Below are 57,671 nucleotides of genomic sequence, written 5' to 3' on the forward strand. Positions count from 1 at the left end.
CCGGTGCGACCGCGACTGACGTGACGGATTGGGACCTGAGCAAACTCAAGCTCACCCCGCCGGCCAACTTCAGCGGCGACATCGCCCTGACCGTGACCGCCACCGCCCAAGACGGCGCAGCGTCGCCGGTCAGCAAAGACCTGACGTTCAACGTCCATGTGGCACCGGTTGCAGATGCCCCGACCGTGATCGCGCCTGCGGTTACCGGCCCGGAAGACACGGCCATCCACCTGAACATCGGCACCACGCTGGTCGATAACGACGGTTCCGAGAGCCTGAGCCACCTGACCGTTTCCGGCGTTCCGGTCGGTGCCGTCGTCACCGATGGCACTCACAGCTACACGTCAACTGCCGGCGGCAACGGCACTGCAGCGCTCGACGGCTGGGACCTGACCAAGGTGACCATCACGCCACCGGAAAACTTCAACGGCCAGATCAACCTGACCGTCAACGCAACGTCCACCGAACTGAACGGTCCGTCCGCGACGACCCAACAGCCGCTGACCGTGACCGTGACGCCAGTGAACGACGCACCGGTCGTGAATTTCGGCAGCATCACCTACACCGAAAACGGCGCGGCAACGCCGATCGTCAAAGACTTCAGCATCGCCGACATCGACAGCACTCAGCTGAGCAGCGCGAAAATCACGCTGACCGGTATCCAGGCTGAAGACCTGATCGTTTCCCAGTACTACAAAGACGGTACGTCTGGCGACACGGGCCTGGGCATCAAGTACACCCTGAGCAACGACGCCAACGGCAACATCGTTATCGACCTAACCGGCAAGGCTTCGGTTGCCAACTACGAAACCCTGATCAAGTCGATCACCTACGCCGACAACAGCGATAACCCGAGCACCACGCCACGCGGCGTGACCATCGCCGTGACCGACGCCGATGCCAACGGCACTGACAACCTGACTGTGGTCCATAACAGCCAGATCAACGTCATCGCCGTGAACGACGCGCCCGTCATCGGCCACACCGGGACGGGCAAAGAGTTCGGCAACACCTGGAACGAAACCGCCGTGGGTGGCGATGTCACCGCGCCGGGCAAAGGCCCAGGTCAGATCGCTCGCGATTTCACCCTGAACGATGCTGACAGCACCACGCTGAAAAGCGCGACCGTCACGCTGACCAACTTCAAGGACGGCGATGTCCTGAATGTCGGCAAGCCGGGCGCCCTGACCTACACCGTGAGTGATGTAAAAGACGCTTCCGGTGCAGTGACCGGCAAGACCATCACGTTCGGCGCAGGCACAGCCGCCCAGTACCAGACGGCGATTCAGTCGATCACCTTCGACAACACGTCCCATGACCCGTCGAAAGTCGACCGCATCATCAACATCAGCATCGACGACGGCAGCACGGTCAATAACATCGCGTCCACGACCTCGACGATCCATATCACCACGGTCAACGATGTACCGACCGTGAGCACCGCATCGGTCGGCTTCACTGAAAACGACGCGGCGGTCTCGATCGTCAAGAACCTGAACCTGGCCGACGTCGACAACACCACCTTGAGCAAGGCCGTGGTTTCGGTCGATGTGAAAACGGGCGACGTGCTGACCTTCACCGGCACTGCGCCGAAAGGCGTCAGCGTGGTGGAAACCCACAACGATGCTGGCCTGGTGAACGGCTTCAAAATCACCGGCATCGCGACCGTTGACCAGTACAAGGCGCTGATCCAGTCGATCACCTTCAACAGCCCGGGCGATAACCCTCAGGCGGGTGACCGTGCCGTGACGGTTCAAGTGACCGACTCCGGCGCGAAAGGCGACGGCACCGGTACGCAGGATTCGCTGGTTGCCGGCAGCAAGATCACGGTCACCGCCGTGAACGACGCGCCTGTCATCGGCCACACCGGCGATGGCAAGGAATTCGGCAACACCTGGAACGAAACCCTGGTCGGCGGCGATGTCACCGCGCCGGGCAAAGGTCCAGGTTTTATCGCTCGCGACTTCACCGTCAGCGATGCCGACAGCCCGACGCTGCAAAGCGCCACTGTCACGCTGACCAACTACAAGGCGGGTGATCTGCTGGCGATCGGCAACACCGCGGGCCTGAGCGTCACCACCACTGACATCGTCACCAACAACGTCGTGACCGGCAAGGTCATCACGTTCGGTGCGGGCACGGCGGCTCAGTACCAGACGGCGATCTCGTCGATCACTTTCGACAGCACGTCCCACGACCCTGTCAAAGACGACCGCATCATCAACATCAGCGTCAACGACGGCAGCGCTACCAACAACATCGCCAACACCACGTCGACGATTCACATCACGACGGTCAACGATGTTCCGGTGGCCAACGCCACGACCGGCAGCGGTAACGAAGACAGCCCGGCTATCGCCGTAACGCTGAGCGCGACCGACGTGGACAGCAAAATCGACCACTTCAACCTGGTCGACATGGCGGCACACGGTACGTTCTACGCGGATGCTGCGGGCAAGGTCGCGCTGACCAGCCTGAGCAGCATCGCGGCAGTCGGCAACGCTGCAACGGTGTACTTCAAGCCGGCCGCCGATTGGGCGGGCAGCACCTCGTTTACCTACAAGGCAGTCGACGATCAGGGTCTGGCGAGTTCGGTCAAAGCCACCGGCACCATCAGCGTGGCACCTGTCGCCGACCAACCGCTGGTGACACTGGGTTCCGGCGTCGTTCAGTCGACCGGTCTGGTCAAGGACGTCTACGTCGGTACATTGAAGAACATGGGCACCGACGGCAGCGGCGCCAACGAAGCGACCATCAAGGCTGGCTTCAACACCACCGTTGCTTCGACCACTCACACCGTCGCCACCGCTGCGCAGGACTCTTCCGTCGCTGTCGCCACCGGCACCAAGTTGTCCGGTCTGGTCTACATGGAAGCCGGCCACACCTACACCTTCTCCGGTACCGCGGACGACAGTCTGTTGATCACCGTAGGTGGCCAGACTGCAGCCAACGCCACATGGGGCGCGGGTGGCAAGATCCAGAGTGCGGGCTTTACGCCGACGGAGTCTGGCTACTACACCCTGGACATCTACCACTACAACCAGGCGGGCCCGGGCAGCTACAGCATCAATCTGGTCGACAAGACCATCAGCACCGGCGCGACTCAGACCGTGGCCCTGAACGGCAGCAACGTGCTGCTGTTCGCAACGGTCGATGACCTCAAGGCTTCCGGCCTGAACGTCTCGCCGTTGCACGAAGGCACGGTTGGCAGCGGTGAGGGTTACTACACCGGTTACGAGCTGAACCACGGCACCGAAGGCGCCGCGATCAAGCTGAGCCCGGTACAGGCGGTGTTCGGTGACAGCCTCGACGGTTCGGAGACTCACGTCACGACCTTGAGCGGCGGCGCACCGGCCGGCTCGATCCTGACCGACGCCGCGGGCCACACGGCCACCGTGACGACCCATGTCGAAAACGGCAAAACCGTGATGGACACGATTGACGTCAGCAACTTCGACCTGTCGACGCTGAGCATCACCACGCCTGACTACTTCAGCGGCAAGTTCACGCTGAACGCTACAGCGACGGCGACCGAAGCAACGGTGCCAGGCGTCCCAAGCGCCGTGGCCAGCGCCAGCGACAGCAAGGCGATCACCGTCACTGTCGAGTCTCAGACCTACAACTCGAGTGAAGGCCTGGCCGGCACCGACCCGACGCCCATCAACGGCACCACCGGCGGCGACATCATTGTTGGCGACGTCAGCGGCACGACCATCGTGCAGGGCAAGAGCTACAACATCGCCTTCATCGTCGACAGCTCGGGCAGCATGGGCAAAACCCTCGACACCGCGAAGACCCAGCTGCAATCGGTCTTCGAGAAACTGGCGAACGGTGCTCAAACGGCCAACGCCGGCAAGATCAACGTGCTGCTGGTGGATTTCGACACCAACGTGCGCTCGACCGTGTCGGTGGACATGTCTGACAAGGCTGCTGCCCTGAAAACATTGGCCGCTGCTCTGGCGACCATGACATCGGGCGGTACCACCAACTACGAAGATGCGTTCAAGACCACGGCGAACTGGTTTGCCGGCTTGAACAGCACCAACCCGACGGGCGAGAACCGCACTTACTTCATCACCGACGGCGAGCCTAACGTTTACCAGAACACCAGCACGGTGCTCGGTACGGTGAACGGCACGGCAATCACATTGGCGACGGGCCTGGAAAGCTGGCATCTGGGCAGCACGTATTCGGTGAACGGCAAAGTTGCCATCGACACCGTGGGCCATGTTTACAGCTACGCCAGCAGCACAACCGGCAAGCTTGTGGGCACCCTCGCCAGCCACGCCGACGGTATGGGCGGTCAGGAATACAGCCTGAATTCACCTGAAACCAACGGCAGCAGCGTCGTGCTGGCTGAAGCGGACACCGGTTACGCACTGCTGCTGAAGCAGTCGCCCACCATCGAAGCGATCGGCCTGAACTCGGCGGTCAAGACGAGCACGCTCAATCACTACGACAGCGACGGCCACGCGCAGACCAACGTCAACGCCGATGACCTGGCCAAAGCGGTACTGGGCGACCAGAAAGCGATCGCTCCGGGCAGCGACACCGTTAATGGTGGCGACGGCAATGACATCCTGTTCGGTGATCTGATCACCTTCAACAACCAGGGCGGCATTACGGCGCTGAAGGCATTCGCGGCAGATACCTTGCACGTCAACGTGTCGACCATCGATGACAAGACGCTGCATTCGTTCGTGACCAGCCACATTGATCAGGTCGCAGACCTGGCCGGCAAGTCATCGACCTCGCTGGACGGCAACGACACGCTGCTGGGCGGCAATGGCAATGACATCCTGTTCGGTCAGGGTGGCAATGACGTGCTCGTCGGCGGCAAAGGCAACGACATCCTCTTCGGCGGCGCCGGTGCGGACACGTTCACCTGGAAAGCCGGCGACACCAACAGCGGTGGCGTTGACGTGATCAAGGACTTCAACAAGGACGCTGGCGACCGCATTGACCTGCGTGACCTGCTGCAAGGTGAAGACACCGACACCCTCAGCAAGTATCTGCAGGTCAGCAACGATGGCCATGACACCATTCTGCAGGTCAGCACCACCGGGCAGTTCGCGTCGAATGTCTCTGCGGCTGCCGCAGCGACCACGGCTGATGTCCACATCAAGGTGGAAGGCGTGACCTGGAGCAATTCCATGGTCAACTCGCTGGTGAGCGGTGCGGATCCGACCATCAAAGTCGATCACCACTGATAGCTGAGTCGCGAGAGCTGTTGTACTGTGCTGGCAATCGTCCCTGACGGTTGCCAGCACCGTTACTCCCTGAGGAATGAGCCATGTTTTACGTTCAGCGCGATGCCGATGGAACGCTAGTTCGCGTGGAAGCAACGGCGTTCGCCGAAGCGAGCGAGCAACTGCCGCCCGATGACCATCAGGTGCAAGCCTGGTTTGCCAACGAAGTGGTCGAGAAAAGCCTGATCCAGCTCAAGTCCAGCGACATGGACATGATCCGGGTACTGGACGACTTGATTCAGGTCCTGACCAGCAAAGGCATCCTCAACATCACCGACCTCCCCTCCGCCGCACAGGCGAAACTGATGGATCGTACCCAGGCCCGGGAAACACTGGGCGGCCTGAGCGACCTGATCAATGATGATGAACAACGGCTGATCTGAAACGCCCCTTTCTGTAAACGCCTTCAGCAGCAACGCGCCTACCCGCCCCTGGGTAAGCCCGTGTTCGGGTGCGTGATGCAAAATCTATGGGAAATCAGAGGCCAGACGCGGCTGCCCGGTGAATGCAACGCGCTTGCCCGCGAATGCACCTTCCGACGCGCCGTCCTTCACGCCTGACACGAGGCCTATTGATCAAACCACACAAATGCGTAGGAGCCGGCTTGCTGGCGAACGCGTTCTGTCGGGACTGACCCACCGCAATCGCGAGCAAGCTCACTCCTACAATTTCTGCACCCGCATCCAAATCCGCGTCGAACGCAAATCCCCTGTAGGAGCGTGGCTTGTCCCGCGATCTGGCGCGCAGCGGCAGTAAACCCAGTGAATGCGGTGTGTCAGCCAGTACAGCGTCGCGAGGTTTTACGACTGCTGCGCAGCCGATCGCGGGACAAGGTGGAGCGCCACCCCGGCACCTCCTAGAACGCGCGGCGTCAGGTGCAAAATTCAGGTTCGCGGCAGATGCAAATCCGTAGGAGCCGGCTTGCTGGCGAACGCGTCCTGTCGGTTATAGAAAGGTGACTGACCCACCGCAATCGCGCGCAAGCTCACTCCCACAATTTCTGCACCCGCATCCAAATCCGCGTCGACCGCAAATCCCCTGTAGGAGCAATCGGAGGTTACGACGGTCGCGAAAGCGGTGTGCCAGATGACATCGAAGTCGTCTGGCACACCGCCTTCGCGGGAAAGCCTGCTCCTACAGGTAGTAGCGCGTCAGCGGGCATTTCACGCGATCTAGCGCGGAGCAAAGGCGCAGCCGACGCATTAAAGACGACCGATCAGTACTGCTTACGTCGGACCTTGATGTCGCCCTGCTGGTATTGCTGATACCCCGTATAGGGAAGCAGCACGGTATCGGCGACAGCGGAAAGGGCCATGTCCAATGCAATGGTGGGTGCAGACCAGTGTGGGCCGGAAACTGGCGGGGCGTTCAAGGTGCAGAACTGGTAAACCGCACCGCTGTAGGCACGGGGGATGGACTGGCAATTGGAGCTGTGTCGCGCCAATGTGTCCGCGGCCCCTTTCTCGTCGTTGAGGGTCTTGATGGTGCCGCACCCTGAGAGGGTTGCCATCATTAATAGTGCAGTCCATAGCTTCATAAGTGCGCTTCCATTGTTTGATTTGAAATAACGACGCGGGTCGCGTGTCGATGTAAACCCAAGCTTGACCACCCAACGCAATGGTGGACGACGCACCGCCGGCAGTCCGCGTTGGATCAGGCCCCTGTTGGTCGGCAATATACCCGAAAGGATGGCATGGATCGCGGTCTGCTTCTGCCCGCAGGGCTTAGGAGCGCGCTTGCCCGCGAATGCACTTTCCGACGCGCCGCACTCCACGCCAGACACCACGCCTATTGATCAACACACGCAAATCCGTAGGAGCCGGGTTGCTGGCGAACGCGTCCTGTCATCTGATAAGGAGGTGACTGACACACCGCATTCGCGGGCAAGCGCGCTCCTACACAGAGCGCGTCAGTTAGCATCATTGAGTTCACCGGCAGACGCATTGGATGACCACCCCCGCCGCTGTGAAATCGCAGGATGAAATGGGATGGACCGCGGTCTGCTTCTGCCCGAAGGGCGTAGGAGCGCGCTTGCCCGCGAAAGCGTTTTCCGGGGCGCCGCCCCCCACGCCTGACACCACGCCTATTGATCAACCCATGCAAATCCGTAGGAGCCGGCTTGCTGGCGAATGCGTTCTGTCAGTCGCTAAAGGGGTGACTGACACACCGCATTCGCGGGCAAGCGCGCTCCTACACAGAGCGCGTCAGCCAGCATCATTGAGTTCACCGGCAGACGCATTGGATGACCACCCCGCCGCTGTGGAATCGCAGGATGAAATGGAATGGACCGCGGTCCGCCTCTGCCCGAAGGGCGTAGGAGCGCGCTTGCCCGCGAATGCGCTTTCCGGGGCGCCGCCCCCCACGCCTGACACAACGCCTATTGATCAACCCACCCAAATCCGTAGGAGCCGGCTTGCTGGCGAACGCGTTCTATCAGTCGCTAAAGAGGTGACTGGCACACCGCATTTTCGCGGGCAAACGCGCTCCTACACAGAACGCGTCAGCCATCGATATTAAGTTAAAACAGCGGGCGCGTTCCTTCGTTCGTTACTTCCACGGCGCAGGATCCCCGAACAACTGCCCCTGTACCCCTTCAATCCCCATCTCGACGATCACCCGGTGTTCGCCTTCTGTCTCAACCCGCTCGGCAATCAGTGGGAGGTCGATACTGTGGGCCGCGCGCTGGACCGCTTCGATGAACAAGCGCTTATGGCTTTCCTGGTCAATGGTGCGGATGTAGCTGCCATCGATCTTCAAATACGCCAGCCCCAAATGAGCCAGGTTGCCGATCATGCTGAAACGTCCGCCGAAGCGTTGCAGCGCCAGGGAATAGCCGGCTTCTTGCAAACGTCGGGTCAACTTCTCCAGCACCGCTTGCTCCGGCACCTGCTCCTCGCCGATCTCGAAGGTCAGGCGCGCGCCGAGTTTCGGGTGCTGGCGCAGGGCGTTGAACACTTCATTCAGCGCGGACGCATCGTTGAGCGTGGCCGCCGACAGGTTCAGCGCCAAGCGCTCATTGTGCGTACCCAGATGCCTCAGTACCTGCTGCAGCATCAGCATATCCAGCCGGCTCGACCAACCGAACCGCTCCAGCCACGGCAGAAAGCGGCCGGCCGGAATCGTCTCGCCGTCAGCATCGACCAGCCGTGACAGCACCTTGTAATGCATCACGGTCGACCCATCGCCCGACGTGACCACTGGCTGAAAGAACAGCTGAAAACGCCCGTGCTCTAACGCATGATCCAGCGTCCTGTGCCACGCATGCTGGTCTTCACCCAGATCGCCAATCGCGCCACGCTCGATGCAATACCAGGACTGCTCGCCGCCGCTTTCCGCCTGGGACAGCGCCTGATCGGCCAGCCCCAGCAAGGTCAGCGAGGCATCGCCCGGGCTGTACGGCGCCAGCCCCATGTGGGCGACGGGTGAGACATCGGAAGCGCCGGTGGCTTCCAGACTCTGCAGCGCTGCGTCGAGATTCTGCACCAGTTGCACGGCTTCATCGTGAACCATACCCGGCGCCAGCACGGCGAACTCCCCGCCACGGCTGCGGCTGATGAGGTTGCGGGTTTCAGGATACTTCTCACAGTGACGCACCAACTGCTCCGCCACCGCCACCAGCAAGGCATCGGTGCGCTTGCCACCCAGACGCTGGTTCAAGCCAGCCAGGTCGTTGACGCGCAACATCATCAAATACCCCGCACGGCCGTCTTCCAGATGACTGACGTGGGCGTTGAGCTGCATGTCGAAATAACGGCGGTTGGACAGCCCGGTCAGGCTGTCCTGATACGACTCGATGCGCAGCTTCTCACTGCGCTCGGTGCTTTCCTGAAACAGCGCCTTGAGCTTCTCGACCATCTGGTTCATCGCCTGCACCACCCGGCGCAGCTCCGGCGTGCGCGGCAGTTCGGGCAACACCAAGAACTCACGACGGCCAATCGCCTGGGACTGCGCGACCATGTAGTCCAGCGGCTTCAACTGCCGGCGCAACAACATCGCGCCGAGAATCGCACTGACTACGCCGCACACCAGCAACCAGCCAAGGCTGCCCAGCGCGCTCTGCCACAGCTTGGCCAGCGCGAACATCGGATGGCTCACCACCTCGACCCGCGCCGTCTGCTGCCAGCCACGGCTGACAATTGCCTCGCCGCCCGCCGGCTCAAGCCCGATGGCGTTGATGAACCACTGCGGCACACCCTGATTGTCCGGCGTCGCACTGCGCTCGACGATGGCGTCGCCACTGGCCAGATCCACCACGCGGATGCTCGCGTAATAACCGCTGTCGAAGATCGACGCCACCATCAGCTCGACCATCGCCGGGTCGTCGATATTGGACGTCAGCGACAGCGCCAGCGAGGTCGCGGCGTCCTGGGCGTGGGAGCGCAACTGATTGACGTACTGCGCCCGCGAGCTTTCCAGGCTGACGACAAAACTCCCCGCAAAGGCAACCACCAGAAACAGACAGATCGCGATCAACAGCTGTTTGAACAGAGACATCAGTACTCCTAATTCTCGGGCTCGGTGGGGAAGCCTTCTGCAGACATTTTTTTCAGCACGTCCTGCCACCGGGACAGACGTTTGGTGTCGCTCACTTTCTTGTTGCCCTGCGCGCCCGGCAGCCACAGTCCTTCAGCGTTGAAGGCATACACCGGCAACAGGTCCGTTCGTTGGCTGGCGGGTTTGATGTCGTCGATCAGGCTGTCAAGCACCAGCGGCATGGCGTTGGGGCTCGAGTAATAGGTCAGCACCATGTGCGCGCGGTTCAGGCGCAGCGCCTTGACGTACGTAATCAGCAGCTTCTCGCTGGGTACCCCCAGGCGCCGAAGGCTGAAATACTTGGCGATCGCATAATCCTCACAATCCCCCGCACCCTTGATCAGCGACTCGACCGGCGTCGCCCAATAATCGACCTCGTGCCACAGGTCGATGTCTTCGGCGTAGCGCATCTGCTTGTTGAAGAACAGATTCACGACGTTGAGCTTGTCCATCTCGCTGACTTGCTTCTCGGTCGCCAGCAAGTTCTGCCAGGCATCGATGCGCTGCTTGCCCGCGCCCAACGGTCCGTACAGCGCTTCGGCGCGGCGGCTGATCAGGGAAAAATCCCAATCCGCGTTCAGATAGCCGACACACGCCGTGCACGTCAGTGCAAGCGCCAGAAGCATCCATAATCCGGGGCGCTTTTGAGCCGGGCGTGTCGCCAATTTGTCTCGTCCATCAGGCAATGGATAACGGAAAGCGATGGTGAGGGGTTGGGGGAGGAAACGCAATGGCGCGGTGAGATCATGACGACCTCAGGACCGGTCTGTATCAAGCCGACCAGCCACGCTGATTGAGCACAACATCCTGGCCGATGACGACCGCACTCAGCGGGGTTAAAGTGTGCCGCTTGTTCTATTCGCCGTTCTTATGAGAGATAAAGAAACCATGCACGCGACCCCACTCGCCATCCCCGATGTGATGGTTTTTGAGCCCAAGGTGTTTGGCGACGAACGTGGATTTTTCTTCGAGAGTTTCAATCACAAAGTTTTCGAAGAGGTACTCGGACGCCAAGTCAGTTTCGTTCAGGACAACCATTCACGCTCAGCCAAGGGCGTGCTTCGCGGGCTGCACTATCAAGTCAAGCAGCCTCAGGGCAAGCTGGTGCGTGTGATCAGTGGTGAGGTGTTCGACGTCGCGGTCGACTTGCGCAGGCGTTCTCCTACCTTTGGCCAGTGGGTGGGTATTCACCTGAGCGCAGAGAACAAGAAGCAGCTATGGATTCCGGAAGGGTTCGCCCATGGGTTTGTGGTGCTGTCCGAAGTAGCGGAGTTCGTTTACAAAACCACCGACTACTGGGCGCCTGAGCATGAGCGCAGCCTCGCCTGGAACGACCCGACAGTAGCGATTGACTGGCCGCTGGACCGTGCACCGAGTCTCTCGGGCAAAGATCAGCAAGCGGTCAGTCTCACTGCCGCCGACGTATTCGAATAAAGGCTAGCGCGAACGCGCCGTCAGACCTGTCTCCACGAGTGGGCTACCCCTTGGCCGCCCACACGTAAGCGATGCCGTTACCCTAACGCGGCTGACCGTCCAGCAGACCGCGCAGGTACTGGCCGTAGCCAGTCTTCTTCAACTTCTCGGCCTGTGCCGCCAGAACATCGGCGGAAATCCAGCCGTTGGCGTAACCGATCTCTTCCAAACACGCCACTTTCCAGCCTTGGCGCTGTTCGATGGTGTGAACGAAGTGGCTGGCCTCAAGCAGCGACTCATGAGTGCCAGTGTCGAGCCAGGCAAAGCCGCGCCCCAACATCTGCACGGTCAGGCTTTTCTGCTCAAGGTAAGCGCGGTTCACGTCAGTGATTTCAAGCTCGCCGCGCTCGGAAGGCTTGATGCTTTTGGCGATCTCGACGACCTGATTATCGTAGAAGTACAAGCCGGTCACTGCATAGCTGGACTTCGGTTGGGCTGGCTTTTCTTCGATACTCAAGGCACGGCCGCTCTTGTCGAACTCGACCACACCGAAACGCTCGGGATCGTTAACGTGATAACCGAACACGGTGGCGCCTTCGGTCTGCTCGCACGCAGCGCGCAGATTGTCCGAGAAGTGCTGGCCGTAGAAGATGTTGTCGCCCAGGATCAGACAGCAAGGGTCTTTGCCGATGAACGTTTCGCCGATGATAAAGGCTTGTGCCAGGCCATCCGGGCTCGGTTGCTCGGCGTAGGTCAGCTCGATGCCATACTGACTGCCGTCGCCCAGCAATTTGCGGAAGCTGGGCAAGTCTTCTGGCGTGGAGATGATCAGTATCTCGCGCATCCCGGCCAGCATCAGTACCGACAGCGGGTAAAAAATCATCGGTTTGTCGTAGATTGGCAGCATTTGCTTGGATACGCCCAAGGTCAGCGGGTGCAGACGCGTTCCCGAACCGCCAGCCAGAATGATTCCCTTACGATTAGTTGTGTTCATTTGTTAAGAGCTTCCATAAGCATGCGGGTTACACCACTTTGCCAATCCGGCAAGTGCAGGGATAAGGCGTTGCGAAGCTTGTCCGTTGAAAGACGTGAGTTCAGCGGACGGCTAGCGGGGGTCGGGTATTGCGTGGTCGGAATGGGATTGATCGTCTCGACAGCAAGCACTTCGCCATTGGCGCGCGCGAAGTCGATGACATAGCTGGCGTAGGCGTGCCACGACGTTTCACCTGTCGGCGCCAGGTGGTAAATGCCAAACAGCTCGGGACGTACCAAGGCTTGCTGCACCGCCGCAACGGCGACGTCCGCCAGCAAATCGGCGCCTGTTGGCACACCGATCTGATCGGCAATCACGTTCAGCGACGGCCGATCTTTGGCCAGTCTCAGCATGGTCTTGGCGAAATTATTGCCGCGCGCCGCATAAACCCAGCTGGTGCGGAATATCAGGTGCTTGCAGCCAGAGGAAGCAATAAGCTGCTCGCCCTCCAGCTTGGTGGCGCCGTAGTAATTGACCGGCGCGACGGTGTCGGTTTCTTTCCACGGTGTCGTGCCGCTGCCGTCGAACACGTAATCGGTTGAATAATGTACAAGCAGCGCGTCGAGTCGCTTCGCCTCTTCGGCCATCACCTGACTCGCCAGCGAATTGATCGTATGGGCCTGCTCGCGCTCGGTCTCGGCTTTGTCCACTGCCGTATAAGCAGCGGCATTGACGATGATCCGGGGAGCAACGCTGCGGATGGCTTCCCGCAGACCGGCGAGGTCTGACAAATCGCCTACCAGCGTGCCGTAGGGAGTGGCGGCCGGATGGCGATCAAGCGCAACCACCTCACCCAACACGCTCAACGCGCGTTGCAACTCCCAACCGACCTGTCCGTTTTTACCCAGCAGAAGAATCTTCATGCCTTGTCAGCACGCGCAGCGTAATTCTTATCGATCCACTGCTGGTAGCTGCCGCTTTTGACGTGCTCCACCCACTCAGGATTGTCCAAGTACCACTGCACCGTTTTGCGGATGCCCGACTCGAAGGTTTCCTCTGGAACCCAGCCCAGCTCGCGCTGGATTTTGCTGGCATCGATCGCGTAACGCAGGTCGTGGCCCGGACGGTCCTGAACGTAGGTCAGCAGATCGATATGAGGACGGAATGCTGAATCAGGGCGCAGTTCGTCAAGTAATGTGCAAACGGTGCGCACAACTTCGATGTTCTGCTTCTCGTTGTGCCCGCCGATGTTGTAGGTCTCGCCTACTTCCCCTTCGGTGACCACTTTGTAGAGCGCACGGGCGTGATCTCCAACGAACAGCCAGTCACGAACCTGGTCGCCCTTGCCATAGATGGGCAGCGGTTTGCCTTCCAGTGCATTCAGAATGACCAGAGGAATCAGCTTTTCCGGGAAGTGGAATGGCCCGTAGTTGTTCGAGCAATTGGTGACCAATGTAGGCAGGCCGTAGGTGCGAGCCCAGGCGCGAACGAGATGGTCGGAGCTGGCCTTGCTGGCCGAGTACGGCGAGCTTGGTTGATACGGCGTGGTTTCGGTGAAGAGGTCTTCCGGCCCTTCGAGGTCGCCGTACACTTCGTCGGTCGAAATGTGGTGGAAACGGAAACCCGCCTTTCGGGTGTCTTCCAGCGACGACCAGTAGTTGCGCGCCGCTTCCAGCAGCACGTAGGTGCCGATGATGTTGGTCTGGATGAACTCGGACGGGCCGCTAATGGAGCGATCAACGTGGGACTCTGCTGCCAGATGCATCACGGCGTCCGGTTGATGTGCGTGGAATACGCGGTCAAGGTCTTCGCGGTTGCAGATATCGACGTGCTCGAAAGCATAGCGCTCGTTCTGGTCAAGGGCCTGAAGCGACTCGAGGTTGCCCGCATAGGTCAGCTTGTCGACATTGACGACCGAATCGGTGGTGTTGGCAATAATGTGCCGTACGACAGCAGAGCCTATAAAGCCTGCGCCGCCAGTAACTAAAATCTTCACGCGAGTTATCTACCTTGATCGATCCGCAACGCCCTCGTGGCGCCGCGTGAGGTTGTGGCATAGACACTCCCGCGTTAGTCGGGATGAATCCTGAATCCGAACAATGTCGCTCCTTGCCAAGCGACGCAGAATACAAGCTCTTACGCATCATTTACAGGTTGGACGTATCAAGCGTTGCCGTTCAACAGTGCATGCCAGACGATCTGGCATTTGCGACAAATGCTTAGAGGGCGAACGCGTGGTAGTCTCGCGAACTTATTTTTTGTGACTCACCGGGTTGGTTTGGAAACGCGTATGGATATTGGTTTGAGCTGCACCGTCTGGGCAATGTGTGAACGTGCCGGTCATCTCGATGGGATCGGCGTGTACACCCGCTCTTTGTGGCAGGCGATGGAAGCGCTCAAACAAAGCGAAGACCCGAGCATCACCGTCAAACCCTACGCGTTCGGCCGCAATCTCCCTGAACTGGCGTGCGGCGTACCCAAGACACTCTCGACTGATTTCCGCATTCAGGTGCTGGCGAGCGGTTTGCTCAGCCTGCCGCTGCCCAACTCCTCCGCCATCGCTCGCGATGTCGACATCGTCCACGCCTCCGATCACCAGATCCCGCGCATCAGCGGCGTGCCCGTCATTGCCACGGTGATGGACGCGATTCCGCTGATCCATCCCGAGTGGATCAGACAGAACCTCAAAACCCTCAAGGGTTGGCTGTTCGCGCGAAGCGTTCACAGCGCCGATCACCTGATCACCATCTCCGAACACAGCAAGCAGGATCTGGTCACGCACATGGGGATTGCCCCCGAGAAAATCAGCGTGACGCCCCTGGGCGTGGACCCGGTCTACTTCGAGCGCATTCCCCTCGAAACCCGCGACGCTGTTCTGGACAAACACCAACTCAAACCCGGTTTCTTCCTGTTCATCGGCACGCTGCAGCCGCGCAAGAATCTGCCGAAGGTGCTGGAGGCGTTCAATGCGCTGCCAGAGCCGGTGCGCAAACAGCACCCGCTCATCGTGGTGGGACGTGACGGCTGGGCCAACGAAGACCTGATTCCGCAGCTCAAGGCGCTGGAAGCAAAGGGCGAAGGGCGCTGGCTCAGTTACCTGCCGCAGTCCGACGTGTTCGCACTGCTCCAGAGCGCCAGCGCATTGGTGTTTGCGTCTTTGTACGAAGGGTTTGGCTTGCCGGTGATCGAAGCATTCGCGGCGCAGTGCCCGGTCATTGCGTCGAACACCACGTCCCTGCCGGAAGTCACCGGCAATGCCGCCTGGGCGGTCGACCCGCTGGATGCTGCAAGCATTTCGGCGGCCATGCTCGACGTCTTGAGCAACGATGCGCTCAGAACCGAGCGAGTTGAAATAGGGCTGGAACGCGCCCGTCAGTTTACTTGGGAGGAATGCGCGCGACAGACCCTGGCGGTGTACCGCAAAGTGTTGGCGGCACACCCCAAGGCGTAAGCGGCTGAAGGCTACTTAGGGGTAACTTTGGTGTTACTGGGGGCTGAATTATTCAAGTCCTTTAGCGCTTCCGAATCATCGCCGCCCAGCCAGACGTTCACGCTGGCAACGCTCTCTTGCGACAGCTTGCCGGCCCAGCGATTCAGGATGAACAGATTGGTGATGAAGTCGTACTGCGATTTCAGCAGATCGCTGCGCGCCTTGAATTCGTTCTGCACAGCGGTCAGCACGTCGACGGCGTTAACCACACCATAGGTAAACGCCTTCTGCGCCGCGATGCTCGACTGTTTGGCCGAGGACAACGCGTTCTGCCCCGCGCGGATCTTGTCCACGGCAGACTGGGCCGTCAGATACGCGTTGGTGGTTTCCTTCACCACTTGCCGGCGAACCCCTTCAAGATCCTGCTCGGCCGCATATTGCTCGTCATACAGCCCACGCACTCGTGCTGAGGTCGAGCCGCCGCTGTAGATCGGCACTTTCAGGCCAATGGTTGCGACGTAGCTGTCGCTTCGAGGGGTCAGCGTGTTGTCGTAACCGACGTCACTCTGTTGAGCGCCCAAGTTCAGGCTCAGAGAAGGGTAGTGACCGCCCTTCCCCTCACGAACCGCTGCATCGGCCGCCGCCAGGTTGCTTTCATAGGCTTTCAGGCGGGGGTTGCTGTCGAGCGCTTGGGCGATCCAGGCATCAAGCGGCAGCGTAGGTGCCTGCAGCGCGATGTCGTTCCGGATCCGGCTCAAGCGCTCGTTGATCGGGCGACCGACAATTTCCGACAATCCTTCCCGTGAAAGACGCACCTGATTGCGCGCTTCGATCTCTTGGGCCAGCAATGAGTCGACCCGCGCTTTGAGATCCAGCATGTCGGTGATCTTGGCCATCTGCTTGGCGTACATGGCGTTGACACGATCGAGACTGCCCTGAGTGGCGCGCCGCTCGGCCGAGACCAGCTCCAGCGCATCATCGGCAGCGAGCGCCGCGAAGTATCGCTTGGCCAGATCCACCGTTGCTTCGGCCTGGGAGTCCTCGGACTGCGACGCCTTCTGCAATGTGACGCTCTTGGCCTTCTGATAACGCTCCCACGCTTCCTTGTTGTAGATGAACTGGCTGAGGTTCAGCCCATAACTTTTGTTGTCGTAGATTTCCCGCGACTCAGCGTCTTTGCGCAAGATCCTGTTGAAGTTGCTGTCCACCGACACCTGGGGCAACAACCCGCCAAACGCTTCGCGCTCCTGCTGTTCGGCAGAGCGCGCGTGGGCATAGGCCGACAGAATGCGCGGGTCTTCAAGCCGCGACTCTTTGTACAGCGTCATCAGATCAAGGGAATAGGTAGAAGCGCTGACCTGTTGCGGGGCTACAGGCTGTGCGGCATGAGCGTTGAGTGCGAGCAAACCAAAAAGCAAACCGGGAAGAAAACGTACCACTGTCATTCCTCGATCATCGACTTGGCGAACATGTTGCGCGCAGGCTTGAGCAGGTATTGCAGCATCGTGCGTTCGCCGGCATTGATCAGCACTTCCGCCGGCATGCCCGGCTGCAACTTGCGATCGCCCAGGCGCTTCAGACCTTCATCGGTGATTTTCACCCGCACAAGGTAATAGCCCTCGCCTGATTTTTCGTCAGTGAGACGGTCCGCCGAGATTCGCGTGACCTCCCCCTGAATCACCGGAGTGGTAGCGCTATTGAAGGCGCTGAAGCGCACGTCCGTGAGTTTGCCAAGGGTGATGCGGTCGATGTCATTCGTCGAGACGTGCGCTTCAACTACCAGGTCCGAAGACTCCGGCACGATGTCCAGCAACGGTGTTCCCGCGCTGACGACACCGCCGATGGTGTGCACTTTCATGTCCAGCACCATGCCGTCTTCCGGCGCGCGGATGACGATGCGCGACAGCCTGTCCTTGAGCGCGCTGGCCTTCTCCTGCAAGTCGAAGACCTGCGCCTGCACGTCACTCAAGTCCTTGGCGACATCGGAGCTGAATTTCTGGTTGGTCTGGACAATCTGCATTTCGGTTTCGTTGATCTGCAGACGCGTCTTGGTGATGGTCGACTGGTGGTCGGCGACCTCAGACTTGAGCATGTCCAGCTTGCGCTCCTGCTCAAGCAGACGCTGGTTGTCGACGAAGCCCTGGCGCAGCAGATCCTTAAGCTCGGTGATCTCGCGGGTATAGGATTTCTCGAGATTGACCTTGGTGCCGATCATGTCGTTGAGGCCAATGATTTGCTGCTTCAACTGGCCGATGCGCTCTTGCTGCACCGAGATCTCGCCCAGACGCGCGTCATGCCGCGACCTGAAGACCTGGGCTTCACCATCAATGGCCTCGCGGGCACGATCGCTTTCAACGCCATCGATCTTCAACGCCGGGATAGCGGGCAGATTGTCACGTTCAGCGCGAAGACGGGCCTCTTTGGCGCGAGCCGTGATGAGCTGGTTACGGGTGGATTCGTATTCGGAACTGAGTTGGCCATCGTCAAGGATGATCAACGGATCGCCCTTGTGCACGGTGTCGCCATCACGGGCGCGCAGCTCTTTTACGATCCCGCCTTCCAGATGCTGAACGGTTTTGCGGTAGCTCTGTACGGTGACAACGCCGGTGCCGTAGACCGCGTTGCCCAGCGGAGCAAAAGCTGCCCACGTGCCGAACAAACCAAAGGTCACCAGGACAATCGTCATCCCGACCCGGCGGATGCCGCGGTCGGAAGTCGGCATATCATCAGACGGCTCGTCGAGCACGGTAATCGCGTTACTGGTCATTCAAGAATTCCTTTCAGGCGCTGGGCTGAATTGCGCCGGTCGCAGCTGGAGCTGGAGCAACACGAGGCGGGGTTTGACCCTGCGTCTGGGCTTGAGCTTTGGCCTGTTGCTGAGCCAGTTCGGCGATCACTTGATCACGCGGGCCATACATCGTCATCGCGCCGCTGTTCAGGACCATGATCCGGTCCAGCCGCGAAAGGACATTGGGGCGATGCGAAATAATGAACACCGTCGCGCCGGTCTCTTTCATCTTCTGCAGTGCCACGCCCAATGCACGCTCACCGACCTCATCGAGGTTGGAGTTGGGCTCATCCAGCACGATCAACCGAGGGTTGCCATATACCGCACGCGCCAGACCAATGCGCTGCCGCTGGCCGCCGGACAGGTTGACGCCTTCGCTGCCGATCACGGTGTCGTAGCCGTCCGGCAATTGCAGGATCATTTCATGGACGCCGGCAATGCGTGCTGCCACCACGGTTTTCTCGGGATCGACCTTGGTGAAGCGAGCGATGTTATCGCTGATGCTGCCTTCGAACAGCTCGATGTCCTGCGGGAGGTAACCCAGATGCGGACCCAGCTTTTGCTTGTCCCAAGTACTGATGTCGGCGCCATCGAGCCTGACCACACCGTGCTGTGGCGGCCAGATGCCGAGCAACGCACGCGCCAGCGTCGACTTGCCTGCCGCGCTCGGTCCGACGATACCGACGATACTGCCCGCGGGCGTCACGAAACTGATGTTCCTGATCACCGCCGCTTTCGCACCGGGTGGCGCCACAACGAGGTTTTCGACCTGCAGATGCCCTTCCGGATCAGGGAGAGACATGCGCTCCGGCTCGGCGTTGAGCTTGTCCAGCGTGTCGTTCAAGCGCTGGTACTGCACGCGAGCAGCGACAAAGCCTTTCCAGCTGCCGATCATCAGATCGATAGGTGCGAGTGCACGGCCTAGCAAAAGAGAGCCGGCCATCATCAAGCCCGGGTTAATTTCGTGAGTGATCACCAGGTACGCGCCCGCCGCCAGCATCATCGACTGAGCCCAGTTGCGGAACGTCTTGGAAATGGACGTGATGACGCCACTCTTGTCGCTGGCATCGGACTGCAAAACCAAAACGCGCCGCTGACGAACAGCCCATTTGCCCATCAGCGTATCGAGCATGCCCATGGACTCTATGACTTCAGCGTTGCGCAGACTTTTGGTGGTGTGCAGGTTGGCAGTGAGGCTTTGCTTGTTGGCTTCTGTCAGCGCCTTGCCGGTGTAGCGGTGATTGAGGTAAGCCAATACCACCAGAACAACGGCCGCAATGACCGTCATCCATCCAAACCAGGGGTGGAACAGAAACATCACGGCGGTGTAGGCCGGAAGCCACGGCGCATCGAAAAACGCAAACAACCCGTTACCGGTCAGAAATTGCCGCAGCGAGGTCAGGTCATTGAGCGACTGCGCCGAGGCGTCCATACCACCGCTGTTCAACGCCTTCTTGAAGCTCGCGCGGTATACGTCGCGACTGAGCAGGACATCCAGCCGATTACTGATGCGCACCATGATGCGCGACCTCACCCATTCGAGGGAGCCCATCGTGATCATCAGGATGGTAAGAATCAGGGTAAGCATGATCAGCGTGGAGGTGCTGCTACTGGGCACCACCCGACCTGAAATCTGAATCATGTAAAAGGTGGGAACCAGCATTAACGTGTTGACGAAAAAACTGAAGAACCCGACGGAGAGGAAGCTTCCGCGACAAGCCTTGAGCGCTGCTTGCAGGTTGTTTTCGTGTGAACGACTCATAGAATCCATTACTGATGAGAAAAAGGCTAAAACGCCCGAGAGTGTACCAGCGACAGATCAGACAGACAGCATTAAGAGGCCATCAACGACTGCCGGGGTGAGCCATTCAGATTAAGTTTTCTTAATGTTTCAATACTGGACAATTCAACAGCTCCGGTGCAGTGCGTACCATTCAGAAAGTTCATAAATTTGATACTCAGCCGGATGACAGGTCATGAATATGAGGGAGTAATGTTGCAGGCATTACTCACATCCCGCCACTACCGTTGCTCGATTTACCCCAAGTCGGCAACCCTCGATTTTCAGGCAGCATCAAGGCTGGGGGAGTAGCCGCAAACGAATCGAGTGAGCAGATCAACCACCTTTGCAGGCCTACCCCTGGGAATTTATCGAACGGATGGGCCAGCCGTCTCCACGCATACAGCGTCCAACATTACCCCGAAAAATTCATCAGCCTAACCGTCGCGCCCCTCAAATGCCCCGGCTAGAGCTGTCAAAATCTCCACGCCTCTCAAACGCGCGCCCTGAAAATCTTCCACGCAGCTACAACACTGCGACCCGCCGATTCCTTGCGCAGCCTCTCTTGCAAAGCGCTGCCAGCGTCGTGTCGTGGCAGCCGTTGCTCTCAAGAAGATGATCATCCTGCCGACACACACATAACCCGAACGCATCGGACCAACGGTTCCCACAAACGGATGAATCCATATCACTATGCTCCGCACTCGTTTCGCACTGACAACCAGGAAGATTCCTACATTCCGAATTGACATTTCTGAGGGATCGATTAACCTCGCTCTTCGGCAGATGCCACCAGTGCGCCACTAAGTTACGCAGTACGATTGCAGCGTTGATGGACCAATTTTGTTGCTATCAACGGCTGTGAGCTCGGGATAAGAAGGAAACTTATTGAGTGCAGTCGCAAACATTAGATGGCTTGAAGATCAGTTCCCGCGTCACATTGCTTGAACCGGGAATGTATATCTTCCGTTACGCCTCACAGTCCTCCGCAGACAAGCCCGTCTGCATTGCGTTGCAGCAAGCTCCGCTTGGCAAAGGCGCCATCGATTTCTTCCCGGCTGAAGGCATCAGCAAGAACATGCTGGGCAAGCTGGGCGACACCATTGTGGCCCGGGTCAAGGGCGGCATCGCGACAGTCCTGATTACCGAATATCACATGTTCGATGAAAGCATTGATCCCATCGATCTGCGCATCGACCGTATCGACACGTCCCCCGCCATCATGCGCGACTACAGCGTGATCAGCGCTGCTGAGCCCAGTCCGGCCATAACCTCGAATACGGCGCCTGCATCGTTGACATTGATTGCCCACTTTCAGGGAATCGGTGATGTTCAGTCCCATGAGGGCTGGGCGGGCATGCATGACAGCACAAAGCGCCTCGAAGGCTTCGAAGTCATCTGGAATGACAAGCCCGTGGGTGTCGACCTGGTTTACACCTCTACAGTTTCAGGCTCAGGCCCGAGTTCGAACGTGCCTGCGGGGACCTTCACCGGCACGCGCGGCAAACGCCTTGGCTTGGTGTCGGCAGGCTTCAGCCTCGTCGGCCCGAACCGGCATCTATACGAATTATCTGGCCACATCGTGTTCAGCGGCTCCTCGCCGCGATCCATTGTGCCCAATCAGATGATGCATGGCCCCACCGGCACCGAGCCGTTGGTGGCGCTGCACATCTGCATTACACCCGTAACGAAGACGAACGCTGCCCGCTATAAGTCTCCGTGGGAAAACTCTGCATTGACGCAGAAACTCAGTAATACAAGCCAGATGGCTTGAAGTAACAGGACTTCCCATGCAATACGACAGCCCGGTTTCAGCAGCAAATATCCAAGCATTCCTGGACGCTCCGGCGTTCTCCGATACAACAGCGGCCACCATCAGCAGCTTGCTGAGCCTGGACACCGCTCAGACTGTCAACGTTGGCACTTGGGACGGCGTTAACGCTCCTCAGGTACCGGCTGGTCAGACTGCAGACGTTGTAGTAGCCAACATCGCAGGCGTACAGGGTGATCTGGTTGTTCTGGACGTCCCGGCTTCGTTGAGCTCGGCCAAAGCGTTCGTGTTCCAGAGCGACGCCAACCTGTCCGTGACCATCGATGCCCCAGCCGTTGCTGAGACTGCATCCCTTGCTCGCGCCTTTGCTGCTGCAGATGCTTCTACAGCTATCGCACTGGCCGTTACCACCGGCAATGGCGATGACATCGTCAATGTCAAAGGCGACCAGAACACCTACATCGACGCTGGCGATGGCAACGACACCATCACCACTGGCAACGGCAACAACACCGTTGTGGCTGGCGCTGGCAATAACGTCATCACCACTGGTACCGGCAACGACACCATCGTATTGAGCGGCGTTAACCACACTGACATCGTCAACGCTGGCGGCGGTTACGACGTTGTTCAACTGGACGGCACTGTTGCGGATTACACCGTAACTGCTGGCAATAACAACAACGTAACTTTGGCATCTGCAGCACTTAACCTTGGCCAGACTGCAGCAATCACTGATGCAGAGTTCCTGAACTTCGCTGATGGCACCACCATCGCACTGGCACACAGCGACGCTGAAGCTGCTGCACTGCGCCTGTACGAAGGCATCCTGGGTCGCGACGCTGATCAAGCTGGCGCTCAAGCGTTCACTGGTCTGGTAGAAGCCGGCACTTCGCTGACCGACATCGCTAACCAGTTCCTGAACTCTGCCGAATTCGGCGGTGCTCAGACCACAGATCAGATCGACAACCTGTACACCACCCTGTTGGGTCGTGCTGCTGATACTGCCGGTTCCGAGAGCTGGGTTTCCGTACTGGCAAACGGCGGTACTCTGGCTGATGTAGCTGCTGGCATTGCTGGCTCTGCTGAAGCACAGGAACTGGATCAGTCGAACGGCACCTTCGTTCGTGATCTGTACACCAACGTGTTGGGTCGCACTGCTGATGACGCTGGCCTGGACGCTTGGGTATCGCAACTGTTCAACGGCACCAGCCGTGGTGAAGTTGCTGCAGGCATCGTTGGTTCGGCCGAAGCTTCTGCCAAAACCGACGGCGCGTTCATCGACGCTCTGTACCAGACCGCTACCGGTCGTGCAGCTGACGACGCTGGCAAGGCTGGCTGGACCGAAGTCCTGGCTAACGGCGGCACTCACGCTGACGTCGCCATCGGCATCGTTGGTTCTGCAGAAGCAATCGCACACAACGACAACGTTGTAGTACTGCACGGCGCAGTCTAACTAGCCCTGTAGTAGCGATGGATACTCCCGGCCGCAAGGCCGGGTAGTGTGCAAAAAAAGGGGCGACTTTCGGGTCGCCCCTCTTTTATTTTTTAAGTGATAACGCCAGCTTATGTCCAGACCACCTGACCGTGTGCAAGAAACGCTCATGGACATTTTTCACCGTCATCGCCAGGCCGATGAGTGTGTACTCGCCGCTGCAGCACTTGAGCGCGCATTGCAGACGCCCGAATACTACCCAGAGGCTTGCATCTGGAAAGGTATCGATGCGCTGCCCCTGGACCCCAAGCTTGCATTTGTTTTTTTAAGCAACGCCGCCCATGCCTTTCCCTCACGCGCTGATGTCCAGGCTTTGCTCGGTCGCAGCATTCTCGCGCAAGGGCAACCTGCGCTGGCCAGCCGCTTTCTGAGTGGTGCCTGGCAAAAACTCCCTGATGAATCTGCACTGCGAATGATGCTCTGGCAGTCACGCAGTCAAAGTGAACCCCCTGAGAAACTCAGGCGCCTGATATTCGCGCAATTGCCAGACATCACCGCGCCAGCTGAACTGTCTTTCGTACTTAAACTGTTGGCGGCTCAGAAAGAGCTGACGGGCTGCGTCGGGGTGGTGAGTTACCTGGCTGACCAGCAGGAGATCCAGGGTTGGGCGGTCAATCTGCATGACCTGCAAAATCCTGTTCGGCTCCTGCTGGAGGCGAACGGGCATCAGATTGAAATGGTCGCCAACTCGCCCAGTGCCGTCCTCGCTGCCGCCGGTCTGCCAATAGCCCATGGCGGCGTGCGCATTAAAGTGCCTAACGCCATGGCAGCCGTAAATGTCCGCTTCGCCACAGGCGAAGCGCTGCAAGGCAGTCCGGTGTATGCGATGCCTGTTTTCAGCCCTCCACCGGCCTCAGCCACTGTGGGCGAGAAGCAGCCAGTGGACGTGCTGATTCCAGTATTTGACGGACTAGAAGAAACACTGGCGTGCATTCAAAGCGCAATCGACGCCCGCAAGTCGAACCGCACGCCTCATCGTCTTGTGGTGATCGAGGACATGACCCCGGTAGCGGCGCTGCGCAAAGCGCTCAAGGTCCTGGCAGCCAAGGGCAAGATCATCCTCGTTCAAAATCCGGTGAATCTGGGCTTCATTCGCAGCATGAACCGAGCGATGGCTCTGAGCCCCAGGCAGGACGTCGTCTGGTTGAACGCCGACGCGCGGGTTCACGGCAACTGGCTTGATCGCTTGCGTGACGTCGCCTACAGCGACACGTCGATTGCCTCAGTGACGCCTTTTACCAACAACGGAGAGCTGATGAGCTTTCCCGAGAGTCGCTTTAGCCACCCGATGCCCAGTGCGCTCGAACAGACCCGGCTGGATGATCTGGCTCGGCTTGCCAACAGCCCGGCGATGGAAATCGAGACCGGATGCGGCTTTTGTCTGTATATCAAGCGCGCAGCCATCGACGAAGTCGGCTACCTCGATGAAGTGGGCCTGTCACGAGGTTACGGAGAGGAAACCGACTGGTGCATGCGTGCACGGGCTCTGGGCTGGCGCCACATGGGCGCGCCGTCCGTGTTTGTCGCGCATCAGGGCGGAATCTCCTTCGGTGAAGAGAAGACCCTGCGCGTCGCGCACAACAACGCAATCCTCAGGCGGCGCTACCCGGACGCCTCTGCCCGGTTTGACGATTTTTGCCTGCGTGATCCCATCAAGCCTGCACGCCAGGCGCTGCAGCGCGCGCGTCTTGACGACGTGGCGGCGCAGATAGCGGAAAGCCCTCTGCGCAGCTGGCCCGAGCCTGGACTCAAGCAACTGCACATAGGGAAATCGAGCGCATTCGACGCCCCGCTCAGCATGACGTGGCGCTACCAGAACTCGCGCACGATAGTGACGCTGCAAGCGCAAATGAAGCCGCTGCTATTCAGCCTTGAATACGAACTGCCCGCACAAACCGAGCACCTGTTCAACGATCTGGCCAAGTTGGCAGTAGACGAATTGATCTTTCAGAATCTCGCGGGCGGACCTGATTGGCTATGCACCTTGCCTGCCCGGCTAGACAAATCGTACCGGGTTGTCTGCCGCGATGACGCACTGTTGCGCCATGCAAGCGTCGAGAGTTGGGCCACATTTGCGGTTCAGGCAAACAGCATTCATCTGCCGTGGCAGGCACTGCGGTCGCATTACGCCAGTGCGTTCCCCGGTGCCAGACTGGCCGTTGAATCAAGACAACACGTTCAACGCGTACATGTATCCCACCCTTCGTGCTTACTGATTGGCGATGCGCTGCATGATCAAGACATCGGCAATGAGTGGCTGGCACTCGCCAAACGCATCCGCCGCGACCAGCTCCCGATCAAATTGCTGATCCATGTCGACAGCCCTTGGCGTAAATCGCTGCTGACCTCTGGCGTGGTTCATGCACTGCCCCTGCTGTTCGGCCTGACACTCGAAGACTGCGTGCAGCTTGCAGGTTGCGAAGGCGTGCTCAGCCTGGACACAAACCCTGGCGCCGATTGGACCGCCCCTGACCTCGCTGACTCGCTTGGCGTTGGACTTTACGCGGTCCCGAGCGCGCTCGCCGTGGAGGCAGGAGCATTGCCCGTAAATCATTTACCCCTTACCCGAGCCGAGTCTGATGTCTCTTGAAGTTTTAACCACCCTCGCGCTCAGCGATCCAACACAGCCTGACGCCCCGATCCAAGGCGCGATTGTCGGACTGTATGGCGACGTGCTTCAAGGCTGGGCGCTTGACAGCACGCGGCCGGAACAGACGCTGGTCGTGGAGATTCTTGTCGACGGCGCCTGCGTCGCACTCGCCCGCGCTGATCAGTTTTACCCTGACGCGATTGCCGGCGATGACTTCCACGGGTTCACCGTGCAGCTCAGGCAGGGATGGATGGACGAAGCACGGCACATCAGCGCCCGGGTCGCGAATACCGATCACAGCCTGGCGGGCGACATAAATCTCCCTGCTGCACCCAATAAAGCGCCGCTGCCTGTTGCCACGCAAGTCTGGCACAGCGGCGGTCTGCGCCTGGGTGGCTGGGCCTGGGATCCTGACGCACCGCAACGTCACGTTCAGGTGATTGCGCGCGAGAACGATCGCGTGTTGGCGCAGATTTCTTGCGAGGAACACCACCAGGCACTGGTTTACCGGGCCACCAGCAACCACGGTTTTACCCTCGACCTCCCATGGGAACTGGCCGATGGCAAGCCCCACGTGCTTCACATCGAAAACGACCTCGGCCATCCGCTATCCGGGAGCCCGATACACCTGTGCTGCTGGCCGGAGGGTCTTGAAGGCCTGCTGAGAAATCACGAGCAACAGAGTCCGGATAAAAAGACCCTGGCATTGCTCAGCGAGGTCGCCAAGGATCATGGAATGCGCCTGCCGAAAAGTGCAGGCTTTCACCACTACCCTCAGTGGTTCGAGGCATTCCAGCGCGACGTTCCCCCGTCAGATGGATCGGTAGGCGTCAAGATCGGCGTGCTGCTGATCGCAGAAAGTGACAATGCCTCTGACGGATCAATCGCCAGAGGCCTGAACGTCCAAGGCTCACAGCCTTTTCATATCGTAGAGACGCAAAGTGCTGACGTGCTGTCTGCGTTGAAAGAACTGCTTGAGACCGGTTGCGAAGCCATTGTCCCGATCAAGGCCGGCGACCACTTGGCCAGTTTCGCGCTGGATCACTTGAGCCAATTGCTTAGTGACGGAGCTGCGTGGGGTTATGGTGACTGCGACCGCGACGGGCCACAGGGTGAGCGCTCCCTTCCGTGGCTGAAGCCCGTGTGGGACATCGATCTGTTCATCGGCGCAGACATTTTCACGCCTGGGGCGATCTTCAGCGCCACAATCGTCAATGAAGCGCTGACTCTCCTGACAGCTTCCGACCTGTCGCATTCGATCAGTTGGGACCATCTGATCGCCGGCGTCGCGCTGGCCACAGAGAAGCTGAACGCTCGTGTTGTCCATTTGCCCCACGTGGTTTATCACCGGGATCACCTGACGCCGGCGAGCCCGGAACAGGCTTCGCCGTCAGATGCTCGTCAGCACGCCATTGCCTGGCTTTGCGACGCGTTGACGCCAGGGTCAACGGTGAGCGCAGTTCCTCGGTTTCCAGCCTTGCTGCGTGCACACTGGCCACTTCCGTCCACCCTCCCCCGCGTCAGCCTGATCGTCCCGACTCGGGATCAGGTCGGTCTGCTGAGGACGTGTATTGAAGGCCTGCTGAATAACACGGATTACCCCGACCTCGAAATCATCGTGGTCGACAACCAGTCAAGCGATCCGGAGACGCTCACTTATCTGAGTGAGCTGCCGAAGCGTGGCGTGCAAGTGCTGCCGCATCCGTTTCCGTTCAACTACTCGACGATCAACAACCGGGCAGTCGAACACGCGACGGGAGACATCATTGGCCTGGTGAACAACGACATCGAAATCATAGAACCCGGCTGGTTGAAGGAAATGCTCAGCCAGCTGTTGCGTGAAAAGGTCGGCGCCGTGGGCGCGAAACTTCTGTGGCCCAACCGCATGGTGCAGCATGGCGGCGTTGTAGTGGGCATCAATGGCTTGGCAGCGCACACAGGTAACAACCTGGAAGAACATGATGCCGGGTATCTCGCGACGAACCAGATCACCCGTCGTCAGAGCGCAGTGACCGCAGCTTGCCTGTTGGTGCGCAGATCTGTTTTTGATGAAGTTGGTGGCCTGGACGAAGATGCGTTTCCCGTTGCCTTCAACGATGTCGACTTTTGCCTTCGCGTTCAGGCAACCGATCGGACCGTGATCTGGACTGCTTTTGCCAAGTTGATTCATGCTGAATCGGCGAGCCGCGGGAAGGACATCAGCGCTGAGAAGCGAGCCCGGGCGCAGCGGGAACAGCAGGGTTTTATTGAGCGGTGGTCGCTGGATGGGCAGGTTGATCCGCATTATCACCCGGGGTTGAGTAACGACTACCTGAGTGGATGTTATGGGGGGCTGGCTATGCCTCCTAAATATGTTGCCATGCGAACCGGCTCACAGACAGGATGATTACCTTCTTAATGAATGATCAGCAAAAATCCTGGTATTGGCGGAACGATAGCCGGGATGTTGATAGCGTGAAACCTCAGCCGCTTTTAACATCTTTCACGCATGGACCGCTCCAAGCATTCAAAGCCAGCGGATACGCTGGCGTCTATCAATCAAGCGTTCATGGCAGAGCAATAGCGAAAATATGAGAAGTTCCTATCAAGCGCTATACGAGTTTGGCTACAGTTTTTTATCACCGATGCTCAATCACTACACTCGACGACTGATTGACAGATCCAATGATCATAGAGTGGTGTGCCTTGCAAGAGAGGGCTGGGTCTTTTACAAGCTGATCAAACATCTCCAAGACTGTGACCTGATGGATCTGCAGCACGAACCGTTGTATCTGAAGGTATCAAGAACCGTGCTATTTCGCAGCCAGCTTGGCAGTGAGCTCGGATGGAAGTTAGGGCTGACAAATAAATTTGAAGGCACCGTTCTGGATTTAATGATTAAACGCTTCGGGCTCAAGCTTTATGAAGCCTACAGCGCCCTGCCGGCAGAATTGCTCGGTTTCGACCTGAAATTGCCCGAGGATGCTGAAAAGGTCAAAAGCTGGCTAAATCCACACAGCTTAAGGCTCGCTGAGGTGGTCGCCCCCACCAGACTTGCGCTGGAAGGCTACTTGGTCAACGTCGGCCTTACCGACGGCCCCAAGCCGCTTATGCTTGACCTCGGTTATGCAGGAACCATACAAAAAATCCTCACAGAGATGATCGGAAGGGACACCTCGGGTTTATATTTTATTGCCACGGACGCGGGCGACACGAAAGTCGAAGATCACATTGCCTCCATGTCTGGGGTGTTCAGAGAGAACACCAAATGGCAAGAAGGCTATGTGATGCTGGAGAAATCCTTACTGCTGGAAAGCCTGATGACTGCGCCGCACGGAAGCGTAGTGGACCTACGTATCAGAACGGACGGCGATATCGACTTCTTTTATGGCAGAACTGCGGCCCCTCAACGCTTTTACCAAGATTTGGACGCTGTGCTGGAAGGCGCCATAAAAGGGGTCGAGGAGAGTCTGAGATTTAACGTTGAGTATTCGATTGAGGAAATTGAGTCTATGTACGCTGCTTTTGCCACGCCGCCCAGCGCGATACCGAGGGCTGTCAGGCATCTGTTTAGCATTGACGATGACTTTTCGGGCGGTGGGGAGATAAATCCTATGTTGCTTTTTGGGCTATAGATTTCTGAACTTACCGGCACATCCAGCGAATACTCAATATGAAAACCAAACATAAGCTCCAAGAAAAGAAACTTAAGACCCTGACAGCGATCATTAACGCCTGTGGGGCGTTCGACAAGATATTCTATAGGTCTCAGCTGAATGGCGCCGCCAAAAAGCACAGCGATCCAATAGCGCACTATCTCAAGGAAGGGTGGAAAATCGGATTTAATCCACACCCCTGCTTTGACACAGATTATTACCTAAAAACCAACGAAGACGTTCAGAAACTGAACGTGCACCCATTTTTGCATTTTATTATATTTGGTCATCTAGAAGATCGCAGCACCAGTGAGAACTTCAACCTCACTGACTACCGCAGACTTCATCCAGAAGTGCAATTTGACAAGATCAATCCGCTTAAGCACTTCACCCTGAACTATGGCCAAACAAAGCCCACGAGTATAAAGCGGCCGGTGTCCACGCCTGAGTTCGCCACACTTCCAGAAGCGTGCGATCTCGACGACGCTCACCTGCTCGAACAGGCTCAGCAGGCAGGGCTTTTCAATTTCGAGTGGTACAGGGAAATGTATGGCGCTCACTTCCTTACGCCACTTTCGGCATTTAAAGATTACCTGCATAAGTCTAGATTTTCTCCGGTTAATCCGTCACCTAGCTTCGACAATGAAACTTATCATCGAATGTACTCAGACGTATACCATGCTCAGATGAGTCCTTTGACTCACTACCTGCTGTGTGGAGAAGCTGAAGGGAGGGAATATCAGCCCGCGCACATCAAATGGCAACCCGGGAGTACTGTGGAATGTACGACACAGCTAACGGGAAAAGCGAAAAAGTTGAAAATCGCAATCTGCCTTCATATTTTCTATGAGGATTACATCGAGCGATTCGCCCGAGCACTCGACAACTTCCCAATGCCGGTAGATGTGCTGGTAACGGTATCAAGCGCTAGTTTTGAGGCCGCTGTCAAAAAGCAATTTTCATCTCATCCGGCAGTCAAGGATTTGAAGATACGGCCCGTGCCGAACAAAGGAAGAAATTTTGGTCCGCTGCTCGTCGAGTATGGAGACCAGTTAGCAAAGTACGATCTTTTCTGCCATCTACACTCGAAAAAATCCTTGTACTCAGGCCGTGAGCAAAATCAGTGGGCGGAGTACTTAACCGAGTACCTACTCCGCGACGCCTCTGTCACTACCAGGCTGTTGAATACATTCGCCGAAGACAGCACTATAGGGCTCTACTACCCGACTACGTTCTGGATGATGCCATCTTGGGTCAACCATGTGACGATGAATAAAGGTTTCATGAGTGAATGGCTTGAAAAGTTTGAAATCAAAACTAAGACCAGTGATTTTCTAGCCTACCCAGCTGGAGGGATGTTCTGGGCGAGGCCTAGCGCCGTTGGTAAATTGCTCGACCTTAAACTGACTTACGATGACTTCCCATCGGAGCCATTACCTAACGACGGCTCATCTTTGCACGCACTTGAACGGGTCATAGGAACACTTGTCGAGGCAAACGGCCAGCGGCAGTTATTTTACTACCCTGCCTCGGACACTTTCACCACAGACCAGTCATTCATTACGATGAATTACCACAATGCACTGCAGTCTGTACAGAACGACCTTAAGACATATAGTCACATTAGCTTCGATGCGTTTGACACGTTGATGAGACGGAAGTACACCGTGTCCGACCATGCCAAGTTAAAACTTGGAAAAGAGCTTACGCAGGCAGGCCTGGTCAGCAGCGCCCACGAGTTTGTCACTCTGAGAAATAAGGCGGAATTCACGCTGCGTCAGAGAATGAGCTTTCAAGGCGATGTAAAAATCAGCGGAATTTACTCTGAAATCGCCACAGTGTTGGACATTGACGAAGCGTACGCCGATAGGCTCATGCGACGGGAGTTCGAACTCGACCTGGATTTGATCCAATCCAAAAACGAGATGGTCGATATCTTCAACGGCCTAGGAGCTGCCGGCCATATACTCTGGGTCATCTCGGACTCTTATTACACAGGCGCTCAAGTGAGCCTTATGTTGCGAAAAGCTGGAATCGCCGCACCCTATCGCCTTCTAGTCTCCAGCGAAGAGCAAAAGCGTAAAGATAACGGCAGCATGTGGCACATGATCAAAGCAGACTTGCAGAACGAAGGCATCACAAACCATGTGCATGTAGGCGACAACGTAGTCGCGGATTCTCAGATTCCCGGGGACCTCGGCTTGTCAACTATTCACATCCTCCATCCTATGGATAAGTGGCGAGCGCTAGGATTCGCGGACGTCCTCAGTGGTGAGTCGGCTTTAGATGAGGGACATATTCATAAGTGGGGCGCCTTAGTAAGCGGTGTTGGCCGTATTCCGTTTTTGGGCGAGTAACACGCTTGGCGACGATGTAGGCGGGACCACTTCAGCGAGTGGTTTCGCCATCGATTCGACGTTAGCAGGCTGCTGACAATCTCGCGCTACGATGGACGAAGGTCCGAAGCCTGAACCATTAAAAGGATCTGTCTTCGGCCCTCCCATAAAGAATGTAGTGCAGAAGAGGATTTATGCCGGAGTCGCGAACATCTTGGAAGGCATTCAAATAAGCGGCCGAATTAAAATCCGCGCACGGATTTCGACCCTCGTATCCGCCATGCAATAGATAGTGAGCAAGCGGGTCCTGTGAAAAAGCCGGGTCACTTGCAACGTCTTCATAAAATGCGAGATACCAGTTCTCATCAAAAATCCCGCTTTGTCTGATCGCATCCACATAGGGATCAAGAACCCCACTTAAAAATGAAGATGGCAAGCTCTCCTTTCTTACCAGGTTGATAAGCGCGTCAAGATGGGCAGGATCATGTCTGATGCGAAGCGACCTCAACAAATAAGAGGCAGCCAGCATGGGGTTTTCATACTTTATCTCCTCGTACGCAATTTCCGCACACCAGTAGGAACTTTCGTACTGACTAAAGTCCACTGACATTAAGGCGTCGTTATTAACAATACTGAGGAAAAACTCTTTTAACAGGCCGACTTCTAGCAATGCCTCTGCGATCAAGTGACCTGCGTAATTCATTTCCTGCAGGCGAACTTCCGGATAAGCCGGCACGATATAACGACGAATAAATTCGCGATCTACGGTTTGCATTGGATCGAAGACCACAATGGGCGCAAATCTGGATCGCTTCGTCTCGGCAATATCTAAATGGGCAAACTTCACATGTGCAAAGAACTCATCGTTTATCGACGGATGAGCCGAATTCCTTGGACTTAAAGCAATCGCTCGGGCATCAATCCCACCAGCATAATAGATTGCGCAGTAACCTCCCAAGCTTGAGCCGTAGGTATAGACCTCATAACCTTCGAGCAAAGGTTCAACAAAACCCTTAAACGCGTCCAGGCTTAAAAGCTGATACTGACTGTGCAGAAGATGGGATACGAAGATATGATCAAAGCCCGCTTCAATACAGACATCTGTAGCAAATCCAGCGTCACGAAGATCATGCCCGTGCGCATCAAAGGTGATTATAAGTTTCTTCGACTTTATCGCGTGTCTGTAGTGGACGATCCTGAAGCCCACTTCATCTGCAATTAGGTTCTTAACAACACTTTCTTCATGACATTGCATCAGATGAGCCGTCTGCGCCTAATTCAAATCTGACGACATAGGGACTCGTCGTCTTCGAACGCCAGTAGAACACAACTCAGGTCCATCCGTGAAGCTGGTGGCGATACGTCCATGTCGTGTGCCATGTCGAACCGCTGATCCCATGGGCGTTCGAGCCCGACCGTACCAATGCGGACATGGGAGTCGTCATCCGCAAGGCCGCACGCTGAAAAGACGCCTTTGCACGATAACCTTGGCTTTGGGCGAATTCCTGTTCTCTGGTAATCTTGCGACCGCAGCCGCTCCTTCACCTCGTCTTGGCTTCCCTCAACCTGCACCCTCTTCGCTCGTTAGCGTTTGTATGATGGATTTGAGAGCTGGATGACTTCCCTGAGCGGCATATTCCGTCTGACAGCATTTTGTATGAGTGAGGATAGCCAGAAATGGATTTAATACCCGTAATTTTGTCAGGCGGCGTAGGCAGCCGGCTGTGGCCCGTGTCCCGCGAGGCCCATCCGAAGCCGTTCATGACGCTTCCCGACGGCCAGAATTTGATCCAGAAGACGTTCCTCCGGGCCGCGGCACTGGAAGGCGTTTCGCAAATCCTCACTGTCACCAACCGTGAGCTGCTCTTCAAAACCGAAGACGAATACCGGACCGTTAACAAGGCGGAGCTGGCTCAAGCTTTCATTCTTGAGCCGTTCGGCCGCAACACCGCCGCTGCCGTTGCAATGGCGGCGCTGCAGATCAAAGAACTCAATGGCGCTGACGCCCACATGCTGGTCCTGGCCGCCGATCACCTGATTCAGAATGAGCGCGCGTTCGCGGCAGCCGTTGAAAACGCGGTGCGCCTTTCCGAAAAGGGCTGGTTGGTCACCTTCGGCATTCAGCCGCAATACCCCGAGACAGGCTTCGGCTATATCGAGGCCGGTGGCTCCGCAGGCGAGGCAGGCGGCTTGAAAGTCTCCCGCTTCGTTGAAAAGCCGGACCTCAAGACCGCCGAGACGTACGTTGCCGCCGGCAACTACTTTTGGAACTCGGGCATGTTCTGCTTCAAAGTGGGCACCGTCCTCGAAGAACTCGCCAAACACGCACCTGACGTTCTGGACGCGGCAGTCGAGTCGATTGCAAGCTCTCGCTTGACCCAGTCGGCGGGCTACCACTGCCTGGCACTGGACGCGGACTCGTTCGCCAAGGTGCCGGATATCTCCATCGACTACGCCTTGATGGAACGCTCTGATCGCGTCGCCACTGTTCCTTGCGACATTGGCTGGAGCGACATTGGCTCGTGGAACGCGGTGAGCGAGTTGACCCCTCAGGACGACCACGGCAATCGCTGTGAAGGTGAAGTGCTTGCTCACGGCGCTCGCAATAACTACGTCCACAGCGAAGAGCGTCTCACCGCGCTGGTTGGCGTTGAAGATCTGCTTGTGATTGATACCGCAGACGCCCTGCTGATTGCGCACAAGGATCATGCTCAGGACGTGAAACATATCGTCACTCAGCTGAAAAAATCCGGGCACACGCTTCACCAGTTGCACCAGACGGTTCATCGCCCGTGGGGTACATACACCACGCTCGAGAACGGTGAGCGTTTCAAGATCAAGCGCATCGTGGTCAAGCCGAAAGCCTCTCTGTCCCTGCAGATGCACCACCACCGCAGTGAACACTGGATTGTGGTGAGCGGCATGGCGGTCGTGGTCAACGATGATCAGGAGCTGATGCTCAACACCAATGAATCGACCTTCATCCGAGCCGGTCACAGGCATCGCCTGAGCAATCCAGGCGTGATCGATCTGGTACTGATTGAAGTCCAGAGCGGTGATTACCTGGGTGAGGACGATATCGTTCGCTTCGAGGATGTCTACGGTCGCGCGGGTGCTTAAAACCATCTCGGTGTTTGTTAGCGCTTCACCGCTACACGCTTAAGCAAGGTGATGACCATTCCTCTCTGGATTGGTCATCAACCTGACTCTCAGGGATTCCACCCTCGACACTCGGCAGCGTGCTCCAGCACCTGCTCATCACCACCTATCCTTTCGCTGCGCACTCAGCTTGCCGCTAATCATTGCGGGGGCTTTCGACCCAGTATCGCTCTCACGCGGAACTCATTGAAGTAACTTCCTGCGTCCGCCTATCTACGGCGGCATACGCTCCGCATATGTCTCGGCGCCTTCAAAAGCCAACTCCGTAATACCGTAAGTCGCCCTATGGGGCCGGTCAGCACGACATCGTATTTGGTTCTTCTACGACTCGCCTGCATCCACACGCCGCTCAGTCCCGCAGGCCTGCCAAGAATTGCAACAAACCATCGAACCTTTGCATTATCCTTGCCCCGCGTAGGAAATTTCTGACAGGAAAAGCGCGCAGTACTTAAGCATGGACAGGTTAGGACGGGGTGATAATTTGAGCTCGGTGGTTTCGGATAAAAAAGTAAAAGAACGCGACTTCACGCTCGACGGCATACGCTTCATCGCTATTTACATGGTGATTCTGATCCATGTTTCGGCGAAAGGCTTCCCCTCCATGGGCGAACATTGGTGGGCAATCAATTTCTACGACAGCATTTCACGGGGCGCTGTACCGTTGTTTTTCATGGTGTCGGGCGCGCTGTTGCTGAGTAAAGAAACCAGCGCCAGGACCAGCCTCAAACGAGCATGGCGGATTGCAGTCCCGCTTTTTGTGTGGTCCATGATTTACCTCTCATGGTTTCGCTACACAGGAACCGAGTTTCCACACTGGATTCGCACTACCCTTCGAACGCCAGTCGCCCCTCACCTCTGGTATTTGTATACGTTGATTGGCGTATATATATTTCTTCCTGTCATGGTTGGCTTCTGCAAGATCCAGGACAGGAGTGCGCAGTATCTGGCCCTCGCCGGTTGCTTCTTCGGCAGCTGCATCGCCCCCATGCTTTACGCGCTGACTCAAAAAACTTACATCGGGGTCGAGTTTAATTTCCTTCCCCTGTATGCCGGCTATATCGTCGCCGGCTGGATGCTTTACAACCAGCTTGACTGGAAACGAGCGCCTGTCGCCCTAGCTGCTGCAGTCTGGGCCCTGTGCGCCGCTGCCACTGCGGTGTTCACCTGGCAGCATTCCATTAAGCTGGGCCGCGCAGACGAAACCTTCTATATCTATTCTTCGCCGTTCGTTGTTATAGGGGCAATTTCTTCGTTTGTCCTCTTACGGGCGCTTATGACCAGACTTTTCCAGAACAGTGAGAAGGTGAAGAATTTCCTGGCCAATGCCGGCAAGCTGAATTTCGGTATCTATCTGGTTCATGTGCTAGTGATGTTCTGGCTAGACTTGAACGGCATGGACTACCGATTCGCCAATCCATGGATTGCTATTCCGATCACAGCGCTGGCGATCTTTGTACTGAGCGCCGCTCTGGTGTACGTCATGCAAAAGATACCCCTGGTGAGGCAGGCCGTACCCGCGTGACTCGTCGCGGGTTCCTGAACGGGTCGTTGCATCACGCGTTCAGGAAACGCCGATCCTGAGGGGCTTCGTTCTGAAGCTCTTCCCTCATCAAAATCGCAGCGCAGAGCATCTCAATGGCTGGGGGCAAAGGCCCACATTTTCATGACCAGGTAGTTCAGTACCGGAACTACGAGAATCACCATCACCAAGCCAATCCCGTAATGCCAACCGGCATACTCCACTGCAGAAGTAATCAGCAGCGTCAAAGCGAGCGAGACCAGGGAAACTGCCAGGAACCGACGGTACCCGGCGAAACTGACCGGCGTTCGAAAAGTGAATCGGCTGTTGAGCGCGTAGGACATCAAGTTCGCGAATACAAACGCTATCCCGTTTGCCACGAAGGCCGGAGGCGCGAACGCCTCCATCAGGGCAATGACGATTCCGGCGTGTACTGCCGTGTTCGCCACACCGACCAAGCCGAAGCGTATGAATTCGTGATATCGCGCAGGAATGATCATGCGAGTTACTTGATCACATCGCGAACGATGTAGACGGGCCTCTTCTTCGACTCCGCGAAGATCCTGCCAACGTATTCGCCCAATACACCAATGCCTATCAACTGGACGCCGCTGGCGAACAGTACGGTGATCATGATCGATGCGTAGCCCGGAGTATCCGCGCCGAAGAATATGGTTTTTATCAGCAGATAAGCCGCATAGACAAAAGACAGCGCCGACACCGCGCAGCCCAGGTACGTCCATATTCTGAGGGGCGCAGAGCTGAAGCTGGTGATCCCTTCCAGGGCGAAGTTCCACAGCTTCCAGGTATTGAAGCTAGTAGTGCCATGCTCACGGGGCGCAACCTTGTACTCCACCGTAGTGGTACGAAAGCCCACCCAGGCGAACAGGCCCTTCATGAATCGACGCGTCTCAGGCAAGGTCTTAAGTGCCTCGACGACCTTCCGGTCCATCAGTCGGAAGTCCCCAACATCCGCCGGGATGTCGATATCCGAAATGCGATTGTGCAGCTTGTAGAAATAGTTGGCCGTGAGCTTCTGGATGGGACGGTCGGTCTCCCGGTCCACTCGCTTTGCCAAGACGACTTCTGCGCCCTCTTCCCACTTTCTGACGAACTCGAGAACCAGCTCTGGTGGATGCTGCAGGTCTGAATCGATAGGGACAACTGCATCGCCCGTTGCGAAATCCAGCCCTGCTGAAATGGCAGCTTCTTTACCGAAATTTCGCGACAGATCGACAACCGTTAAATAGTCGTTGGTGGCCTTGGCCTTCACCAGTTCCGCGTAGGTGTTGTCCCGACTGCCATCGTTGATGGCGATCACCTCCAACTCGTATCGCTCAGACAGCGGTGTGAATACCTCGTTGATCCGGTCGAAAAAAGCCTGAACGCCTTTTTCTTCGTTATAAAAAGGAGACACCAGCGAAATCTTGCGTTTTATCGAGTCGGTCATTGCGGTTCATGCCCTGATTGGTTAAGACGGCAAATGTAGGCGAAGTCTATCTCTTTACAGGTCGGATTTTGGCCGGCAGGAAACAGGGCTTTGACTTGCTCAATTTGCGGGATATCGCCTTTTACGAATACGTAGAGAGATTGGTCCATCGACGACGAAGCAATCTCTGCCTTGGTGCTCTCCACGCTGCAATTCGTATTTGAGCGGGCCACGTAGCCAGTGTTGATCTTGATGTTGTGCACGACCGCATAACGCATCGTCGGCATCAACGTTGATAATGTAAGCTCAGATTGGCCACAGCGGAATTTAGGGAAGAAATAGAGATATTTAACGTCGCCATTAGCCTGCTGATCCCATGCAGCCTGGGTCAGTACCGGAGATGCCGGGCGCTTGGCCGTATCGACAAGACGGTGGCGCAGATCTGACAAGTCCAACACCTGCAGCAGGATGAGCAAGATCATAGCCCCCCCGAACAGGATCTTGCCCAGCCGGTTGTACAGCGTAGCGATCGCAAAGATGATCACGCAGTAGCCGACTGGCCAAAAGAATCGACCGGAGGCGCGTAACTGCGAGGTGATCCTGTCCATGAAGGACGGATAATTGATCGTCACCAGTTGATGGGTGCCGTAGTAAACGATATTGGACAAAGCATATAGCGCAAACAAAACCATCAACCAGGTCAACGCTCTGTGCTTGGCAAAACCACCCACCACAGCGCTTCGGTTGAGGACGACACTGAGCATGTACGCAAGAATGATCCCGAGGCCTAAGTAGTTAAAACCTTCATACTGGCCAGGCATCTCAGGATCGGGGAATTTCAGAAAATGCCCACCATTGAACGGTGATAGCAGATTCATGGAGTAGATACCGAATCCGGTTTCAGGGCTTACTTCGACGCGCTCAAGCGGGAAGATGGTCAGGAACAGGCTCACACCGATGATCAAAAAGGGGATCAGCGCCTTGGCTATTTCGACCGGCTGGAACCTTGCACGGTTGTACAGGCAACTCACCACGTAAATGGCGCTCGCCATTACGAACAAATAAATATTGATGTAGAAACCGGCGACCAGCAGAAGCGACCAGCCCAAACGTTGCGGCTCGTCTGTCCTCCTGCAGCGGATGTAGAGGGCCAGGGCGCTCAGAATCATCCAGTGCGACATCAGAGAGATATGGCCCAATCGCGTTGTTAACGCTGGAAAGGTCAACAGGCAAACGGTCATCGCCAGTAATGCCAGCCAGGACTTGATTTGCAGTTCTCGCAGTATCCACCAACCGCACAGCGCCTGGCCCACAAATGCCAACGCCACCCATACGCCGAACGGGTTGAAAGGGGCGTAGCTGGCAGGCACCAGGATCTTCAACAGCAGTGCATAAAGAGGTATCGCATCGACAAACGTGGCGCGAGTCCCTTGCGGGTAGTTGATGCCGTCGAATGCCAACAGTGGAAAGTGAAACGGCGCGCTGAAAAACGCGTTGAAGCCTGCGAAGTATTGGGTGACGTCATCCACTTCTGTCGACCAGTAGGACGAGGTGCCCGCAACGAAGCCTGGAGGGAAATATCGCCAGACGAAAAGCAGCCCGATGGCCAGGGCCACGGCGAACCCGGCCCTCCCGGTTGATTCAAACTTGAAACCCATATTCAAAACGCCCCAAAGATTATGCTGTGTGTTGACTGACGCGTTAGAACGCGCACTTATTGATCTCGCCAATCAGTTGCTGTGCGCTTCCCTTCCAGGTCAGCCAGGGCATTTCTCCGGATTGCGGATGCTGCTTGTGCTCATACAGTTTCAGCCATTGGGTCAGACTGTCGGCAATGTCCTGTGCGGTTTCGCCAGCGAAGTACCAGGCGAACTCTCCTGCCACCTCACGGAAGACCGGAAGGTCCCGTGCGACGATCGCAAGCTTGTACTGGGCGGCCTCAATCAATGGCAGACCAAAACCTTCGCCATAGGACGCCGCCACCAGGCAATCGCATCGGTTGTAGAGGTGCTCCAGGTATTCGTCGCTCACGCCCTCGAGCCAGAGCAATCGCCGGCCCAGTTCGGGATGACTCACAAGCCGTGACGCCAACTCGTCCACCAGCCAGCCATGCTTGCCAACGATGATGAGGTTTGCCTGAACACCGGATGCCCACAGCAGCTCGAAAGCATCCAGCGTCTGTGCGTGACCCTTACGAGGTTCGAGAGTACCGACCATGAGGAAATTCGGGTTCGGCTCAAGGGACTCAATCCGCAGTGCCGGGTTCTCAGGCAGACCGGTGGACGGCATCGACTGATCGATATCCGCCCCCAAGTGGAATGCGCCTATGCGAAACGGGCGAGCGCGAGGCGAGGCATTGCTCGCCAGCCATTCACGCAACTCATCCGCCACCGCCTGAGAAATGCACATGGCTCCGTCATATTGGGCGACAGCACGAATCCATTTCTCGTAATGCGCCTGCAGGCTTTCAACGAAGCAGTGTGGAAGTTGCAGGATAAGCAAGTCGTAGACGACGAAGAAAATGCTGACGCCGTGAGCGCGCATTGTGTCGAGATAGGCCTGTTTGTGCGGCAAGACATCCATGAGCAGATCCAGACACAAATAAATGTCTCCGGCTGCATAGCTGATGGCTTCGTCCTGTTCGGCCTCGGCAGACTCTTTGCCGAGAAACATCGTGGTGAATTGCGCTGCGTACCTATAAAAGGGCTCGCCCGCTTTGGTGTAGACAGGCTTGATGACATAGCCTTCTGGAGGGTTGGTCAGCCACTCCAGCAAGATGCTGCGCACCACTCGCTGAATTCCGCTTTTCCCGTCGTGTTTGCACAGTTCGGAGATATCCACGAACAGAGTTGGCTTGTCCGCCGGCGCCTGCAGCGAGTAGTCGATGGCCTTGGCGAGACGTTCGATGTCGACAGCACCGCTGTGCAAGTGACCTGTCTTGACCAATGAATTGATCAGTGCCTGGGCGTTGTCGACCGCCGGGAGTTCTTCATTCGACAGTTCTGCAGGGTTGCGGGCGTTATTCACCGCCTGTTCAAACGCCGACACTGCGGCTTTGCCGGTGATGTCCCACGAGAAGTGCTCGGCGCGTTCAAGACCGTGAGCAGCCAACGCCGCGCGGAACGAGTCATCAACCAACACTTCGTGAAGCTTCGCGTGAATCGCGCGCACGTCGAACGGGTCAAAGGTCGCGTCTTCACGGCCAATGACCTCCGGCACGCTGGAAGTATTGGCGCCGATGACCGGGGCACCGCACTTCATCGCTTCAAGCGGGGGCAGGCCAAAACCTTCATGCCAGGACGGAAACACATAGACCGTGCAAGCGTTGTACAGCGCAACCAGTTCCTGATCGGTGATGTAACCGGTGAAAATCAGGTCGGTAGGCCCCAAGCCATGTTTTTCGGCCACGGAGCGGTATTGCATGATGTGCCCCAACGGCATCTTTCCTGCCAACACCAGCTGAACGTCACGCACCTCGGCCTTGGTGATGGCGAAGGCCTCAATCAACTGGGGCAGGTTTTTGCGCTCATCCGCGCCGCCGGAATAAAGCACAAACTTGTCGTGCAAACCAAACTGCTCATTGAGCGCATGACGTTCGTCCAGGCTTAACGAAACGGGCCGGAAGATGTCGTCCGCGGCAGTAGACACGTTGACGATGCTTGCCGCATCCAGAGGTAGCAGCGACAAGGCTTCCTCTCTCGCAAAATCAGAGATTGAAAGCAGCAATTGGTAATTCTTGAACGCCTCAACTTTCTCCAGGTAATGCTTTTTATATCCCGGGTTACCGTCGAGGTATTGCTTGGGGCTGACCAGAGGAATCAGGTCATAAAGCGTCGCACTGACCAACGCGCGCCCTTCGGTATTCGGGGCGCCAATGACTGCGTCATCGCCATAGCCCTCTACGGCACTGGTGACATGCACGATGTCCGGCTGAAGTTCATCAATGCAGGCTTGACGGATCTGCGCTGCAATCTCTTTTCGCGCGTTATTAGCCGGATCGTGATCAAACACGGGACCCTGGGCGTACCAGACACGGATATGACTTTGCGGCAACAGGCCGATGAAAGCAGCGCGTATGGTGTCAATGCTCTCGCTAAGCATGCCATTGAGCACCAGATACACTTCGTGCTCGCCGCGATTACGTACGATGCCTTGTGCCAGAGACAAGCTGTAGCGGCCAATCCCGCGAAATCTGCTCTCGGTCTGAGCACCCTGCAGGTCAATTACGATACGCATTAATTCCGGCCCTTTGTCATGGCGTCACGAAGGGCAGCCTCGATAGCTCGGCCCCGCTGGGTCAATGGTGCATGGTCGATTACGCCATGCAGCGGATCGCTCTCGACCGGAGCCGGGTCGAGGTTGACGCTACTGCGATATAACGTGCGCAGCTTTGCGGTCAACCAGGGCGTGCGTTTTAAAACCGACATCAATGGGCGCTGTATGGCGGGTCTGCGCGCCAGCCAGAGCTGGGCATGTACCACGCCCTCGCCAAGGAACTGCCTTGAAGTTGATCGAGTGGACCGGAACGGCCACAACAGTGCGCGGACCAGAAAGCGCAGTGGCGCGGTAATGCGCCAGGAGGTGCTTTTGCGAATGGCGATAAGTTGTTCTTCGTACCCAGTGGCGCGCACGTACCAGTTATGGGCATTGGACAGCGAGGAGTTGAGCTCAACTTGCAACGCATTCGCTCTGGCGATGGCCTCGGACACTTTGGCATTGGCGTCGCGTACTTTGGAAGAGGCATCGGCACTGGCTTTTGCAATGCTATCCGCGCAGCGTTCTTGCATAAGTCGCAACTGTTCGGCCTGCAGACTTTTTACGGTCTCCATTGCATTCACGTAGCTGTCCATCATGCTTCGATTGTCGGCAAGACTTATCGCCATATCACCCTCTAGTCCGGAAAAACGTCGCTCCAGAGCCTGATCGTAGCGAACCGCGAGTTGGTCAAGCGGCACACCATAGGCTTCATCGAACACAGAGTTGAACGAGGCAAGCAGTTCTGGCTGAGCCTGCTTTTGAGCGACGACGGCATAGTCAGGGCTTGTACCGGACAGCACTTCCCAAACGCCCAGCGGGCTGTTTTCGTCACGCAGCTCGGGCGACTCCTGAAGGCGCACGATCTTTGATCGGGTGAACCCCGTGTGTTCTGTCAGGAAGGACAGCAAGAGATTGGGCAACGGCCGTTCATGGGTGGGGTCAAGGTAGAAGCTGTTGGTGCCCACCACCACGCTTTCGGCGTTTGGCGTCTCAAGAATCAACAGGCCGGCAGGACGCAGCACTCTCAAGGCTTCGGCCACCAGCTCCTGCAGCACCGGAAACGGAATGTGCTCGGCGATATGAAACCCTGTAACGGCGATAAGGCTGTTGTCGGGCAAACTTCGCAATGCGCCAAGCGCGTCGTCCTTCCTGGCTGGCAACCCCAGCACACCACATGCCTCAAGCATCCCGTCGTCGAGATCGACGCCCGAAGGTGCATAGCCTTCGCGGCCGAGCAGCTCAAGCCATTCACCACGTCCACAGCCGAGATCAAGGACGGGCAAGTCCTGATATATCGCTTTCAGGGGGAATAAAAACGGCAGATATATCTCAAGCCGTTGTGAAATCAGTTCTCTGGAACCGCGGTACCGGTCCTCGAAAGCCCGGTAAAAACGATCATCCATCAGTAGCTCTCCACTGTCGGCGGCATCCAGGCCAAGCCGACAAACTCGCTTTGCGAAATATTGACCACGGTAAACACCAGCGTCAGGTCCACCCACTCATAGTTACGTGCGATATGACTATCCGTTGTGTGCAGGGCCACGGCGACGGAATAAGACCCGACGCCGAGATTCGCGGCAAAGTTGAATGAGTAACTAACCGTTTCACCAGCTTCGAGTGCCTGGGTCTTGCAGCCCAGATGATGGGTATTGGTTCCGAATACTGGTTGGCCCAGCCTGTCTTTGATCAGGTAGCCCACCACCAGCTCGGGAATCGCGCTGTTTACTTTCGTACTGATGCGCAGCGAGACATTTTCGCCAACCGACACGTATTCGATCGGATCACCCGCGGCGTTGTGCAAGGTAACGGAGGCGATGGTTGCTTCGCCGCTGCCGGAGCGCGTCTGGATCGAGCCGTCTTCCAGCTCCCGAAGTTGTACCGTCGCGTTTTCCTTCTCGGCAATCAAGGCGTTATAGAAGTCCATGACTTCTTCTGGCCGTCCATCCTTGATGACTGTCCCTTTCTCCAGAAGGATGGCGCGATTGCACAGCGCCTGTATCGAACCGCGATCGTGAGAAACGATCAGCAACGTCGTCCCCTGTGCCTGAAATTCGCGGATCCGATCAAAACTTTTGTGCTGGAAGTAGCTATCGCCCACCGACAGCGCTTCGTCCACGATCAGGATGTCTGGCCTAATCGCCGTCGCGACCGCGAACGCCACACGCATCTGCATACCGCTGGAATACGTCCTGACAGGCTCGTCGAAGTACTCTCCGATTTCGGCGAACGCCTCGATGTCGTCGATGACATCGGCGATCTGCTCTGCACTGAATCCCATGAGGCCAGCCGCGTGGAAGACGTTCTGACGGCCCGAGAGATCGGAGCTGAATCCCATGCCCAGTTCCAGAATGGCCGCAATCCGTCCATTGACCTGAACGCTGCCTTCGGTGGGCTGAAGGGTGCCGGTGATCATTTTCAACAGCGTCGATTTGCCCGCGCCGTTCTGACCGACGATGCCTATCGCCTCTCCAGGCTGGATAGCAAAACTGATGTGTTTGAGCACCCAGTGCTCTTCACTCGGTTTGGTCGGGATGCCAAACCAGCGACCTATGCGCTGGAATTCGGAGGCATAGACGCGATAAGCCTTCCCAAGGTTACTGACGGTAAGAAGACTCATAGTACGTCCACCATTTCTGGCGCGGCACGGCGAAACATAAACAACCCCAGCAAAAGCAGAGCAAGGGAGATGACAATTGTGATTCCAATCTGAGTGACATCAGGGGTCTTGGCGTAGACCAGAATGTCGTGATACGCGGTGACAATCGGGTACATGGGATTCATGTCCATGTAGGCTCTGAAGCGGTCCGGAATGATGTTTGCCGGGTAAACCACCGGCGTAAACCAGAACCAGACCTGAAGCAGAATAGGAATGACTTGACCCACGTCGCGAACAAAAACGTTCAGCACGCCCAGGACCAGACCAATGCCGACCGCCAATGCAGTAACGGCAACGGTCAGCGGGATGAGCCAAAGCATTTGGAGATGCGGCCACTGACCCAGCAAGGCAAACACGGCCAGCAGCGCGACGAATAGCAGCAGATAGTTGAGCAGGCACGATCCAACCACGATCACCGGCAAGGTAATCCGCGGGAACCGCATCTTCTTCATCAAGTTGCCTTGGTCGATGAACAACGTGAGACAGCGGCCGATGATTTCGGCAAAGAGGCTCCACGCCAGCATGCCCGACATCAAATACAGGGCGTAAGCGTATTTGTTTTCGATGCCCGGCAGCTTGGCTGCCAGTACATTGGAGAGCACGAGAGCGTAGATGGCTACCTGAGCCAATGGGTTGATGATCATCCAGAGGCCGCCCAACCGGCTGCGCGCGAAACGGGCGGAAAACTCATTACGTATGGATGAAAAAACGAAGCCCCGGTAACTCCAAAGGCTTCTGAGTAACTCCAACATTCGTGACTCCTGGTAGAAATGAAGCTGAGTGCTTCATCCTTGGCGATATGTGTACGGCGGCCTACGGGCCAGGCCTGAGGGATACGTCTGTCGGTTGGACAGACCAGAGTCAAAGTAGGTCCCGGCAGATTCCCGGCGCGCATTATATAGGCTCCGATCAGGAATCTCTGAAAAAAAGCGCCGATTTTGATGCGCGTTTTGTGCCTGGGCGCCAGGAAGTAAAGGAAGGGAAACTCACACGATCCGGCTGCATTGCCATCGAGCCTTGAAATCAACGAAAGTAGTCGCTGCGCAAAGCGCGGGCGTTACGCTCTCACCCTGCGGACTCTTATGACGGTGGGCACTTGGTGCCGTACCTGCCGGCGTTGTACCATGCCGCCCCTGCTCAGCATGATTTAACCAGCCCCCGTGCCTCAAGGGCACTCGAATGGAGTTCAAAGGATTCGCATGAAAGCAATCGTTACCGGCATCACTGGTCAAGACGGCGCCTACCTGGCTGAACTGCTGCTTGGCAAGGGCTACACCGTCTACGGCACCTATCGTCGTACCAGTTCTGTCAATTTCTGGCGGATCGAAGAACTGGGCATCCAGAACAATCCAAACCTGCACCTGGTCGAGTACGACCTGACCGACCTGTCGGCCAGCATCCGCCTGCTGCAGACCACCGAAGCCACCGAGGTGTACAACCTCGCCGCGCAGAGCTTCGTGGGCGTTTCCTTCGAACAGCCAATCACCACCGCCGAAATCACCGGCCTGGGCGCTGTGAATCTGCTGGAAGCCATCCGTATCGTTAACCCGAAAGTCCGCTTCTACCAGGCGTCGACTTCCGAGATGTTCGGTAAGGTTCAGGCCATTCCTCAGGTTGAAGACACTCCGTTCTACCCGCGCAGCCCTTACGGCGTCGCCAAACTGTACGCTCACTGGATGACCATCAACTATCGCGAGTCGTACGGCATTTTTGCGACCAGCGGTATTCTGTTCAACCACGAGTCGCCACTGCGCGGCCGTGAGTTCGTCACACGCAAAATCACTGACACCGTTGCCAAGATCAAGCTGGGTCTGCAGGACTCGCTGGTACTGGGCAACATGGACGCCAAGCGCGACTGGGGCTTTGCCAAAGAGTACGTCGAAGGCATGTGGCGCATGCTGCAGGCTGATGAGCCGGACACCTTTGTCCTGGCCACCAACCGCACTGAAACCGTCCGTGACTTCGTCGCGATGGCATTCAAGGCTGTCGACATCACCATCAACTGGAGTGGCGAAGCGGAAGAAGAGATCGGCACCTGCGCTGCCACTGGCAAGGTTCTGGTTTCGGTCAATCCGAAGTTCTACCGTCCTACCGAAGTTGAGCTGTTGATCGGCAACCCGGCCAAAGCCAAGGAAGTCCTGGGCTGGGAGCCTAAGACCAACCTGGAAGAGCTGTGCCGCATGATGGTCGAAGCGGACCTGCGTCGTAACGAAAAAGGGTTCTCGTTCTGATGAGTATCGCCGGCAAGCGAGCGCTGATAACGGGTATTCATGGATTTACGGGGCGCTACATGGCGGCCGAGCTCACAGCCCAGGGCTGCGAGGTCGTTGGCCTGGGGAGTAATCCGTCCGATGAAGCCAATTATTATCAGGCCGATCTCACCGATCTGGTGGGTCTGAGCAAGCTGCTGGCGGACCTTCAGCCGGACATCGTCGTTCATCTCGCAGCGCTGGCATTTGTCGGGCATGGCGCGGCGGATGCGTTTTACCAGGTCAACTTGATTGGTACGCGCAATCTGCTCGAAGCCATCGCCAATTGCGGCAAGGCGCCTGAAAGCGTGTTGCTCGCGAGCAGTGCCAATGTGTATGGCAATGCGTCGGAAGGGTTGCTCGATGAAAGCACCACGCCGGCGCCAGCCAACGATTACGCCGTCAGCAAGCTGGCCATGGAATACATGGCCAGTTTGTGGTTCGGACGGTTGCCGATCATCATCGCGCGGCCGTTCAACTACACCGGCGTCGGCCAGGCGGATAACTTCCTGCTGCCCAAGATCGTCAAACACTTCCGCGAGAAGGCCGAGAAAATCGAGCTGGGCAACCTGGACGTCTGGCGCGATTTCAGCGATGTCCGTTCGCTGGTGGCCGCTTATCGCGGGCTGCTGGAGGCCAAGCCGTTCGGCCAGTACGTCAACGTCAGCTCGGGCAAGACTCACTCGCTGCGTGAAGTGATCGACATGTGTCGCACCATCACCGGCCACGACCTCACCGTCGAAGTGAATCATGCTTTCGTGCGGGCCAACGAGGTCAAGACCTTGTGCGGCGACAACAGCAAGCTGAAATCGCTGGTCCCGGGCTGGCAGACGCCAGAGCTGAGCGAAACGCTTGGCTGGATGCTGGCCGACGCGTAACGCCGCAGTACCCAACCCGAAGCGCTGTGAGGCGCTTCGGGTTTTCCTTTATCCTCCGCTCCACCCATCCCCGCTTCGCCCGCAACGCACCTATCGCGAGAACAGCGGACGTTATCGTTTCGTCAGAGAATCCTGATGACCAAAGTTTTGCACTTCTTCAAAACCTACTTCCCGGAAAGCAAGGGCGGTGGCGTCGAGCAAGTCATCTTCCAACTGGCACAGGGTTGCCAGGCCCACGGGATCGAATCCCAGGTCCTGTCGCTGAGCACACAGGGCGCGGCGCGTAACGAGACGGTTGGCAATCACATCGCCCACCGTTCTAAACAGGATCTGTACGTTGCGTCGACGGGCTTTTCGCTGTCGGGCATTCGGGATTTCAAAGAGCTCGCGCGCGAAGCTGACATCGTGCATTACCACTTCCCGTGGCCGTACATGGACATCGCGCATTTCGCCGCGCAGATCAAAAAGCCGACGGTGGTGAGTTACCACTCGGACATCATCAAGCAGAAGACGCTGCTCAAGCTGTATGCGCCGCTGATGAACCGCTTTCTGGGGAGCGTTGATCGGATTGTCGTTTCTTCGCCCAACTATGCCGCCAGCAGTGAGGTGCTGACCCGCTTCAGGGACAAGGTCGAGATCATTCCGTTTGGGCTTGATCGCGCCACCTACCCTGCCCCGTCTCAGGCAAAACTGGAGCACTGGACGCAGCAATTGGGCGAACGCTTCTTTCTGTTCGTCGGTGCGCTGCGTTACTACAAGGGGCTGGATTTCCTGCTTGAAGCCGCGCACAAAAATCGCCTGCCGGTGGTGATCATGGGCGGCGGGCATCAGGAGCTGGAGCTCAAGGCGAAAGCCAAGGCGCTGGGGCTCAGCAATGTCGTATTTGTGGGCAGTCTGCCGGATGAGGACAAGAACGCGCTGCTGATGCTCTGCGAAGCGTTTGTCTTCCCGTCGCATCAGCGTTCGGAATCGTTCGGCATCTCGCTGCTGGAAGCGGCGATGTATGGCAAACCGATGATCTCGTGCGAAATGGGCACTGGCACCACGTTCATCAACATCGCGGACGAGACCGGGCTGGTTGTCCCGCCTCGCGATTCGGATGCGTTGGCAGCGGCGATGAATACGCTGTGGAATGACAGAGAACGTGCGAAGCAGATGGGATTGAAGGCGGTGCAGCGGTTTGAGTCGATGTTTACGGCGGAGAAGATGGTGCAGGGGTATGCGGATCTTTATCAGGATGTGCTGCGCAGGCGATAGGTCCTTTTGGGTGTGTCAGTTGTCCATGGGTTCGCCGATAGACTTTTCGCGAGCAAGGTGGAGCGCCACCCCGGGCGCTCCTACAGTGGATTGCGCCGGACGGGAAATGTGGGTGATGCGCTCAATCTGTGGGAGCCGGCTTGCTGGCGAACGCGGTAGGGCAGCTACGAAAATGTCGACTGACTTGACGCATTCGCCAGCAAGCCGGCTCCTACAATTTGTGCGCTGTGTCAGTTGTTCCCGGGTTGGCCGGGAGACTTTTCGCGGGCAAGGTGGAGCGCCACCCCGGGCGCTCCTACAGTGGATTGCGCCGGACGGGAAATGTGGGTGATGCGCTCAATCTGTGGGAGCCGGCTTGCTGGCGAACGCGGTAGGGCAGCTACGAAAATGTCGACTGACTTGACGCATTCGCCAGCAAGCCGGCTCCTACAATTTGTGCGCTGTGTCAGTTGTTCCCGGGTTGGCCGGGAGACTTTTCGCGGGCAAGGTGGAGCGCCACCCCGGGCGCTCCTACGCTGGATTGCGCTGCCAATAGACTGCGCCTCAGTTCGGGCAGTCATGATCTTGCCCGGACTGTGCCGCCATTCTTGTTACGGCTTACGCTTGCGCGGTCCGGTGTTGAACACCGGCACTTTGCGCACTGGCTTGACCGCTGGCACTTCTGCCGCCGCTTCGCCGCTATCGACCCATTTGCCCAGGTTGCGCTTCCCGCCCCCGCCACCGCTTTTCGGTTTCTTCGGCTTTTTCGGCTTCTTCAGAACTTGCCCGGTCGCGTCGGTGGCCGGTACGCGATGTTCCGGGATGAAATCCGGCTCTTCGCGGCGCTGCAGGGTCTGGCGGGTGAGCATTTCGATGGCGCTGAGCAGATCGACTTCGTCAGCGCACACCAGGGAGATCGCTTCACCGGTCTGGCCCGCGCGGCCGGTGCGGCCAATACGGTGGATGTAGTCTTCGGCAACGATCGGCAGGTCAAGGTTAACCACGGTCGGCAAGTCGTCGATGTCCAGACCGCGAGCCGCAACGTCGGTGGCGACGAGGATCTGCACGTCACCGCTCTTGAAGCGATCCAGCGCGCGCTGGCGAGTGGCCTGGGGTTTGTCGCCGTGAATGCCGTCTGCGTTGAGGCTCAGGCCTTGCAGCCGCTCCACCAACTGGTCTACGCCGACGCGGGTTTTCGCGAACACCAGCACCTGTCCCCAGCGATGCTTCTTGAGCAGATGGATGAACAGCTCGCTCTTGCGCTTCTTGTCGACGGTAACGATCCACTGTTTGACCGAAGACGCCGCGACGTTGCGCGGGCTGACTTCGATGGTCAGCGGGTTGTCGAGCATCTGCCCGGCCAGCGCGCGGATCGCATCGGAGAAGGTCGCGGAGAACAGCAGCGTCTGGCGGCGCTTCGGCAGCGCGGCGTAGATGTCGCGCAGCTCTTCGGAAAAGCCGAGGTCGAGCATGCGATCGGCTTCGTCGAGGATCAGGGTCTGCAACTGCGAGAACTTCACCGCGTTCTGGCGATACAGGTCGAGCAGGCGGCCCGGCGTAGCGACCAGCACGTCTACGCCACGGCGCAGCTTCATCATTTGCGGGTTGATGCTGACGCCGCCGTACGCCGCGTACGTGGTCAGCGGCAGGTGCTCGGCGTATTGCGCGATGGCTTCGTGAACCTGCTCGGCCAGTTCACGGGTCGGCACCAGCACCAGCGCGCGCACGGAGTTGGGGGCCACTTTCGGGCCTTCCATCGTCAGGCGTTGCAACAGTGGCAACGCGAAACCGGCGGTCTTGCCGGTGCCGGTCTGGGCGGCGGCCATGAGGTCGCGGCCTTCGAGCACGGGCGGAATCGCCTGGGCCTGAACGGGGGTGGGAGTCTGGTAGCCCAGTGTTTCGAGGGCACGCAGCAGGGGTTCGATCAGGCCGAGGGAGGCGAATGTCATTTCAGTACCGTTGGAAAAAGGTCAGCGCACAAGAGTCTGTAGAAGACAATGGCGCGCAGTTTACCCTTTCTACACCGGTTTCTGCTTGCGCCACTGCGGCAGGCCGATGAGCACGACAGCACTGATGATCACCGCCATCGCCGCACCTTCCGCCCAGCCGATGTGTTCGCCGGCGAACAACACGCCCAGCAACACCGCGACCGCCGGGTTGACGTAGCAATAGCTGGTCGCGGCGGCGGGCCGCACGTTCTTCAGCAGGTACATGTAGGAACTGAACGCGACGATAGAGCCGAACACCACCAGATACGCCATCACCAGCCAGCCGGACAGGCCCGGGGATTGGGTCATGCGTTCGCCGCTCACGAAGCTGCCGAGCAACAGCACCGCACCGGCCACCAGCATTTCGCAGGCGCTGGCCATCGGCCCGGCGGGCAATGGCAGGTAGCGGCTCCACACCGAACCGAACGCCCAAGTCGCGGCCGCGAAGATCACCAGCGCGGCGCCCATGGGGCTGGCCTGCAGGTTCGAGCCGAGGTTGAGCAAGGAGATGCCGACAAGGCCGAGCAAAATGCCGGCCCATTCCAGCCCGGTGTTGCGATGGCCCCAGATCAGGCCGAACAACAACGTGAACAGGGGCACCACGGCCACCGCCAAAGCTGCGACACCAGAGGCAACGCCCGCATGTTCCGCCAGGGTAACGCCGCCATTGCCGCAGGCGAGCAACAGAAAGCCGATCATCCCGGCGGATTTCCACTGCTTCCAGGTCGGCATCGGCGCGCCACGAAAACGCATGAAGGCAAACAGGATTGAACCGGCGATGGTAAAGCGCACCCCGGCCATCATGAGCGGAGGCCAGGTTTCGATACCGATGCGGATGGCGAGATAGGTTGAGCCCCAGATCACATAAAGCGCGAAAAAGGCCCCGATGAGCAGCAGGGGAAAACGGCGGGCGGCAGGCATGAAAGGCTCTAGTACAGTCGTTTATTGTGGGACTGATTCTAGAAATGTCCGGGCCGCAGGCGTCAGTTACAAATGGGGTTTATTCGACCCGTACAATTTTGCTGGCAGGCTGTTTGCAGCCGCTGACGCGGGAGCGGCGAGACGATCGGGAAAAGTACACAAAGCTCTCCAAAGCACCCTGCCCAACCAGTACGCTTCCTCCACCCTATTCCAGCTGTATTTCATCGTCTCCAGGAAAATCCGCCTTAAGTCGCAAGAAAGCATGCCGACAACTTCATCAGGAATGGGCATCGAGAGTCTTCGACCATGCCCTGCCGTACCTTCTCGAAGAGCCACACCATCTTTAAGACCAGGGCGGGTCAACGCACGTGAAGGTCATGTAGCCAGCTTTCAAACCCGGCTCAGCGGATTGAACTCATCACCGATCCATACCCGATTATTGCGTCATTGACCTGGCCAGGCCTGCCTTGCCGCGGAGTTTCTACATGTGTTCGATGTGCGATGCACTCACCCAACTCTGGACTGACGGAGCGACCAGCCAGGGTGCGAGCCAACAGACAGCCACCAGCCAAGCGACGCTTGGGCACCTGACGCTGGACCAACAAGCCAACTACCTGACTGATGGCTATTGGCACGACGCCTATGGCGGTTCCCAGCACCACTTTGACGTGCACGCCGGAGGCTCGCTCACCGTCAACCTGGCAAGCTTGAGCGCAAGCGCTCAGGCTGTTGCCAGATACGCGCTGCAAACCTGGACTAACGTCAGTGGCATCAACTTTGTGGAAACCACCGCTGCTGGGGCGATCAATTTCAGCGAAAACAAGAGCGGTGCTTACACCAGCTCCAATTACACAGGCAGCGTCATCTCGGACAGCAGCGTCAACATCGCTTCCAATTGGGTAAATTACGGTTCGTATTATCAGCAAACCTACATTCATGAAATCGGCCACGCGCTGGGGTTGGGCCATGCGGGCAATTACAACGGCAGCGCGACCTTCCCCAACAATGCCTTCTACCAAGAGGACAGCTGGAAATATTCGATAATGTCCTACTTCAGTCAGGACCAGAATACGTATTCCAATGCCTCTTTCGGCTATGTCGCTACCCCCATGCTGGCGGACATCGTAGCCATTCAGGCACTGTACGGCACCGCCGTTACCCGCACGGGTGACGACACCTACAGTTTCAACGAAGCCTTCAAAAACACCGGGACCAACTTCGTGACCGGCCTGGTCGCCACGCTCTATGATTCGGGCGGCAACGACACGATCAACGCCAGCACCTATGCCGGCGCTCAGACAGTTGATCTGAGAAGTGAAGCTTTTTCCAGCCTGTACGGCGGCCTTTCGAATATCGCCATCGCGCGCGGTACGGTTATCGAGAACGCCATCACCGGTGCAGGCGCAGATACGCTGATCGGCAACGCCAGTGACAACTTTCTCAACGCGAATGCGGGCAATGACCAGTTGATAGGCGGCGATGGCAACGATCGGCTGATGGGTGGAGCGGGCTCGGACGTTCTCGATGGTGGCAACGGCTTCGACACCGCCTTGTATACAGAGGCCGGTGCTCGCTACTTTGCAACCTACGATGCCGCGCTTGCAAGCAATGCCATACTCAGCGTTCATGATGCGCAAACGTCCGACGTGGACACGCTTTTAAGCGTCGAAAAGCTGGCTTTCAGCGACCGTGATACCAGTCTCAACGACCTGCTCATGGCTTTTCGCAGCCAGTATGGCGCCTTCAACGCCGAGAGTGACGCCACTGTTTCGTTGAATTTTGGCATGGACCTTCATCACATCGCGCTCACCGAGGATCAGGCGGACATTGCCAGGCTCTACTCACTGCTCGGTCGGACGCCCGATTATCAGGGCTTGAACCACTGGCTGACGCAGCAGGCGATGGGCAGTTCGTATGCAGAGATTCGCGATGCCTTTATGAACTCCATTGAAGCGATGCAGCACTACAACGTGCTTGGTGATCGGGACTTTGTCTCTGATCTCTACCAGACCGTATTGCATCGCACAGGCGAAGAATCAGGTGTGTCGTCTTGGAGCACTCTGCTGCAGGAGGGTTTGAGTCGAACAGCAGTCGTTGATGGCTTCCTGAATTCGCTTGAAAGCCGTGACCTCTCGCAGGGCGAGACAGGCTACATAAGGATTGTGGCTGATAACGCCTGGAACGATCTGGATATGGTGGTGGGCAAGGGCGTGGCCACCGGCACGGCGGGCGACGATCAGATCAGTGAGCAGGAAGTCAGGCTTGACGGCAATGCGGTTTCGCATCTGGCGGGCAACGCCGGTATCGACACGTTTATTTTCAACGACGCGGCATCCGCCTACACGATCAGCGCGCTCGATGCCGACACGCTATCAGTCAGTCGTTCCACCGGAGCCGCGGCGAAATTCGAACTGAATGGCTTCAATGTGCTCGATTTCGCAGATCACGACCTGTTCGTTCTCGACTCGGCGCAGGCAAGCATTGGTCGTTTGTACACCATTCTGGGTCGCACGCCCGATACCGAAGGCCTGAAGTCCTGGCTGTCTCAGGGCGCCGCGGGCGAAACCGGTGCTCAGGCTGCGGATGGTTTTGTGCAATCTGCCGAATTTTCCCAAAGCCTGCCCGATGGCAGCAATGCAGCCTTTGTAGAAAAGCTGTACCACAACGTCCTGAACAGAGGCAGCGACGCTAGCGGTCTTGCTGATTGGGTCCATACACTGGACGGCGGCGCAAGCCGTGGGCAGGTCGCATTCGATATCGCCAACTCTCCGGAGTCTGCTGCCCTGACTCAAGGCGATGCCGGCTTCATTCATTTGATCGGGCATGCTGATTGGGCTTGAGGCACCAGCGCCAAAGACTGACTAGAGCCCCCGGTGCTTGCTGATCGCATCCGCAATCTTCTTCGCCGGGACTTTTTGCAGCGTGCACAGCAACTGGTGGGACACACCGGAGATCCCATGGGTGTCGCGCAGTTGGTGGCCCAGGTGCAGCGTGAGGTTGGCGGCCATTTCCGCATCGGCCATGGCCCGGTGAGCCTTGCCGGTGTGGGGCAAGCCGGCCCAACTGGTGAGCGTGCCGAGTTTGTGATTCGGCGCATGGGGCAGGAGGCGCCGCGCCAGCAGCATGGAGCAGGCGAAGCTTTGCACGCGATTGCGCTTGATGCGCGACAGCTCGAAGTCCCAGAACTTCTGGTCAAACGAGGCGTTGTGCGCCACCAGTGGCGTCAGGCCGACGAACTCGGCGACTTCATTCATGACCCGCTCAGCCGGCGGCGCCGTGCGCAGCATGCTGTTGCTGATGCCGGTCAGGGATTCGATGAAGGACGGGATGCGCACGCCGGCGTTCATCAGGCTTTGATAGCGCTCGACGATTACGCCCTGCTCCACGATCACCACGGCGATTTCAGTCGCGCGGCAGTAGCTGCTGGGGGAAATGCCGGTGGTTTCGAAGTCGATGACGGCGATACGTTCTTGCATGGGAGAGACCTTCAGAAATAGCTGATTCTTGCGTTTTGTTCGGGAGCGCCTGGCTGATATCGCGTCGGACATCGCTTGCGTGTCGCGCCTCTGTAGGAGCTGTCGGAGGTAACGACGGTGGCGAACGCGGTGGGTCAGTTGGCGCATGTTTACCTGAACGGGCCGGGTTCGCCAGCAAGCCGGCTCCTACAGATTTGCGGCGTTTGTCAGCCTGCGCTACGTCACGCTCTGAGCAGCGGCCTGCCCACAATCGGAATATACGGCCGAGCAGATCAACGAATTGGCGGCGTTCGTTTGCCTGCGTTGCATCAAGTCTTGAGCAGCAACCCGCCCTCGATCGGCACGTAACGACTGGCCGCGCGGATCAGCGAATTGGCGGTCAGCCCCGGTACGCCGTAGGCAATCGCTTCGACGCCGTGTTTGCTGATGATACGCTCCAGCAACAGGTCAAAATCGCCATCGCCGGACGCCAGCACGACTTCATCGACATTCGGCGCGACGTCCATGATGTCGATGGTGATGCCCACATCCCAGTCGCCTTTGGCCGAGCCGTCGCTGCGCTGAATGTAGGGTTTGAGTTTGACGGTGAAACCGAGGTTGCGCAGGATCTGCTGGAATTGCTGCTGCTTGCTGTCGCCACGGTCGATGGCATACGCATACGCCTCGACGATCTGCCCGCGCTGGCTGATGTCAGCCCACAGGGCGGCGTAATTGAAGTGACAACCGTGAGCCTGACGCACTGTGTAATACAGATTCTGTACGTCGGCGAAGACCGCGATTCTTCTCACCCAAATTCCTCGATGCGCTGACAAGCGACAGGGATCCGAAAACCGGACCGGCGCTCAGTATGCCAGTTTGGGGGAGGGATTGAAGGATTGGGTTTGGAGGCGATGGCGGAACGCGGTCTGTATTCCTGACACACCGCAGTCGCGACTCATCACATAACGGTGTAGGAGCGACCGGGGTGGCGCTCCACCTTGCCCGCGAAGAGGTCGGTACATCCGACACGTCTCTATCGTCTGAACGAGTTTCGCGGGCAAGCGCGCTCCTACACTAAGGCGGAGCCTCTACGTGCGATGTCAGACGAACGAATCGTCGTCGTCAAACATGCCGCCACCGGTGTCGCTGCCGTAATCGGTATCAGCGAAGCCATTGGAATCACTGCCCCAAGTGTCATTGCCGGGATTGTCATTACCGGTGCTGTCGTTTCCGGTGACCCGCTGCTGATCGTCACCCCATCCGCCGCTGCCACCTTGATCATGTTCGGCGGCAGGCTGGGCCGGCTGCTCCTGGATGATCTCGACGACTTCTTGCGGCTGGCTGTTGTGATGGAACAGGCTGCTGATGCCTTCCGCCAGCATCACGCCGCCGGCCACACCGGCTGCAGTCTTCAATGCCCCGCCCAGGAAGCCACTGCCGACGGGTGCCGCCGGAGCCTGTTGCGGTTGGGCATAGTTTTGCTGTGGCTGAGCGTAGTTCTGCTGCGGTGCGCTCGCAGGGCCACTTTCACGCCAGCCGCCCGAGGAAGGCTGCGGGTTCGATGGCCGGGAGAACGACGAGGTCGGCTGCTGAGCCTGTGGCTCGCGCGAACCGCCGCCGAAGATACTCGACAGAAAACCACCGCCACTGCCGGACTGGGCCGGCGCGGCGGACTTTGCCCGCTCCAGTTCAGCCCGCAGCTGTTGAATCTGCTCGTCGCGCTGACGGTTCTGGGCCTCCAGCTGCTTGATCGCGACTTCCTGCACCAGAATCGACTGCGCCATGTAATAAGGCGCGGCGGGTTGGCGAGTCAGGTGCTCCTTGATCAGCGCTTCGGCCTGCGCATCACGGGGGGCCGATTCGGTTTCTGCCTGTTTGAGTTTGCCAAACAAGCCGTCGATCAGGGTTTGTTCTTCGCTGTTCATGGCGAC

At 57.7% G+C, this 57,671-nt stretch carries 38 protein-coding genes (1 of these 38 only partly in view); 16 read left to right on the forward strand and 22 right to left on the reverse strand.

Annotation, left to right across the window (positions count from 1 at the left end):
* Both ACQKEN_RS11180 and ACQKEN_RS11185 read left to right on the forward strand, forming a co-directional pair.
* On the forward strand, positions 1 to 5,210 hold the 3' portion of the coding sequence (locus ACQKEN_RS11180; protein ID WP_427685504.1) for a retention module-containing protein. 9,247 nt of this gene lie to the left of the window's left edge; only the last 5,210 of its 14,457 coding nucleotides appear in the window; its start codon lies beyond the left edge, outside the window; the stop codon is at positions 5,208 to 5,210.
* Positions 5,211 to 5,293: 83 nt separating this feature from the next.
* Positions 5,294 to 5,632 carry a tryptophan synthase subunit beta gene (locus tag ACQKEN_RS11185; protein ID WP_237259869.1) on the forward strand — a complete coding sequence of 113 codons (339 nt, stop codon included), beginning with the start codon at positions 5,294 to 5,296 and terminating at the stop codon, positions 5,630 to 5,632.
* 833 nt (positions 5,633 to 6,465) lie between these two features.
* Here ACQKEN_RS11185 and ACQKEN_RS11190 read toward each other — a convergent pair.
* The 3 genes from ACQKEN_RS11190 to lapG all read right to left on the reverse strand — a co-directional run bounded on the left by ACQKEN_RS11190 (position 6,466) and on the right by lapG (position 10,447).
* A complete protein-coding gene (locus ACQKEN_RS11190) occupies positions 6,466 to 6,762 on the reverse strand; it encodes a YceK/YidQ family lipoprotein (RefSeq protein ID WP_427685505.1) in 297 nt (98 codons plus the stop codon).
* A gap of 1,034 nt (positions 6,763 to 7,796) precedes the next feature.
* On the reverse strand, positions 7,797 to 9,743 hold the full coding sequence (gene lapD / locus ACQKEN_RS11195) for a cyclic di-GMP receptor LapD (RefSeq protein ID WP_427685506.1): 1,947 nt from the start codon (positions 9,741 to 9,743) through the stop codon (positions 7,797 to 7,799).
* Between the two features lie 8 nt (positions 9,744 to 9,751).
* Entirely contained in the window at positions 9,752 to 10,447 is a 696-nt protein-coding gene (gene lapG, locus ACQKEN_RS11200) for a cysteine protease LapG (protein ID WP_427685507.1), read from the reverse strand.
* 223 nt (positions 10,448 to 10,670) lie between these two features.
* Here lapG and rfbC point away from each other — a divergent pair, with 223 nt between their 5' ends.
* Positions 10,671 to 11,216, forward strand: coding sequence for a dTDP-4-dehydrorhamnose 3,5-epimerase (rfbC, locus tag ACQKEN_RS11205; protein WP_427685508.1), 546 nt, complete (start codon positions 10,671 to 10,673; stop codon positions 11,214 to 11,216).
* Between the two features lie 82 nt (positions 11,217 to 11,298).
* Here the strand turns inward: rfbC and rfbA are convergent, their stop codons facing one another.
* Genes rfbA through rfbB form a run of 3 tightly spaced genes read right to left on the reverse strand, consistent with a single transcriptional unit; the run spans position 11,299 to position 14,164 of the window.
* The gene (gene rfbA, locus ACQKEN_RS11210) at positions 11,299 to 12,189 is read right to left on the reverse strand and encodes a glucose-1-phosphate thymidylyltransferase RfbA (protein ID WP_427685509.1); all 891 of its coding nucleotides are present in this window, start codon (positions 12,187 to 12,189) and stop codon (positions 11,299 to 11,301) included.
* Entirely contained in the window at positions 12,186 to 13,091 is a 906-nt protein-coding gene (gene rfbD / locus ACQKEN_RS11215; protein ID WP_427685510.1) for a dTDP-4-dehydrorhamnose reductase, read from the reverse strand. Before rfbD ends, rfbA begins: the two co-directional genes overlap by 4 nt.
* Entirely contained in the window at positions 13,088 to 14,164 is a 1,077-nt protein-coding gene (gene rfbB / locus ACQKEN_RS11220) for a dTDP-glucose 4,6-dehydratase (protein WP_427685511.1), read from the reverse strand. The genes rfbD and rfbB overlap by 4 nt, the downstream gene beginning before the upstream one ends.
* Positions 14,165 to 14,458: 294 nt before the next feature.
* Here rfbB and ACQKEN_RS11225 point away from each other — a divergent pair, with 294 nt between their 5' ends.
* On the forward strand, positions 14,459 to 15,619 hold the full coding sequence (locus tag ACQKEN_RS11225; protein ID WP_427685512.1) for a glycosyltransferase family 4 protein: 1,161 nt from the start codon (positions 14,459 to 14,461) through the stop codon (positions 15,617 to 15,619).
* An 11-nt stretch (positions 15,620 to 15,630) separates the two neighbouring features.
* On the opposite strand, the gene ACQKEN_RS11230 is transcribed toward ACQKEN_RS11225, so the two are convergent.
* Genes ACQKEN_RS11230 through ACQKEN_RS11240 form a run of 3 tightly spaced genes read right to left on the reverse strand, consistent with a single transcriptional unit; the run spans position 15,631 to position 20,148 of the window.
* Complete coding sequence (locus ACQKEN_RS11230) at positions 15,631 to 17,043, reverse strand: TolC family outer membrane protein (protein ID WP_427685513.1); 1,413 nt, start codon at positions 17,041 to 17,043, stop codon at positions 15,631 to 15,633.
* Positions 17,040 to 18,365 (reverse strand): HlyD family type I secretion periplasmic adaptor subunit, encoded by a 1,326-nt coding sequence (locus tag ACQKEN_RS11235; RefSeq protein WP_427685514.1) that lies wholly within the window; start codon positions 18,363 to 18,365, stop codon positions 17,040 to 17,042. Before ACQKEN_RS11235 ends, ACQKEN_RS11230 begins: the two co-directional genes overlap by 4 nt.
* Positions 18,366 to 18,378: 13 nt before the next feature.
* Positions 18,379 to 20,148, reverse strand: a complete 1,770-nt coding sequence (locus tag ACQKEN_RS11240) for a type I secretion system permease/ATPase (protein WP_427685515.1) — start codon at positions 20,146 to 20,148, stop codon at positions 18,379 to 18,381.
* Between the two features lie 973 nt (positions 20,149 to 21,121).
* On the opposite strand from ACQKEN_RS11240, the gene ACQKEN_RS11245 reads away from it, so the two are divergent.
* From ACQKEN_RS11245 to ACQKEN_RS11270, 6 genes are all read left to right on the forward strand, one after another.
* Positions 21,122 to 21,940: a hypothetical protein gene (locus ACQKEN_RS11245; RefSeq protein WP_427685565.1), complete on the forward strand. Its 819-nt coding sequence runs from the start codon at positions 21,122 to 21,124 to the stop codon at positions 21,938 to 21,940.
* A 16-nt stretch (positions 21,941 to 21,956) separates the two neighbouring features.
* On the forward strand, positions 21,957 to 23,393 hold the full coding sequence (locus ACQKEN_RS11250) for a DUF4214 domain-containing protein (RefSeq protein WP_427685516.1): 1,437 nt from the start codon (positions 21,957 to 21,959) through the stop codon (positions 23,391 to 23,393).
* Between the two features lie 148 nt (positions 23,394 to 23,541).
* Positions 23,542 to 26,022 (forward strand): glycosyltransferase family 2 protein, encoded by a 2,481-nt coding sequence (locus ACQKEN_RS11255; protein WP_427685517.1) that lies wholly within the window; start codon positions 23,542 to 23,544, stop codon positions 26,020 to 26,022.
* Positions 26,012 to 28,408 (forward strand): glycosyltransferase family 2 protein, encoded by a 2,397-nt coding sequence (locus ACQKEN_RS11260; protein ID WP_427685518.1) that lies wholly within the window; start codon positions 26,012 to 26,014, stop codon positions 28,406 to 28,408. Before ACQKEN_RS11255 ends, ACQKEN_RS11260 begins: the two co-directional genes overlap by 11 nt.
* A gap of 358 nt (positions 28,409 to 28,766) precedes the next feature.
* The gene (locus ACQKEN_RS11265; protein WP_427685519.1) at positions 28,767 to 29,636 is read left to right on the forward strand and encodes an HAD family hydrolase; all 870 of its coding nucleotides are present in this window, start codon (positions 28,767 to 28,769) and stop codon (positions 29,634 to 29,636) included.
* 38 nt (positions 29,637 to 29,674) lie between these two features.
* Positions 29,675 to 32,014: a rhamnan synthesis F family protein gene (locus tag ACQKEN_RS11270; protein ID WP_427685520.1), complete on the forward strand. Its 2,340-nt coding sequence runs from the start codon at positions 29,675 to 29,677 to the stop codon at positions 32,012 to 32,014.
* 118 nt (positions 32,015 to 32,132) lie between these two features.
* On the opposite strand, the gene ACQKEN_RS11275 is transcribed toward ACQKEN_RS11270, so the two are convergent.
* The gene (locus ACQKEN_RS11275) at positions 32,133 to 33,248 is read right to left on the reverse strand and encodes a hypothetical protein (RefSeq protein ID WP_427685521.1); all 1,116 of its coding nucleotides are present in this window, start codon (positions 33,246 to 33,248) and stop codon (positions 32,133 to 32,135) included.
* 422 nt (positions 33,249 to 33,670) lie between these two features.
* Between ACQKEN_RS11275 and ACQKEN_RS11280 the strand changes: the two genes are divergently transcribed.
* The gene (locus ACQKEN_RS11280) at positions 33,671 to 35,113 is read left to right on the forward strand and encodes a mannose-1-phosphate guanylyltransferase/mannose-6-phosphate isomerase (RefSeq protein WP_427685522.1); all 1,443 of its coding nucleotides are present in this window, start codon (positions 33,671 to 33,673) and stop codon (positions 35,111 to 35,113) included.
* 529 nt (positions 35,114 to 35,642) lie between these two features.
* Complete coding sequence (locus ACQKEN_RS11285) at positions 35,643 to 36,674, forward strand: acyltransferase (protein WP_427685566.1); 1,032 nt, start codon at positions 35,643 to 35,645, stop codon at positions 36,672 to 36,674.
* Between the two features lie 110 nt (positions 36,675 to 36,784).
* On the opposite strand, the gene ACQKEN_RS11290 is transcribed toward ACQKEN_RS11285, so the two are convergent.
* The 7 genes from ACQKEN_RS11290 to ACQKEN_RS11320 form a co-directional block, all read right to left on the reverse strand.
* On the reverse strand, positions 36,785 to 37,171 hold the full coding sequence (locus tag ACQKEN_RS11290) for a GtrA family protein (protein WP_108121661.1): 387 nt from the start codon (positions 37,169 to 37,171) through the stop codon (positions 36,785 to 36,787).
* Positions 37,172 to 37,176: 5 nt separating this feature from the next.
* Positions 37,177 to 38,121, reverse strand: coding sequence for a glycosyltransferase family 2 protein (locus ACQKEN_RS11295; RefSeq protein WP_108121659.1), 945 nt, complete (start codon positions 38,119 to 38,121; stop codon positions 37,177 to 37,179).
* On the reverse strand, positions 38,118 to 39,716 hold the full coding sequence (locus tag ACQKEN_RS11300) for a DUF6311 domain-containing protein (RefSeq protein ID WP_427685523.1): 1,599 nt from the start codon (positions 39,714 to 39,716) through the stop codon (positions 38,118 to 38,120). Before ACQKEN_RS11300 ends, ACQKEN_RS11295 begins: the two co-directional genes overlap by 4 nt.
* 85 nt (positions 39,717 to 39,801) lie before the next feature.
* A complete protein-coding gene (locus ACQKEN_RS11305) occupies positions 39,802 to 42,336 on the reverse strand; it encodes a glycosyltransferase family 4 protein (protein WP_427685524.1) in 2,535 nt (844 codons plus the stop codon).
* Positions 42,336 to 43,760 (reverse strand): methyltransferase domain-containing protein, encoded by a 1,425-nt coding sequence (locus ACQKEN_RS11310; protein ID WP_427685525.1) that lies wholly within the window; start codon positions 43,758 to 43,760, stop codon positions 42,336 to 42,338. The genes ACQKEN_RS11305 and ACQKEN_RS11310 overlap by 1 nt, the downstream gene beginning before the upstream one ends.
* Positions 43,760 to 44,974 (reverse strand): ABC transporter ATP-binding protein, encoded by a 1,215-nt coding sequence (locus ACQKEN_RS11315; RefSeq protein ID WP_108121651.1) that lies wholly within the window; start codon positions 44,972 to 44,974, stop codon positions 43,760 to 43,762. The genes ACQKEN_RS11310 and ACQKEN_RS11315 overlap by 1 nt, the downstream gene beginning before the upstream one ends.
* The gene (locus ACQKEN_RS11320) at positions 44,971 to 45,765 is read right to left on the reverse strand and encodes an ABC transporter permease (protein WP_108121649.1); all 795 of its coding nucleotides are present in this window, start codon (positions 45,763 to 45,765) and stop codon (positions 44,971 to 44,973) included. Before ACQKEN_RS11320 ends, ACQKEN_RS11315 begins: the two co-directional genes overlap by 4 nt.
* Before the next feature lie 447 nt (positions 45,766 to 46,212).
* On the opposite strand from ACQKEN_RS11320, the gene gmd reads away from it, so the two are divergent.
* From gmd to ACQKEN_RS11335, 3 genes are all read left to right on the forward strand, one after another.
* A complete protein-coding gene (gene gmd, locus ACQKEN_RS11325; protein ID WP_065988336.1) occupies positions 46,213 to 47,244 on the forward strand; it encodes a GDP-mannose 4,6-dehydratase in 1,032 nt (343 codons plus the stop codon).
* Positions 47,244 to 48,140, forward strand: coding sequence for a GDP-mannose 4,6-dehydratase (locus ACQKEN_RS11330; protein WP_427685526.1), 897 nt, complete (start codon positions 47,244 to 47,246; stop codon positions 48,138 to 48,140). Before gmd ends, ACQKEN_RS11330 begins: the two co-directional genes overlap by 1 nt.
* Before the next feature lie 135 nt (positions 48,141 to 48,275).
* A complete protein-coding gene (locus ACQKEN_RS11335) occupies positions 48,276 to 49,397 on the forward strand; it encodes a glycosyltransferase family 4 protein (RefSeq protein ID WP_427685527.1) in 1,122 nt (373 codons plus the stop codon).
* A gap of 590 nt (positions 49,398 to 49,987) precedes the next feature.
* Here the strand turns inward: ACQKEN_RS11335 and ACQKEN_RS11340 are convergent.
* Complete coding sequence (locus ACQKEN_RS11340) at positions 49,988 to 51,325, reverse strand: DEAD/DEAH box helicase (protein WP_427685528.1); 1,338 nt, start codon at positions 51,323 to 51,325, stop codon at positions 49,988 to 49,990.
* A 69-nt stretch (positions 51,326 to 51,394) separates the two neighbouring features.
* Positions 51,395 to 52,285 carry a drug/metabolite exporter YedA gene (yedA, locus tag ACQKEN_RS11345; protein ID WP_427685529.1) on the reverse strand — a complete coding sequence of 297 codons (891 nt, stop codon included), beginning with the start codon at positions 52,283 to 52,285 and terminating at the stop codon, positions 51,395 to 51,397.
* A gap of 494 nt (positions 52,286 to 52,779) precedes the next feature.
* Between yedA and ACQKEN_RS11350 the strand changes: the two genes are divergently transcribed.
* Positions 52,780 to 55,125, forward strand: a complete 2,346-nt coding sequence (locus ACQKEN_RS11350) for a DUF4214 domain-containing protein (protein WP_427685530.1) — start codon at positions 52,780 to 52,782, stop codon at positions 55,123 to 55,125.
* Positions 55,126 to 55,146: 21 nt separating this feature from the next.
* On the opposite strand, the gene ACQKEN_RS11355 is transcribed toward ACQKEN_RS11350, so the two are convergent.
* From ACQKEN_RS11355 to ACQKEN_RS11365, 3 genes are all read right to left on the reverse strand, one after another.
* The gene (locus tag ACQKEN_RS11355) at positions 55,147 to 55,761 is read right to left on the reverse strand and encodes a 3'-5' exonuclease (protein ID WP_427685531.1); all 615 of its coding nucleotides are present in this window, start codon (positions 55,759 to 55,761) and stop codon (positions 55,147 to 55,149) included.
* 308 nt (positions 55,762 to 56,069) lie between these two features.
* A complete protein-coding gene (locus ACQKEN_RS11360) occupies positions 56,070 to 56,549 on the reverse strand; it encodes an NYN domain-containing protein (RefSeq protein ID WP_108121635.1) in 480 nt (159 codons plus the stop codon).
* Positions 56,550 to 56,840: 291 nt separating this feature from the next.
* Positions 56,841 to 57,665: a DUF2076 domain-containing protein gene (locus ACQKEN_RS11365; RefSeq protein WP_427685532.1), complete on the reverse strand. Its 825-nt coding sequence runs from the start codon at positions 57,663 to 57,665 to the stop codon at positions 56,841 to 56,843.
* Positions 57,666 to 57,671 lie beyond the last annotated feature (6 nt).

Source organism: Pseudomonas sp. NPDC078416 (genome assembly GCF_050268485.1).
Taxonomy (GTDB): Bacteria; Pseudomonadota; Gammaproteobacteria; order Pseudomonadales; family Pseudomonadaceae; genus Aquipseudomonas.

Excerpts from the sequence above, each read along its gene's own strand:
- ACQKEN_RS11305 (WP_427685524.1), bottom strand. The coding sequence starts at position 42,336 with ATGCGTATCGTAATTGACCTGCAGGGTGCTCAGACCGAGAGCAGATTT.
- ACQKEN_RS11295 (WP_108121659.1), bottom strand. The coding sequence starts at position 38,121 with ATGACCGACTCGATAAAACGCAAGATTTCGCTGGTGTCTCCTTTTTAT.
- ACQKEN_RS11290 (WP_108121661.1), bottom strand. The coding sequence starts at position 37,171 with ATGATCATTCCTGCGCGATATCACGAATTCATACGCTTCGGCTTGGTC.
- ACQKEN_RS11340 (WP_427685528.1), bottom strand. The coding sequence starts at position 51,325 with ATGACATTCGCCTCCCTCGGCCTGATCGAACCCCTGCTGCGTGCCCTC.
- ACQKEN_RS11280 (WP_427685522.1), top strand. The coding sequence starts at position 33,671 with ATGGATTTAATACCCGTAATTTTGTCAGGCGGCGTAGGCAGCCGGCTG.
- rfbA (WP_427685509.1), bottom strand. The coding sequence starts at position 12,189 with ATGAACACAACTAATCGTAAGGGAATCATTCTGGCTGGCGGTTCGGGA.
- ACQKEN_RS11320 (WP_108121649.1), bottom strand. The coding sequence starts at position 45,765 with ATGTTGGAGTTACTCAGAAGCCTTTGGAGTTACCGGGGCTTCGTTTTT.
- ACQKEN_RS11230 (WP_427685513.1), bottom strand. The coding sequence starts at position 17,043 with ATGACAGTGGTACGTTTTCTTCCCGGTTTGCTTTTTGGTTTGCTCGCA.
- ACQKEN_RS11235 (WP_427685514.1), bottom strand. The coding sequence starts at position 18,365 with ATGACCAGTAACGCGATTACCGTGCTCGACGAGCCGTCTGATGATATG.
- ACQKEN_RS11190 (WP_427685505.1), bottom strand. The coding sequence starts at position 6,762 with ATGATGGCAACCCTCTCAGGGTGCGGCACCATCAAGACCCTCAACGAC.
- ACQKEN_RS11240 (WP_427685515.1), bottom strand. The coding sequence starts at position 20,148 with ATGAGTCGTTCACACGAAAACAACCTGCAAGCAGCGCTCAAGGCTTGT.
- ACQKEN_RS11265 (WP_427685519.1), top strand. The coding sequence starts at position 28,767 with ATGGATCTGCAGCACGAACCGTTGTATCTGAAGGTATCAAGAACCGTG.
- ACQKEN_RS11365 (WP_427685532.1), bottom strand. The coding sequence starts at position 57,665 with ATGAACAGCGAAGAACAAACCCTGATCGACGGCTTGTTTGGCAAACTC.
- ACQKEN_RS11250 (WP_427685516.1), top strand. The coding sequence starts at position 21,957 with ATGCAATACGACAGCCCGGTTTCAGCAGCAAATATCCAAGCATTCCTG.
- rfbD (WP_427685510.1), bottom strand. The coding sequence starts at position 13,091 with ATGAAGATTCTTCTGCTGGGTAAAAACGGACAGGTCGGTTGGGAGTTG.
- ACQKEN_RS11335 (WP_427685527.1), top strand. The coding sequence starts at position 48,276 with ATGACCAAAGTTTTGCACTTCTTCAAAACCTACTTCCCGGAAAGCAAG.
- rfbC (WP_427685508.1), top strand. The coding sequence starts at position 10,671 with ATGCACGCGACCCCACTCGCCATCCCCGATGTGATGGTTTTTGAGCCC.
- ACQKEN_RS11350 (WP_427685530.1), top strand. The coding sequence starts at position 52,780 with ATGTGCGATGCACTCACCCAACTCTGGACTGACGGAGCGACCAGCCAG.
- gmd (WP_065988336.1), top strand. The coding sequence starts at position 46,213 with ATGAAAGCAATCGTTACCGGCATCACTGGTCAAGACGGCGCCTACCTG.
- ACQKEN_RS11275 (WP_427685521.1), bottom strand. The coding sequence starts at position 33,248 with ATGCAATGTCATGAAGAAAGTGTTGTTAAGAACCTAATTGCAGATGAA.
- lapD (WP_427685506.1), bottom strand. The coding sequence starts at position 9,743 with ATGTCTCTGTTCAAACAGCTGTTGATCGCGATCTGTCTGTTTCTGGTG.
- ACQKEN_RS11185 (WP_237259869.1), top strand. The coding sequence starts at position 5,294 with ATGTTTTACGTTCAGCGCGATGCCGATGGAACGCTAGTTCGCGTGGAA.
- ACQKEN_RS11270 (WP_427685520.1), top strand. The coding sequence starts at position 29,675 with ATGAAAACCAAACATAAGCTCCAAGAAAAGAAACTTAAGACCCTGACA.
- ACQKEN_RS11355 (WP_427685531.1), bottom strand. The coding sequence starts at position 55,761 with ATGCAAGAACGTATCGCCGTCATCGACTTCGAAACCACCGGCATTTCC.
- ACQKEN_RS11225 (WP_427685512.1), top strand. The coding sequence starts at position 14,459 with ATGGATATTGGTTTGAGCTGCACCGTCTGGGCAATGTGTGAACGTGCC.
- ACQKEN_RS11245 (WP_427685565.1), top strand. The coding sequence starts at position 21,122 with ATGTATATCTTCCGTTACGCCTCACAGTCCTCCGCAGACAAGCCCGTC.
- yedA (WP_427685529.1), bottom strand. The coding sequence starts at position 52,285 with ATGCCTGCCGCCCGCCGTTTTCCCCTGCTGCTCATCGGGGCCTTTTTC.
- ACQKEN_RS11315 (WP_108121651.1), bottom strand. The coding sequence starts at position 44,974 with ATGAGTCTTCTTACCGTCAGTAACCTTGGGAAGGCTTATCGCGTCTAT.
- ACQKEN_RS11255 (WP_427685517.1), top strand. The coding sequence starts at position 23,542 with ATGGACATTTTTCACCGTCATCGCCAGGCCGATGAGTGTGTACTCGCC.
- ACQKEN_RS11310 (WP_427685525.1), bottom strand. The coding sequence starts at position 43,760 with ATGGATGATCGTTTTTACCGGGCTTTCGAGGACCGGTACCGCGGTTCC.
- ACQKEN_RS11260 (WP_427685518.1), top strand. The coding sequence starts at position 26,012 with ATGTCTCTTGAAGTTTTAACCACCCTCGCGCTCAGCGATCCAACACAG.
- ACQKEN_RS11330 (WP_427685526.1), top strand. The coding sequence starts at position 47,244 with ATGAGTATCGCCGGCAAGCGAGCGCTGATAACGGGTATTCATGGATTT.